Origin of the sequence: Burkholderia sp. AU39826 (assembly GCF_020419965.1) — a bacterium.
GTDB lineage: Bacteria > Pseudomonadota > Gammaproteobacteria > Burkholderiales > Burkholderiaceae > Burkholderia > Burkholderia semiarida.
In genome coordinates, this window is the sequence record NZ_JAIZQG010000019.1 from 55,302 (window position 1) to 111,834 (window position 56,533).

Consider the following 56,533-nt stretch of genomic DNA (forward strand, 5'->3'; position numbering starts at 1 on the left):
CCGTCTCGTCGCCGTCGTCCCGCGCGAGGATCACGTAACCCTGAAACTCGCCGTTGTCCGCGCGGTGCGTATGCGCCTTGGCCGTGTAGATGCCTTTGGTGAACGTGTTCGTGTCCATCGTGCCTCTCCCGCAATAGGACGCTTCATCGTAGCACTGCGGCGCAGCATGGTGAATGCGGTTTATCGGTGACCGATCGGCGGCCGGCCATCGTCCCTTCTTCGCCTCTTCAGCGTGCCTTCACCCTTCAAGCAGCGCGACGACCTCGTCGAGCGTCGGGGCGTGCGCGCCCGTATGCCGGCACGCGGCGGCGCCGGCCGCCACCGCGAACGCGAGATGCTCGCGCCAGCCGCGCCGCGGTGCGGCCATCAGGCTGAACAGCAGGCCGCCGATCGACGCGTCGCCCGCGCCGACGGTGTCGGCCACCTCGACGCGCGGCGGGCTGGCTTCGTGCACGTCGCCGTCCGCATGGAGCGTGGCCGCCTGCGCGCCGCGCGTGACGAGCACGGCCGCCCGCGGGTTCAGCGCGCGCACCGCCGCGATCGCGTCGGGGCCGTCGCCGCCGAACAGGTGCCGCAGGTCTTCGTCGGACACCTTGATCAGGTCGGCGAGGGCGGCCATCTTCTCCAGCGTCGGCCGGTACGCGGCCGTCATCAGGTTCCGCACGTTCGGGTCGAAGCTGATCTTCACGCCGCGCGCATGCAGGTCGGCCGCGAGCGCGGCCAGCGTGCTCGCGAGCGGTTCGCGCACGAGGCTGATGCAGCCGAAATGCGCCCATTTCACGTGATCGGTCCAGCCGGCCGGCAGCCGTGCCGGATCGAACGCGAGATCCGCACTCGCTTCGCCGATGAAGAAGTATGCGGGCGGGCGCGTCTCGTGGACGATCGCGAGCAGCGGCGGCCGCGCGACGCGCTGCAGGAAGCGCAGGTCGAGGCCGGCCGCTTCGCTCGCGCGCCACAGCACGTCGGAGAAGCAGTCTTCGCTGATCGCGCCGGCGAGCGCGCTCGGCACGCCGAGCCGCGCGACCGCGCGCGCGACGTTCCAGCCGGCGCCGCCGGGCACCGACGTCCACTGCGCGTCGCCCGCGCGCACCATGTCGGTCAGGATGTCGCCCGCCGACACGAAAGCCGGAAACGTGCCGCCGCTCATTGCGTCGGCTCGCTGCGTTGCGCGCGGGCGAGGGTCGCGAGCACGTCGTAGCAGGCGCCCATCGTGTGGTAGTCGGTCTTGCCGGCCGGGCTTTTCTCGTCGCTGTACTTGCGGTTGTCGCAGGTGAGGATCCGGTACCACGCGCCGTAGCGGTGATCGACGAAGTGCGCCCAGCTGTAGCGCCAGATCTCGTCGTACCAGTCCCAGAAACGCTCGCTGCCGGTGCGCACGCCGAGCATCGCGGCCGCCGCGAAGGTCTCCGCCTGCACCCAGAAATACTTGTTGTGGTCGCAGATCGTGAAGTCCGGGCCGAAGCCGTAGCAGAGGCCGCCGTGATCGGCGTCCCATGCGTGCGTGAGCGCCGCGTCGAACAGCTCGGTCGCGCGCGGCACGAGCCAGTCGAGCGGGCGGTGCCGCTCGAGGATCAGCAGCAGCTTCGCCCATTCGGTCTGGTGCCCGGGCTGGAAGCCCCACGGGCGGAAGATGTTCGAGCTGTCTTCCTTGTTGTAGTCCCAGTCGACCGACCAGTCCGCGTGGTAGTGCTCCCACACGAGCCCGCCCGACAGCGCGGCCTGGCGCTGCGTGATGTGGGTGGCGAGCTTTTCCGCGCGATCGAGGTACGTGAGGTGGCCGGTCGCCTCGTAGGCGGCGAGCAGCGCTTCCGTCATGTGCATGTTCGCGTTCTGGCCGCGATACGTCGATACGTTCCAGTTCGGCGTCGCGTCGTCCGCATAGAGGCCCGCGGCCGCATCCCAGAAGCGGTGCTCGGCGAGCTCGTAGGTGGCCGCGATCAGCGGGCGCGCTTCGTCGATGCCGGCCATCGTCGCGTGGGCGGCCGCGAGCAGCACGAACGCGAGGCCGTAGCAGTGGCGCGTGCCGTCGAGCGTCGCGCGCTTCGCGCCGTCGCGCCAGTCGAGCTCCCAGTCGTAGCCCTGCAGCGCGTCGTCCCAGTGCGCGTCGCGCAGGAAGCGCAGCCCGTGGCGCGCGTATTCCAGGTGGCGCGGATCGCCGAAATGCCGGTACGCCATCGCGTAGTTGAAGACGAACCGGCAACTGCTGACGAGATGGCGCGACGTGCGGTTGTAGATGCTGCCGTCGTCGCGGAAGTAGTGGTAGAAGCCGCCCGTCGGGTCGAATGCGTTGGCCGCGTAGAAGCGCAGCGTGTCTTCGACGTGCGACAGCAGGAACGACGGATCGCGGAAGCTCGCGACGAACGGTGCGGCTGGCGCGTGGCCGGCCGGCGCGGCGGCGCGGGGTTGGACCGGAGGCATGTTCATGATTCTTGGACCGTGGCGGTATCGAGTGCCGGGGAGCCGGCGGGCTGGCTGCTGGCCCGCACGATCAGCTCGACGGGCAGGGAAATCTCGGTGCGCTCGGGCGCTTCGGCGAGCAGCAGCTCGACGCCGCGGCGGCCCAGCGCTTCCTTGTCGACCGCGAGCGTCGTGAGCGGCGGGCTCGCGTGCGCGGCGGCCGGGATGTCGTCGAAGCCGACGATCGCGATGTCGTCCGGAATCCGCAGCCCGCGCGCGATGCACACGCGCTGCGCGGCCAGCGCGGCCGCGTCGTTGTACGCGAACACGGCTTCGGGCCGCGGGCCCGGCGCGTCGAGCAGTTGCTCCATCGCACGGGCGGCGCCCGTGTCGGGGTCGAGCCCGGCGTCGATCGTCACTTCGTACGCGGGATCGAACAGCCGCCCGGCTTCGAAGAACGCGCGCCGATAGCCGATCGCGCGCTGCGCGATGCTGTAGTGCGCGGCCGAGCCGCCGATGAAGGCGATCCGCGAGCGGCCGGTGGCGAGCAGGTGGCGCATCGCGAGTGCCGCGCCGGTCGCGTTGTCGATGTTGACCGAGCGCAGCCCGGGCGCCCACAGGTCGATCAGCACGAGCGGCCGGCCGGTGGCGGCGAGCGCCTCGATCGTCTCGGGCTCGATGAAGCCGGCGACCGCGATCGCGTCGGGCGCGTGCGGGCGCATCTGGCGCAGCACGTCGTCGTTCGGGCCGACCGTGAGCAGCGTCGGGACGATGCCGCGCTCGCGGCACGCGTCCTCGACGCCGTGCAGCACGTGCGAGAAGAACGGGCTCGCGGGAAAGCGGTTGTGCTGCCGATGCAGCAGGAAGGTGAGCCGGCGGATGCGCGGCCGCAGCTGGGCGGGATCGTAGCCGAGCTGCTGCGCGATCCCGACGATGCGCGCGCGCGTGGCTTCGGACAGGCCGGGCTGGTTTTTCAGCGCGCGGGAGACGGTGCCGATCGAAACCTCAGCCGCCCGCGCCACATCGCGAATGGTCGTACCCATCGTTCGGGGTCCGGTTTGTTTAGGGTGGAGGCGATTGTATAGTAAAACGTATCGCGGAATTCGGGCCGGATAACCGGGGAATACCCGCAAATAACGGATTTTTAAGCGCTAATCTGCGAAAACGCCGTTACTAAAAATACTAAACAAAACGCGAAAAAGGCAAGGTGGGCGTGCGGGTGTCCGGCGGTGCCGACGCAGCGCCGCAAAATGGGCAGTCGGACCGCGCGCCCGTGCGAGCGTGGGGGCGCCGTGGCCGTGACCGTGACCGATGACGATGAGAGCCCGTTGCGCGACAGCCGAACGTTGCAGCGGCCGGGCATCGCCCCCGTCGCACGGTGCACCGGTTTTCCGTGCGTCGCGGGCGACCGTCCCTCGTTCAGCCGGCCGCCACCGCCACGGCCGGCGGTTCGCCGCGATGACGCAGCGCGGCGCGGCCGGCATCGAGATCGACGACCGCGAGCCCGTCCGGCTGCTGCTTGGCCCGCCGCTTCGCGAGCGCGGCGACCGACGCGATCTCGTCGCTGCCGTAGCGTTTCGCGCCGTGCGCGCCGGCCGGCACGCCCACCGCGCCGATCGCCATCGTCACGAAGCCGAAGAACGCCGGGTTGCCGTGGCGGTCCTCGCCATGCAGCCCGCCCGCCTGCCGGTCGGCCTGCGTGTAGAAGAGCCGCGCGCCGTCGTTGAAGCGCGCGATCGCGTCGGCGGCGCGCTCGCGCCAGTCGTCGCGCTGGAACAGCACCAGGAAATCGTCGCCGCCGACATGGCCGAGAAAGTCGCGCTGCGGGTCGCATACGCCGGCCAGCACGGTCGCGGCGAACTTCAGCACTTCGTCGCCTTGCCAGTAGCCGTACTGGTCGTTGAACGGCTTGAACTGGTTCAGGTCGACGTAGCACGCATGAAAGCCGGCGTCGCGCTCGAGCAGGCGGTCGAGGTGCGCGCTGATCGGGATGTTGCCGGGCAGGAACGTCAGCGGATTCGCGTAGCGCGCGGCCTCGATGCGCATCTCGGTCACCGTGCGCACCAGGCTCTCGCCGGTGCCGAGCCCGACATAGCGGCCGTGTTCGGTGATCACGAAGCCGTCCGCGAGATAGCGCTGGTCGTGGCTCGCGAGCAGCAGCGCGAGCTGCTCGAAGGTCGTCGCGTTGTCGATCATCAGCGGCGCATCGTTCGCGAACTGCAGGCACGGCTTCTTCCCGAACACCTCGCGGTGATACGGCAGCGCGAAACGGTCGATGAAGCCGCGGCGATTGACGAGCGCGACGGGCCGCCCGCGCTCGACGAGCGCGACCGCGTGCAGGTCGGGCATCCGGTTGAACAGGTCGAGCACGTCGTTGCTGGTCGCGTCGCGCGGCAGCGCCGGGGCGGGCACGAGCATCTTCCCGGCGATCGTGCCGGCCGGCCGTACCGCGCGCGTCATGCCGGGAAACACCGCGATGTGCGGCGCGCGGATCGCGTCGCGCGCGGCCGGCGCGACCACCCGCGACGGCTGCGCGTTCGGCCGGCCGAGCAGGAAGCCCTGCACGCAGCAGATGCCCATGTCGCGCACGACGATCAGGTCGCATTCGTTCTCGATGCCTTCCGCGATCAGCTTCGCGCCGCTCGCCTGCGCGAAGTGCTGCATCGCCTTCACGGCCTCGAACTTGAGCGGGTCGCGCGCGATGTCGTGGATGAAGAAGCGGTCGATCTTCACGAGGTCCGGGTGCAGGCGCAGCCACAGGTTCATGCTCGCGTTCGCGGTGCCGTAGTCGTCGAGCGCGAACTGGATGCCGGCGTCGCGCAGCGACGCGACCGCCGGCCCGATGTCCGCGAGATCGGGAATCGCGTTCTGCTCGGTGAGCTCGATCACGATGCGTTCGGCGCCGATGTGCGCGCGGCCGAGGAACTGGCATGCGCGCTCGCGTTCGCTGGCGAGCGTGAGGATGGTGCCCGCGCTGAAGTTGAGGAACAGCTTGCCGTCGCAGCCGAGCGCCGCGAACGCGTCGAGGCAGGCGAGCGCGGCCGCCCGTTCGAGCGCGATGGTTTCGCCTTCGCGCGCGGCCTGCGCGAACAGCGCGGCGGGCGGCTCGAGGTCGGTGCCGCGCGGGCCGCGAATCAGCCCTTCGTAACCGACGACCGTCCCCGACCCGAGGTCGACGATCGGCTGGAAAACGGCGGCGAGCGCGCGATCCGCGATCAGGCGCGAGGTGCGGGTGGCGGCGGAACCGGAGTGGGGCGCGGGCATGGGCGAGGGCAGCCGAATCGACGGGACGTCCGGCTTAACGGCATCGCGCGCGGAGAATTGAATGAAGATTTCGTGACATGACCGGCGTTGCCGGTGCCTCGCGTCGGCGCGTGGCCGGAAGGGGCGAGGGACGGAAAACGGGGGGCGATGAGCGGAAAGCGGAAAGCCGCCCGCGGCGCCCATCGCGCCCCCGGACGTGTCAGCGCTTGCCCGCGCTCAGCGCGCCGGACGCGGCCGTCGCGCCGCCCTCGTCGTGCTCGCCGCTCGTGTCGCGCGCGCCCCAGCGCTGCGCGAGCGCCGCGCACGCCATCAGCTGGATCTGGTGAAACAGCATCAGCGGCAGCACGATCGCGCCGACCGCGTTCGCCGAGAAGATCACCTTCGCCATCGGCACGCCGGCCGCGAGGCTCTTCTTCGATCCGCAGAAGATGATCGTGATCTGGTCGGCACGGTTGAAGCCGAGCCGCTTGCTGACGAACGCGGTCAGCAGCAGCGCGATCGCGAGCAGCACGAGGTTGACGACGAGCAGGCCGCCGAGCGCGCGCGGCGGAATCTGGTGCCACAGCCCCTCGTTGACGGCCTCGCTGAACGCGACGTAGACGACCAGCAGGATCGAGCCCTGGTCGACGAAGCGCAGCACGCCGCGATTGCGGTCGATCCAGCCGCCGATCACGGGCCGCAGCAACTGCCCGGCGATGAACGGCACGAGCAGTTGCATCACGATGCTGCCGACGGTGCTCCACGGCGACGCGGCCGCGGCCGATTGCGACGTGATCATCAGCCCGACGAGCGCCGGCGTGACGAAGATCCCGAGCAGGCTCGACGCGGAGGCCGCGCACACGGCGGCCGGCACGTTGCCCTTCGCGATCGACGTGAACGCGATCGACGACTGGACCGTCGACGGCAGCGTGCAGAGGAACAGCACGCCCGCATACAGCGTCGGCGTGACGAGCGGCTGCAGCACGGGTTTCAGCGCGAGGCCGAGCAGCGGGAACAGCGCGAACGTGCTGAGCAGCACGAGCGCGTGCAGCCGCCAGTGCGTCGCGCCCGCGACGACGGCTTCGCGCGACAGTTTGGCGCCATGCAGGAAAAACAGCAGGCCGACGGCGATGTTGGTCGCCCAGTTGAACGCATGGGCGGCCGGGCCGCGGCAGGGCACGAGGCTCGCGAGCACGACGGTGCCGACGAGCGCGAGCGTGAAGTTGTCGGGAAGAAAACGGGGACGGGCCATCGGGAACTCGATTCGGAAACGAGGAAGGCGCGCGTCGCGCGCGCGGATGGCGTTATTGTCCCGGTTGACGATTCACTACACAAATTCATTGTGCGAATCGATTGATGAATCGATGGCATGCAACGGCGGCCGCCGTACGAGTCGCGGCCGCGGCCAAAACCGCGGAAGAACGTTCCGTCGCGATCGCGCCCGGAAGTGAAAAAACCTAGCAGTAACATGGTGTTACACCGATGCCGGCGACATAACACTTTTTGGCTCGACACGCTTTCCCCCCGCTCATAAATTACTGCTGAAAGCCTTGGGTCGGCCGAAAGGAGCCGACGGCGGGCGTCGATGGGCACGGAACGATGACGGAACGGGTGAAACGGAAGATCGGACGATGGGTGGCAGGCGTGCTCGGCACGCTGCTGATGCCGCTCGCGCTCGCCCAGCCTCCCCACGGCGGTCACGGGTTCGGCAGCCACGGCTTCGGCGGCGGCGACATGCGCGCGTACGGTCAGCCCGCCGGCGGCGCGCCGGTGTGGCGTCGCGTGCCGCCGTCTGCCGGCGTGCGTCCCGGCGGCGTGAGCGGCGCGGGCTCCCGCTGGGGGCTGCGCCCGACACCGTCGTACGGCCATTACGCCGCGCAAAGCCCGTATCGGCCGATCAACGCCGAAGTCCGCCAGATGCCGCGCCCGCCGGGCGGCGGCAACGTCCCGCTGCGAGCCGGCTCGATCCGCGCCGACGTCGCGCGCTACAACGAGGAGCGCGGCGGCCGCCCGATGCCGCCGCCCCGCTCGCAGGAAGAGCCTGCGCACTCGCCGTTTTTCTCCCCGTTCTACCGAAACTGAGCGCCCCGGCGCTCGTCCCCTTGCCGGCTGATGCGAATTCGCCACAGTCGCGCGCAGATTCCCGCTGATTTTCCCGCCGCATTGCGCTATCTTTCGCGCCCGGCACGCCATGCCGCGCCGCCGCCCGCCCGTGCGACCGCGTTCGTGCCGGGCCGCCGCCGTGCGTGCGGCCATGGATACCTGCCGCGAAGTTAATGCCGACGCTATACCCGCAATAAGCGTGCGCAATTTTGACCGGACGAATGATCCGTAAAGATGGCTGCGCCCCATACGACGCAAGCACTCGGCTCCATACAACAACGCTCGCGCCACTTATCGACTATTCGACAAAACCTGGAGATCCCATGAAAGCATTCGCCCGCCGTGCGTCGCGCACGTCCGTCAAGCTGATCGCCGCAGCCGCCTGTGTGGCGGCTGCCGCACCCGTCCATGCGCAGTCGAGCGTCTCGCTCTACGGGCAGGTTGACGAATGGGTCGGCGCCACCAAGTTCCCGGGCGGCGATCGCGCGTGGAACGTGTCGGGCGGCGGCATGTCGACGTCGTACTGGGGCCTGCACGGCGCCGAGGATCTCGGCAGCGGCTACCAGGCGATCTTCACGCTGGAGAGCTTCTTCCGTGCGCAGAACGGCCAGTACGGCCGCTTCCAGGGCGACACGTTCTTCGCGCGCAACGCATACGTCGGCATCAGCTCGCCGTACGGCACGGTGACGGCGGGCCGCCTGACGACGCACCTGTTCCTGTCGACGATCCTGTTCAACCCGTTCTACGACTCGTACACCTTCTCGCCGATGGTGTATCACGTGTTCCTCGGCCTCGGCACGTTCCCGACCTATCCGAGCGACCAGGGCGCGGTGGGCGATTCGGGCTGGAACAACGCGCTGGGTTACACGTCGCCTTCGTTCGGGGGCCTGAACTTCGGCGCGATGTACGCGCTCGGCAACCAGGCCGGCGACAACCGTTCGAAGAAGTGGAGCGCGCAGTTCAACTACGCGAACGGCCCGTTCGCGGCGACCGCCGTGTATCAGTACGTGAACTTCAACAACGGCCCGCAGGACCTGAGCGCGCTCGTGACCGGCATGAAGAGCCAGGGCATCGCGCTGGTCGGCGCCACCTACGACCTGAAGCTCGTGAAGCTGTTCGGCCAGTACATGTATACGAAGAACGACCAGGTCGCGGGCAGCTGGCACGTGAACACCGCGCAGGGCGGCGTGTCGGTGCCGATCGGCGTGGGCAACGCGATGGCGTCGTATGCGTACTCGCGCGACGCGGGCGGCCTCGACCAGACGCGCCAGACCTGGGCCGTCGGCTACGACTATCCGCTGTCCAAGCGTACCGACGTCTACGCGGCCTACATGAACGACCACATCAGCGGCCTGTCGACCGGCAACACGTTCGGCGCCGGCATCCGCGCGAAGTTCTGACGCGCACGCGCGATCGGTGCGCCGGCCGCGCGTCAATCGCGCGTTTCGGCTGCATGTTTTCCTGCCCGTCATTTTCAGTCCGAAGCGGCGCCGCCACCCGCGGCGCCGTTTTGCCTTTCTTGACCTTTCTGTTTCCCCGCCTTTGTTACCCTATCTCGTAATTGGTCGATTTCCCGGGATTGCGAGCTAGTTCGATGGATACCCTCGTCAGCATGAATGTGTTTCGCTACGTCGTCGAAGTGGGCAGCTTCGTCGGCGCGGCGGAGCGCATGCAGATGTCGGCGGCGATGGCGAGCAAGCACGTGATGCACCTCGAGCAGCAGCTCGGCGCCCGGCTGCTGCATCGCACGACACGACGCGTCGCGCCGACCGAGGCGGGACGCGAATACTACGAGCGCCTCGTGCAGGCGCTGTCCGAACTCGACGAAGCCGGGCAGGCCGTCGGCGCCGCGAGCGTGGTGCCGCAGGGCCGGCTGCGCGTGACGTCGCTGTCCGCGTTCGGGCTGCGGCACGTGATGCAGGCCGTCACCGATTATGCGGGCCGGTTCCCGGACGTGACCGTCGACATGACGCTGTCCGATCGCGTGGTCGACCTGATCGAGGAAGGCTACGACGTCGCGGTGCGCGCGGCGCCGAACGGATTGAAATCGTCGTCGCTGGTCGCGCGCCAGATCGCGACCGCGCACATCCTGCTGGTCGCGTCGCCTGCGTATCTGGAGAAGCACGGCACGCCCCGGACGATCGCCGATCTCGCGAATCACAACTACCTGCGGCGCGATTCGAATTCGACGATGCTCGATTCGCTGGTGATCGACGCGGCCGCCGCGTCGCGCGTGAGCCTGAACGGCAACCTGATCGTGAACCATCTCGAAGGGCTGCGCGCGGCCGTGCTCGCCGGCGCGGGCATCGCGCTGCTCGGCACCGAAGTGGTCGGCGACGACATCGAAGCGGGCCGGCTCGTGCCGGTGCTGCTCGATTCGGTGCCGCCGCACGAGGCGCCGATCTATGCGGTGTACGCGAGCCGTCGCCACGTGTCCGCGAAGGTGCGCTCGTTCGTCGACTTCCTCGCCGCGCGTTTCGAAGGGCAGTCGCTGTGCCCGTCGATCGAATCGCGCCTGCGCGTGCTGCCGATCACGCGGATGAAGCGCGCGGGCTGAGCCGCGTCGTTCCGCCGCGGCGGGACAATAAAAAAGCGCGAACCGCTGCGGTTCGCGCTTTTTTCGTTGGGGCGACGATCTCGCGCCAATGGCGGCCGATGGCGGCCACCACGGCCGCCGCATCCGTCAGCGCGGGATGCCGAGCCGCGCCTTCGCGTCGTCGTACTCGCGCTTGAGCCGCTCGACGAGCGCAGCCACGCTCGGCAGATCGTCCATCAGGCCGACGCCCTGGCCGGCGCCCCAGATGTCCTTCCATGCCTTGGTCTTGTCGCTGCCGAAATTCATCTTGGTCTTGTCGGATTCCGGCAGCGCGTCCGGATCGAGGCCAGCCTTCTCGATGCTCTCGCGGATGTAGTTGCCGTGCACGCCCGTGAAGAGGTTCGTGTAGATGATGTCCGACGATTTCGCGTTCAGGATCGCGTGCTTGTAGTCGTCGATCGCGTGCGCTTCCTGCGTCGCGATGAAACGCGTGCCCATGTACGCGAAGTCGGCGCCCATCGCCTGCGCGGCGAGGATCGAGCCGCCGTTCGCGATCGAGCCGGACAGCACGATCGGGCCGTCGAAGATCTTGCGGACTTCGCCGACCAGCGCGAACGGCGACGTCGTGCCCGCGTGGCCGCCGGCGCCGGCCGCGACGAGGATCAGCCCGTCGACGCCCGCCTCGAGCGCCTTCTGCGCGTGGCGCAGGTTGATCACGTCGTGCAGCACGATGCCGCCGTAGCCGTGTACCGCGTCGACGATCTCGCGCGCCGGTGCGCGCAGGCTCGTGATGAAGATCGGCACCTTGTGCTCGACGCACACGCGCACGTCGTGCTCGAGCCGTGCATTCGACTGGTGGACGATCTGGTTGACCGCGATCGGGCCGATCACCGCGTCGGGATGTTTCGCCTTGTGCTCGGCGAGTTCCGACTGGATTTGCGTGAGCCACTCGTCGAGCAGTTCGGCCGGGCGCGCATTGAGCGCGGGGAACGAACCGACGATGCCCGCCTTGCATTGCGCGAGCACGAGTTCGGGGTAGCTGACGATGAACATCGGCGACGCGATGACGGGGAGCGTCAGGTTCTGCAGGACGGTGGGCAATGCCATGTGATGTCTCCAGTCTCCGGGGGCGTGGCGGTCGAACGGTGATTCGAGTGTAGCCGCGGAACGCATTCGGTCATATTAATACGAACGGTCGTGCGATTCTACGCGAGCTTAGCAAAAGGCGCGGTGGGCCGGCAATCGAGTGAGTGTTCTCTTTCTACGGTTTCGGGTGGTGACCTCGCTGTGAAGACGCGCCGGCACTTTTAAAATAGCCGCCATAACAAACCAACGAGAAACAAACCATGTCGTTTGACGCGTTTGCATCGTTTCGCGTGACGGTGCAGGACACCGACATCTTCGGTGTCAAAGGAGGCGCAGGGCCGCCGCTGCTGTTGCTGCACGGCCATCCGCAGACCCACATGATCTGGCATCGCGTTGCCGCGACGCTCGCGAATCACTTCACGGTGATCGCCACCGACCTGCGCGGCTACGGCGCATCGGGCCGGCCGCCGAGCGACGCGCGGCACGCGCCGTATTCGAAACGGGCGATGGCGGCGGACCAGGTCGCCGTGATGCGGCATTTCGGCTTCGAGCATTTCCATGTGTGCGCGCACGATCGCGGCGCGCGGGTCGCGCACCGGCTCGCGCTCGATCACGCGGATGCCGTCGAGCGGATGATGCTGCTCGACATCGCGCCGACGCTCGCGATGTACGAGAAAACCGATCGCGCGTTCGCGACCGCGTATTTCCACTGGTTCTTCCTGATCCAGCCCGAGCCGCTGCCCGAGACGCTGATCGGCGCGCATACCGATGCGTACGTCGAACGCGTGATGGGCAACCGGTCGGCCGGGCTGGCGCCGTTCGCGCCCGAGGCGCTCGACGCGTACCGGGCGGCGCTCGCGCAGCCGGGCGCCGTGCATGCGATGTGCGAGGACTACCGCGCGTCGGCGACGATCGATCTCGAGCACGACCGTGCGGACCTCGAACGCGGCAACAAGGTCGCGTGCCCGCTGCGCGTGCTGTGGGGCGAGCACGGCGTCGTCGGCCGCTGCTTCGATCCGCTCGACGAGTGGCGTCGCGTCGCGCGCGACGTCAGCGGCCGCGCGCTCGACTGCGGGCACTACATTGCGGAAGAGGCGCCGGCCGCGCTGATCGACGAACTGCTCGCGTTCTTCGAGGCGCGCGACCCAGCCGCGTGACGGGCTGGGCGGCGCGCGCCGCCGGCGGCCCGATGGTGCGCGCCGCGGCTCAGCGGTGCGCGTGGTCGTCTTCGACGAGCGGCGGCAGGCGGCGCGGCACGGGCGTCGATTTCACGATCGCGGTGCTCGTCTCCGCGCGCTCCGTCACCTTCGACAGGATGTCGTCGAGGTGCTCGATCGTGCGCAGGTAGAGCCGGCAGATGAAGCAGTCGTCGCCGGTCACCTTGTCGCATTCGACGAATTCGGGAATCCGCCGCAGCAATTCCTCGACCAGATGCAGTTGGCCCGGCAGCGGCTTCACGCGGACGATCGCCTGCAGCGTGTAGCCGAGCGCACGCGGGTCGAGCTCGACGGTGAATGCGGCGATCACGCCTTGCGCCTCGAGCCGCCGCACGCGGTCGGCCGTGGCGGGCGCCGACAGCCCGATCTGCCGCGCGAGTTCGCTGGTCGCGATGCGGGCGTCGTCGGCCAGCGCGGCGACGATTGCACGGTCGGTCGCGTCGAGCGACGCGACGGCGGGCGGGGAAAGGCGTTTCGGCATGATCGCTTTGCTTTCGAAGGTCAATCGGCTGATTCGCTTCAGTTTAGCCGTGGTTTCAGCGAAAGCAAGTTTCTAGAATCGAACTCATCCAAGCTCTTCAACGGAGTTCCTGATGGCCTCGAATGAAATTCGCCGCGGCGCCGCCGAGATGATCGTCGCGATGCTGATGTCCGGCACGATCGGCTGGCTCGTGATGTCGTCGCAGCAGCCGCTGACCAATGTCGTGTTTTTCCGCTGCGTGTTCGGCACGGCGACGCTCGCGATCGTCTGTGCGGCGTTCGGCTTCCTGCGCCGCTCGCTGTTCTCGCCGCGGATGCTCGTGCTCACGACGCTCGGCAGCCTCGCGATCGTCGCGAACTGGCTGCTGCTGTTCGCCGCGTATTCGCGCGCGTCGATCTCGATGGCGACCGCCGTCTACAACACGCAGCCGTTCATGCTGGTCGCGCTCGGCGCGATCGTGTTCCGCGAGCGGATCACCGTGTCGACGCTCGCGTGGCTCGCGCTCGCATTCGCCGGGCTCGTGTTCGTGGTGCGCGTCGAACCGGCCGTGCTCGCGGTGCCCGGCGAATACCTGGAAGGGGTCGCGCTGTCGCTCGGCGCGGCGTTCCTGTACGCGATCTCGTCGATCATCACGAAGCACCTGAAGGGCACGCCGCCGCATCTGCTCGCGCTGCTGCAGGTCGGCCTCGGCATCCTGCTGCTCGCGCCGTTCGCGCACTTCGACACGTTGCCGGCGACGGCCGGGCAATGGGCCGACCTGATCGTGCTCGGCATCGTCAACACGGGGCTGATGTACGTGCTGCTGTACGGCGCGGTCCAGAAGCTGCCGACCGCGATGACGGGCGCGCTGTCGTTCGTCTATCCGGTCGTCGCGATCGCCGTCGATCGCGTCGCGTTCGGGCAGACGCTCGCCTGGACGCAGGTATTCGGCGCGCTGCTGATCCTGCTCGCGGCGGCCGGCGTGAACCTCGGCTGGCGCATCGTGCCGGCCCGTCGCACGGCGGTCGGCAACTGAAACGGTCAGAGGATTCGGCGCGGCGGCGCGCTCACGCCGCGGCGCGTCGAATGCGCGTGTCGCGAGTGAAGCGTGCCTGCGGAATGACGTCGCGCGGACGCCGTGCGCGTGCGCGAAAAGCGCTGTAAGAAGTTGTAGGGAAACACCCGATGCGATGCGGCCGCGTCGCTCGTATGATGCGGGCTGTGACGTTGATCACGTTCACAGGATTCCGATCTCGACGCCGTTCGCCCGTGAGGCTGAACGGCTTTTTTTTATGTCTCGCTGCCCGCGATCAGGCGCCGCCGCGCGTCGAGCTGCGCGAGCAGCGCGCGTCTCGCGTCGTCGTCCGACGTACGCCATCCCTTGATCTCGCCGCGCGTGCGCAGGCAGCCCGCGCACCAGTCGGTGCGCGGATCGATCCGGCAGACGTCGGTGCACGGCGACGCGACCGTCGCGACCGGCATCGTCGCGTCGCTCATGCGGGCTCCCGCAACGCGACGTCCGCGACGGGCGCGCCCGTCAGCGACACGAGCTCGTGCGGCGACAGGTTGAACACCGCGTGCGGATGGCCGGCGGCGGCCCACAGGCTGTCGAGCGCGAGCAGGTCGGCGTCGATCAGCGTGACGGGTTCGACCAGATGGCCGATCGGGCAGACGCCGCCGATCGCGTAGCCGGTGTTGTCGCGCACGAACTTCGCATCCGCGCGGCCGACCGGGCCGACCTGCGCGGCGACCTTCCTTTCGTCGACGCGGTTGACGCCGCTCGCGACGACGAGCACGGGCGCGTCGTCGGCCTGCCGGCGAAACAGGATCGACTTCGCGATCTGCGCGACCGAGCAGCCGAGCCCGGCCGCGGCCTCGGCCGACGTCTTGCCGGTTTCGGCGAGCATCACGATGCCTTTCGCATGGCCGCGCTCGCGCAGCAGCAGCGCGACGCGTCGCGCGGAATCGGGCAGGGAATCGAATGAAGCGGGTGTCGTCATGTTGGAGAATCCGTGGAGTGGCGCGATCAGGCGCAGTTCGCGGCGTCGGCCGCGCTCTGCGCCTTGGCGAGCAGTGCACGACCGGCGCGCGACACGTTCGCGCGGCCGATCGCGTTGGAGATGAAGTCGCCTGCGGCGACGACCTGCGCGAGATCGATGCCGGTCTCGATGCCGAGGCCCTGCATCAGGTACAGCACGTCCTCGGTCGCGACGTTGCCGGTCGCGCCCTTCGCGTACGGGCAGCCGCCGAGGCCCGCGACCGACGCGTGGAAGATCTCGATCCCTTCGAACAGCGCCGCGTAGATGTTCGCGAGCGCCTGGCCGTAGGTATCGTGGAAATGGCCCGACAGGCGTTCGCGCGGGAACACGCGCGTCACCGCCGCGAGCACTTCGCGCGTGCGCTTCGGCGTGCCGACGCCGATCGTGTCGGCGATGTCGATCTCGTCGCAGCCGAGCGCGGCGAACCGCTCGACGACGTCGACGACCGACGCCACCGGCACCTCGCCCTGGTACGGGCAGCCGAGCGCGCACGACACGCTGCCGCGCAGCCGCAGGCCCGCATCCTTCGCGGCCTTCGCGACGGGCTCGAAGCGCGCGATGCTCTCCGCGATGCTGCAGTTGATGTTCCGCTGCGAGAACGCCTCGCTCGCCGCGCCGAAGATCACGACTTCGTCCGCGCGGGCGGCGAGCGCATGCTCGAAGCCCTTCAGGTTCGGCGTGAGCACCGAGTACACGGTGCCCGCGCGGCGCTCGATGCCGGCCATCACGTCGGCGCCGTCGGCCATCTGCGGCACCCATTTCGGCGACACGAACGACGCGGCCTCGACGTTGCGAAAACCGGCGCGCGACAGCCGGTCGACGAGCGCGATCTTCACGTCGGTCGGCACGAAGGTCTTCTCGTTCTGCAGGCCGTCGCGCGGGCCGACTTCGACGATCTTGACGGCGGTGGGGAACGTCATGGTTGTCTCCTGGTTTCTCTTTGTGGCGGAATTCAGTAGCCGCGTGCGTAGTCGACGATGCCGCTGACGGGCGCGCCGCGCTCGAACGCGCGGATCTTGCCGGCGATCTGCTCGACGGCTTCCGCGCGCAGCGTCTCGGCCGAGCTGTGCGGCGTGATCGTGACGCGCGGCGCGCGCCAGAACGGATGGTCGTCCGGCAGCGGTTCGTGCTGGAACACGTCGAGCGTGGCCGCGGCGACCTGGCCGCTCGCGAGCGCGTCGAGCAGGTCGGCTTCGACGAGATGCGCGCCGCGCGCGACGTTGACGACGTATGCGCCGCGCGCGAGCCGCGCGAATGCGCGCGCCGACAGGATGCCGTCGGTGTCGCGCGTGCTCGGCAGCAGATTGACGAGCACTTTCGCGCCGTCGATGCATGCGTCGAACGCGTCGTCGCCGGCGAACGTGGTGACGCCGTCGAGCTGCTTCACGCTGCGGCTATAGCCGCGTACCGGCAGGCCGAGTGCGGCGAGCGCGCGGGCGACCTGCGCGCCGAGCACGCCGAGCCCGAGGACGGCGACGGTGAAGCTTGCGCGCGCGTGCGGTTCGAGCGGCTGCCAGCGGCGTTCGCGCTGGAGCAGGTCGTATTCGTCGAAGCGGCGCAGGTAGCGCAGCACCGCGTGCGTCACGTATTCGACCATCTGCCGCGCCATGCCCGAATCTTCGAGCCGCACCAGCGGCACGTGCGCGGGCAGCGTGCCCGGATGGGCGTGCTCGAGCGCGAGCAGCGCATCGACGCCCGCGCCGAGGTTGAAGATCGCGCGCAGGCCGTCGCGCGGCGTGAAGAACTCGCGCGGCGCGCGCCATACGAGCGCGTAGTCGGCGGCGGCCGTATCGCCCGGCTGCCACGCGCGCAGTTCGGCTTCCGGCAGCGCCCGCGCGATCTCGTCGCGCCAGGCGCCGGCTTCCTGATGCGGTGAATGGAACAGGATCTTCATTGCGTGGCGGCGCGCGCGCCGGCGAGGCGCGTCACGGGAACGGCGAGCGAAGCCGGGCGCGGCGCGCCGGCGGACATGGCGGACATCGGGCGACTCCTGACGGCCGGCCCGGCGCGTCGGCGCGGGGACGGTTCCGTGTGAAGCTGACGGGAAGCCCACATTCTACGGTTTCGCCGCACATTGCGCCGCCGCACGGAGCGTGCGGCCGATGCGGGCCGTCGTCGCGCGGTGGCCGGGCCGCCGCCGGTCGTGGCCCCGCGCAAAAGCAAAGCACAAAATATTGGTTCGGTCGCCGCGGACCCGACGCCACAATCGAACCTCGTGTTCAAGCAAGCGAGGGCAATCATGCGCGCATGCAGCAAATCGGCGTGGCCGCCGCGGCTCGTCACCGTTCCGGGCCTGCACGGCAGCGAAGGCGCCCACTGGCAGACGTGGCTCGAGCGGCAGTTCCCGCGCTCGTTGCGCGTCGAGCAGCACGACTGGGACGCGCCCGATCTCGCGGGCTGGGCGCAATCGGTGCGCGCGCTGCTCGATCGCGAGCGCGGCCCGTTCGTGCTCGCCGCGCACAGCTTCGGCTGCCTCGCGGCCGCGCATGCGCTCGCGCAGTGGCCGCACGTGGGCGATGTGGCGGGCGTGCTGTTCGTCGCGCCGGCCAGCCCGAAGAAATTCACGTTTGCCGGACCGTTCGACGCGCGCCGGCTCGCGGTGCCGTCGATCGTGATCGGCAGCGAGACCGATCCGTGGATGCCGCTCGCCGATGCGCGCGCACTCGCGCAGCGCCTGGGCAGCGCGTTCGTGAACCTCGGCGACGCCGGGCACATCAACACGGCGGCCGGCTTCGGGCCGTGGCCGCGCGCGAAGTACTTCATCGACACGCTCGTGCATTGCGCGGCGCCGCTGCGCTTTCGCGACGCGGACGACGGCTTCGAGGCCGCGCGCGTCGACCGCGCGCTCGCGCACGCGGTCTGACGCGCAGGCCGCGCGGTGGCTGTCGCGCCTACGGCGCGGAAACGGGCCTGACGGCGGCCGGGGCCGAACAGCGGCGCGGCCATGCTCGACACGGCCCGCGAAGCGGCGCGGCATGCCGTTCACGCCGCCATCCACCGTGTCGTCATGCCGGTGGCGGCGCGACGCGAGCGCCCACCGCTCTCCCCGAGCGGTACCGACTCCTGTCAGGCGACAGCGGGATCAGCCCGGCATCGACGCGGCGGCGCTCGACGCGGCCGCGTTCGTGGCGGGCTTCGCATCGTCGTCGTCATCGGGCGGGTAGTGCACGACGGGCGGCGCGAGCGGTGCGGCATCCGACGCGGCGGCGTTCGCGGTCGCGTCGCTGTTGAACGCGCTGGCGGCGCCGTTCGATGCGCCGGCCTGCGGCGCGGCGGCGTCGGTCGCGTTGGCGTCGTGCGGTGCGTCGTCGCTGCAGGCGGCGGCGAACACGGCGGCACACAGAACGACGGCGACGAAAACGCGACGCATGACTTCTCTCCTGGCAGGCTGATCGGGAAACGTTTTCGAGTATGCCGCCGCGATGCGACGTTTCGGTGAATCGTTTGCGATTCCGGCGGGGTCGCGACATGTTTTCGTCACGCTGACCGGCTGCCTTCGCGGTAATCGGCCGCGGCGTGCATGGCGGAATTTTCCAGCGAACGCGGATGCTGCGCGCATTTACACGGCGCGCAACGCCGCGGCCCGGCCGTGGCGAGGCGGACGCCATGCGCGGCACGGCACATGCGGCCGGCAATTTGTGACCGATGCGTTGCCGGTCACGTCAAAAAATCCGGGCGTTATTGCCGCTTCGTCAGCGAACGGCCAGCCGTGCGCCAGCGCGGCGTCATGGACGCGCAGTCACCGACGCCCCGGCCCGTTTGCCGCCCGGTGCGCGCCACGAGGCGGGGCCGGCATTGCACATGGGCGCTGCTCCCCCCGTTTCGCGGCACCGGAATTGCTCGTTGCGCGATGCGCGTGCCGCCCGCGCCGCCCTCCGGGCGCGGGCGGCACATCCGCGTCCATCAACCATGGAGCGAGCAGAAGTCATGTCCAGCGATCGATCCGATTCTCCGTCCGCCGAGCCGGCGCGCGACGCCGCCGCGGCGCCGCGCGGGCCCGGCCATTCAGCGGCGGCGCCGTCGCCGCACGATACGCCGCCCAGCGCCGCGCGGCGCCGCTTCCTGCAATCCGCGGCGGCTGCCGCGACCGTCAGCGCCGCCTCGCACGTTCATCCGCAGCCGCCGCACGCGGCAGCCGCACCGGCCGCGCCCCGCCGCGATTCGGTGCCGGCGCGGCCCGTGCATCTCGACATCAACGGGCGTGCGTACACGCTGCAGCTCGAACCGCGCGTCACGCTGCTCGACGCGCTGCGCGAATACGCCGGCCTCACGGGCGCGAAGAAGGGCTGCGATCGCGGGCAGTGCGGCGCATGCACGGTGCTCGTCGACGGGCGGCGCATCAACGCATGCCTGACGCTCGCGGTGATGCACGAAGGCGAGCGGATCACGACCGTCGAAGGGCTGGCGCGCGGCGGCGAGCTGAGCCCGGTGCAGCGCGCGTTCGTCGAACACGATGCGTTCCAGTGCGGCTATTGCACGTCCGGCCAGCTCTGCTCGGCGACCGCGCTGCTCGACGAGTTCGCGGCGGGCGCCGGCAGCGCCGCCACCGACGACGTGCGGCGCCGCCCCGCGCATCTGTCGGACGACGAGATCCGCGAGCGCATGAGCGGCAACCTGTGCCGCTGCGGCGCGTACCCGAACATCGTCGCCGCCGTGCGCGCCGCGCATGCGGCGCATGGCTAGCGGCGGAGGGCACCGCAATGGAAGCGATCTCCTACGAACGCGCGATGGACGTCGCCGGCGCCGTGCGCGCGGCGCAGCGGCCCGGCACGGCCTTCATCGGCGGCGGCACGAACCTGCTGGACCTGATGAAGGGCGGCGTCGCGCGGCCCGTCGCGCTCATCGACATCACGCGCATCGCGGGCCTCGACGCGGTCGATGCGCTGCCCGACGGCGGCCTGCGCATCGGCGCGCTCGTGCGCAACAGCGATGCGGCCGATCATCCGCGCCTGCGCGCCGACTATCCGCTGCTGTCGCAGGCGCTGCTCGCCGGCGCGTCCGCGCAATTGCGCAACATGGCGACCGTCGGCGGCAACCTGATGCAGCGCACGCGCTGCCCGTATTTCTACGATCCCGCGTTCGCGCAGTGCAACAAGCGCGAGCCGGGCAGCGGCTGCGCGGCGATCGGCGGCCACAACCGGATGCACGCGATCCTCGGCGCGAGCCCGCAGTGCGTGGCGGTGAACCCGTCGGACATGAGCGTCGCGCTCGCCGCGCTCGACGCCGTCGTGCAGGTGAGCGGCCCGCGCGGCGCGCGGCAGATTCCGATCGCGTCGTTCCACCGCTTGCCGGGCGATCGTCCCGATCTCGACACGACGCTCGAACCGGGCGAGCTGATCACCGCGGTGGACTTGCCGCCGCCGCGCTTCGCCGACCATGCGCACTATCTGAAAGTGCGGGACCGCGCGAGCTACGCGTTCGCGCTGGTGTCGGTCGCCGCCGCGCTGCGGATGGACGGCCCGCGCATCGCCGATGCGCGGATCGCGCTCGGCGGCGTCGCGCACAAGCCGTTGCGCGCGACGGTCGCGGAGCAGCATCTCGCCGGGCACGCGTTGAGCGATGCCGCGCTGAATGAAGCGGCATCGCTCGCGCTGCGCGACGCAACGCCGCTCGATGGCAACGGCTTCAAGGTCGCGCTCGCGCAGCGCGCGATCGTGCGTGCGGTGAAGACCGCCGCCGGACCGACCGGAGGTACCGCATGAACACGCTGACCGGACAGCCGCTCGACCGCGTCGACGGCGGCCTGAAGGTGACGGGCGGCGCGCACTACGCGGCCGAGTTCCCCGATACGCGGCTTGCGCACGCGGTGCTCGTGACGAGCACGATCGCATCCGGCCGCATCGAATCGATCGACACGGCGCGTGCGCGCGCGATGCCCGGCGTGCTGCTCGTGATCACGCACGAGAACGCGATGCGGCTGCCCAACGGCGGCCGGCCGCCGCTGTCGCCGCCCGCGGGGCGCCGGCTCACGCTGTTGCAGGACGACACGGTGCGCTACAGCAACGAACCCGTCGCGGTCGTCGTGGCCGAAACGCTCGAGCAGGCGACCGACGCCGCGCATGCCGTGCAGGTGCGCTATCGCGCGGGCGATGCCGTAGTGGATTTCGCGCACGCGAAGCGCGGCGCGCGCGTGCCGCCGAAGCAGCAGGGCCGCGCGATGGACACGCAGCGCGGCGACGTCGATGCCGGCTTGCGCGAAGGCGCGGTGTGCGTCGACGCAACCTATACGACGCCGATGCAGCACCACAACCCGATCGAGCCGCACGCGACGATGGCGCGCTGGGACGGCCCGACGCTCACGCTGCACGATGCGACGCAAGGCGTGTCGGGCGCGAGCACGGCCGTGGCCGCCGTGTTCGGCATCGCGCCGGAACACGTGCGCGTGATTTCGCCGTTCCTCGGCGGCGGCTTCGGCTGCAAGGGTTCGTCGTGGTCGCACGTGTCGTTGTGCGCGATGGCGGCGAAGCAGGTGGGGCGCCCGGTCCGGCTAGCGCTGACGCGGCCGCAGATGTTCGGCCCGGTCGGCGGGCGGCCGTTCACCGAACAGCGCGTCGTGCTGGCCGCCCGTCGCGACGGCAAACTGACCGCGATGCGCCACGACACGATCGCCACCACGTCGACGTTCGAGGACTGGATGGAGATGTGCGGGATGCCGTCGCGGATCATGTACGCGGTGCCGAACCACGCGACCACGCACCGGATCGTGTCGCTGAACGTCGGCACGCCGACGTTCATGCGCGCGCCCGGCGAAGCGTCCGGCTCGTTCGCGCTGGAATCGGCGATGGACGAGCTCGCATGGCAACTCGGCATGGACCCGGTCGCGCTGCGGCTTGCGAACTACGCGGAGGTCGATCCGCAGGACGGCAAGCCGTGGTCGAGCAACGAGCTGCGCGCGTGCTACGAGGTCGGCGCGCGGCGCTTCGGCTGGTCGCGCCGCACCGGCGCGCCGCGCACGATGCGCGACGGCGACACGCTGATCGGTCTCGGGATGGCGGCCGCCACGTATCCGGCGAACCGCAGCGAAGCGTCCGCGCGTGCGCGCATCCTGCCGGACGGCACGGCCGAAGTCGCGTCGGGCACGCAGGACATCGGCACCGGCACCTACACGGTGATGACGCAGGTCGCGGCCGACGCGCTCGGTTTCGCGCCGCGGAACGTGCGCTTCGCGCTCGGCGATTCCAGCCTGCCGCGCGCGCCGGTATCGGGCGGCTCGCAGTCGGCCGCGAGCGTGGCGCCCGCCGTGCGCGAGGCCGCGCTGCAGGCGCGTGCGAAGCTGATCGCGCTGGCGATCGCCGATCCCGGCTCGCCGCTGCACGGCGCCGCGGCCGACGACGTGACGGTCGACAACGGCTGGGTCGTGCATCGCGGCGAGCCGTCGCGGCGCGATCCGGCCGCGGCGGTGATCGCGCGTGCGGGCGGCCAGCCGATCGACGCGCAGGCGACGGCGAAGCCCGGCGACGAGAAGTCGCGCTATGCGTCCCATTCGTTCGGCGCGGTGTTTGCCGAAGTGCACGTGGACGCCGAGCTCGGCACGATTCGCGTACCGCGCATCGTCGGCGTCTACAGCGTCGGCAGCCTGCTCAACGCGAAGACCGCGCGCAGCCAGTTGATCGGCGGGATGGTGTGGGGGCTCGGCACCGCGCTCGAGGAAGGCTCGCATCTCGACGTGCGGCACGGCCGCTTCACGAACGCGAATCTCGCCGAATACCACGTGCCCGTCAACGCGGACATCGGCGAGCTCGACGTGAGCTTCGTCGACGAAAGCGACACGCATTTCAATCCGCTCGGCATTCGCGGCATCGGCGAGATCGGGATCACCGGCGTGCCGGCCGCGATCGCCAACGCGGTCTATCACGCGACCGGCGTGCGCGTGCGCGATCTGCCGATCACGCTCGACAAGGTGGCGATGCCGGTGCGCGCGTGAGCGCCGGCGTCAGCGCCGCGGCGTCCTGCGCCGCACTTCGCTGCGCAGCCAGTCGAGCCACGTGCGGATCGCCGCTTCGCGGGGATGGCCGGGGCGCCACACGACGTAGTGCGCATACACGTCGGTGATGCGCACGCTCGACACACGCACGAGCGTGCCGCTCGCGAGTTCGGGCTCGATCAGCGAGCGGCGCGCGAGCGCGACGCCGCGGCCTTGCAGCGCCGCGGCGATCAGCGCGTTCGCATCGGTGAAGCGCGGTGCGCGCGCGGATTCGGTCAGGTCGAGCCGCGCGGCCTGGAACCACGGTTCCCACGGTTGCGCGGGATGGCGCAGCAGCGTCGCGCGCACGAGATCGGCCGGCGCGCGCGGGGCGACGCCGTCGCGATTGCGGTACGCGGGGCTCGCGACCGGAAAGATCGTCTCGTTCATCAGCTTCTCGGCGACCACACCGGGCCACGTGCCGGGCCCGTAGCGCAGCGCGACGTCGATGCGGTCGCGCTTGCGCAGCGGCGCGAGCGCCACGTCCGGATGCAGCACGATCGAGATGTGCGGATGCGCGGCCGAGAAACGCGCCAGGCGCGGCGCGAGCCAGCGCTCGGCGACGCTCGGCAGCACGCTCACGTTCAGCGTCGCGTCGCAGGTGCGCGGGCGGCGGCGCACCGCCAGCGCCGGCTCGAACGCGCGTTCGAGCACGCTCAGGCCCTGGCGCACCTGCAGCGCGAGCGCGTGCGCGGCGTGCGTCGGCGTCGCGCCGTTGCGTTCGCGCGTGAACAGCGGATAGCCGAGCTGCGCCTCGAGCGCGCGGATGTGCTGGCTGACCGCGCCTTGCGTGAGCGCGAGCTCGTCCGCCGCGCGCGTGAAGCTCTGCAGCCGCACGGCGGCTTCGAACGCGCGCAGCGTCTGCAGCGGAGGGAGATGGATGCGTCGCATGCGGGTATTAGTAACACTAATGCTCGAGCACGACAATTCATCGTTTGCCGCGTGCCGGCATGCGTTCCTACACTCGGTTCCGTCTTCCACAGCCCCGTCGGGCCCCACCGCCATGAACGCCTATCGTCTCTATCTTTCGCCGGGCGCCTGCTCGCTCGCCGCTCACATCGCGCTGGAGGAAACCGGCGCGCCGTTCGACGTCGAGATCGTCTCCGTGAAGCAGCGGCAGAACCTCGAAGCGCGCTACCTCGCGATCAACGCGAAGGCGCGCGTGCCCGTGCTCGCGATTCCGGGCGAGCCGCGCGTGCTGACCGAAACGCCGGCGATCCTCACGTATCTCGCGCGCCGCTATCCGGACGCGCAATTGCTGCCGCTCGACGATCCGCTGCGCGAGGCGCGCTGCCACGAATGGCTCGCCTGGCTGGTCGGCTGGGTGCACGGCGTCGGCTACGGCGCGCTGTGGCGGCCGGGCCGTTTCATCGACGATCCGGCGCTGCACGGCGCGATCAGCGCGCATGGGCGCAGCACGATCGAGGCCGCGAACGCGTCGATCGAAGCCCTGCTGGCCGACGGCCGCACGTGGGCCGAGCCGGGCGCGCATTCGATCGTCGATCCGTTCCTGCTCGTGCTGTATCGCTGGGGCGTCGCGATCGGGCTCGACATGACGCGGCATCCCGCATGGACCGCGCATGCGCAGCGCGAGGCCGGACGGCCGGCCGCGCGGCGCGCGCTGGCGCGCGAGGCCGCGCAAGCGACCTGAGCGGCCGACGCGGGCCTGACGCGCTGCTCCGGCGTTTCGGTCGCGCGTTCGTTCGGACCGCGAAGTTCGGACGTGTCCAATTGCGGTGTCGACGCCATTCCATTTAAATGAGAATCATTATCATCAATGGAATGGAGTGAGCATGAGCAGTTGCATTTTGTCGAGCGCGACGCCGCCGCGTCGCGCGACCGCGTCCGTCGCGTTCGCGATGATCGCCTGTGCGGCCGCGCCGGCGTGCGCGGAAGAAGGCGAGCCGGGGCAGGCGCCGCACCTCGATCCGATCTTCGTTCGCGGCGCGCACGACGCAGGCTCGCGCGTCGATCGGTCGGGCTCGGCCAAATATGCGACGCCGCTGCTCGACGTGCCGCAGACGATCACCGTCGTGCCGCGCGCGGTGCTGGACGAACAGCAGGCGCTGAGCCTGCGCGAAGCGCTGTCGAACGTCGCTGGCATCACGTTCAACGCGGGCGAGGGCGGCGGGGGCTCGGGCGACAGTTTCAATATCCGCGGTTTCGGCGCGAACGCGAACATGCAGCTCGACGGGCTGCGCGACAGCGCGCAGAACAATCGCAGCGACCTGTTCAACATCGACGCGGTGGAGGTGATCAAGGGGCCGAACTCGGTGTTCGGCGGCGCCGGCACCACGGGCGGCTCGGTGAACCTGGTCAGCAAGACGCCGAAGGCCGGCGCGTTGACCGAAGCCGGCGCGGTGCTCGGCACGTCCGACTACCGCCGCGTGACGCTCGATACGAACCAGCCGCTGCCCGGCGCCGACGGCAAGGCCGCGTTCCGCCTGAACGCGATGGCGCACATCAACGACGTGCCGGGCCGCGACGACATCCGCAAGCGGCGCTGGGGCGTCGCGCCGTCGCTCGCGTTCGGCCTCGGCACGCCCACGCGCGTCACGCTCGGCTATTTCCACCAGTACGACAACAACCTGCCCGACTACGGGCTGCCTGCGCGCGACGGGCAGGTGCTGGCCGGCGTGTCGCGCGACAGCTACTTCGGCTGGCGCAATCTCGATCGCGAACGCATCATGTCCGACACGTTCACCGTCAAGGCCGAGCACGACGTGTCGCCGCACCTGAAGGTGCAGAACCTGAGCCGCTACACGCACCTGAATCGCGATACGGTGGTGTCCGCGTCGCACGTGAATCTGCAGGGGCTGCCGCCGGGGCGCTACAAGCCGGCCGGGCCGCAGGGCTACGGCCGCGATGCGTCGACGGCGATGTGGGCGAACCAGACCAACGTCACGAGCGAATTCGCGACGTTCGGCATCGGGCACACGCTCGTCACGGGCTTCGAAATTTCGCGGGAAACGTACGGTCGCACCACGTATTCCTACGGGCTCGACCGTTTCTATCCGGCCAACGGTTTCGCGCTCGCCGCGCCGCCCGGCGTGTGGCTCGGCCCCGCGAAGCGCGAGAACAGCGCGCGCAGCGATACCGAGCTCATCGTGAAGGCGCTGTACGCGTTCGACACGCTCTCGCTCGGCCGCTACTGGGACATCGACGTCGGGCTGCGGCACGACTGGATCGACGGCTGGGCCGAAAGCACGCCGGCCGGCAAGCCGACCGAGCGCGCGGCGAGCGGCGACCGCCATCTGAGCACGCGCGCGGGGCTCGTGTTCAAACCGACGGAGAACGGCCGCGTGTATTTCTCGTACGGCACGTCGTTCAATCCGTCCGCCGAATTTCTCGTGAGCAACGGCTCGGGCCTCAACGCGGCGACCGAGTCGCTCGCGCCCGAGAAAAACGAGAGCTTCGAGCTCGGCACGAAATGGGAAGGGCTGGCCGGCATCGCGCTGAACGGCGCGCTGTTCCAGACCGAGAAGAAAAACGCGCGCGAGCGCATGGCCGACGGCAGCTACGCGCTCGTGGGCCGGCAGCGCGTGCGCGGCATCGAGCTCGGCGCGGCCGGCAAGGTGACGCCGCAGTGGGACGTGTTCGCGAATTACACGTACCTGGCGAGCGTCACGCTCAGTTCGCCGGCCACGCCGCGCCGCGATGGGCAGGCACTCGGCAACACGCCGCGGCACGCGCTCAACCTGTGGACGACCTATCGGCTGCCGGCAGGCTGGACGATCGGCTACGGCTCGCACTTCGTCGGCCGGCGCAACGTGACGTCCGAAGGCGGCAGCCAGCTCGGCGCGTATTGGGTGCACAACCTGATGGCCGGCTACGAAGTGAACCGCCGGCTGCGTTTCCAGCTGAATATCGACAACCTGTTCGACCGCGCGTATGTCGAGCGCGTGCGGCAGGTGTTGGGAAGCGAGTCGCGATCGTCGGCCGTCGAGTTCGGCGACGGCCGTTCGGCGATGCTGTCGGCCGTGTACAAGTTCTGACCGTCTCGCGCACGCTGCCGCGAACGTTGCCGCGTCGGCCCGCTATCGCGCGAACAGCGGGTAGGTCGCGGCGGCGATCAGCGCGGTCGCGAGCCACACCACGCTCCACGAACTGACGGCCAGCAGCGGCGGAATCGCGAGCGGCGTCGCGAACAGCCCGAGATACACGACCGTATTCGCCATCCCGAGCGCGGTGCCGGCGTGGTTCGCACCCGCGAGCGTTGCGAGCTCGGTGTACGCGACGCCGTGCCACGCCGATACGCAGATTCCAGCGAACACGAGAATCGCGACGATGGCCGCGAGCGGCACGTGCGGGCTGCCGGCCGTCGCGGCCGCGAGCAGCGCGAACGATCCGGCCGCGACGCACACCGACCCGCGCAGGTACGCACGCCGGTTGCCGTACCGGTCGGTATGGCGGCCGCTCCACACGCGCATCACCATTGCGCCGACCTGCAGCGCGACCATTGCCGCACTGATGCCGGCGAGGCCGAGCCGGCCGAAATCGTGCAGGAACACGGTCGCGAACGTAAGCACCGCGAACTGCGGGGCGCACAGCGCGCCGATGCCGAGCACGATGCGCCACACGCGGCCGCTCGCGAGCGGGCTGCGCATCGGTGCGGCCGGCGATGGCGGCGCGAGGGGACGGCCTGCGGTGACGGGCGTCGCAGCCGGCGCATCGGGCGGCTCGTGCAGCCAGCGCCACGTCAACGCGGCCGAGCCGGCGCACAGCAGCATCAGCGCGCCGTACACCGCGGCGAAGCCCGCATGCGACGCAAGCGACGGCAGCAGCGCCGCGCCGAGGCCGCCGCCGAGCGGCACGGCCGTCTGGCGGATGCTCATCGCGAGCCCGCGCTCGCGCTCGCCGAACCAGCGCATCACCGCACGTCCGCTCGAGCCGTTCACGCTGCCGCCGAGCAGGCCGACGCAGCACATGGCCGCGACGACCCGCATCAGCGGCGGCACCGCGTGCGCGGTCGGGACGATCGTGCCCACCATCAGCGCGAGCATCGCGGCCGTCGCGACGAGCCCGGTCAGCAGCACGCGGCGGTCGCCGAAGCGGTCGGCGGCGATTCCCCACGGCAGCTCGGACAGCGCGACGCCGAACCCGAGCGCGCCCAGCACGAGGCCGAGCGCGCCGTTGTCGAGGTGATACGCGGCGCGCATCCACACGGCCGTGGTCGGGATGCCGGCCGCGGCGGCCGAAAAGCTCATGTTCGCGGCGACGCCGGCGGCCAGCACGCGCCAGCGATGGGCTGGCCCGCGCCCGTCGCGGGCAGGCGAAGAGGGGGAAGCGATGCACGAGGTGTCCATGACGGCAGGCCCGGTTCGAAGTTGACGTCCACAGTCTGGCGGCCTACATTCATCCTGAAAATCGGAAAGTTTTTGATGAATCGTTCGATAAATCAGGATGGTTGAGATGGTCGGACAAGACACTTCGCGCGATGGCGGCGAGGCCGTCGCGGGCGCCGATGCCGCGCTCGCGCGGCCCAACTTCGACGTCGCGGCGTTGCGCAGCCTCGTCGCGGGCGTGGATCTCGGCAGTTTCGCGAAGGCGGCCGATCGCGTCGCGCGCTCGTCGTCGGCGGTGAGCGCGCAGATCCGCAAGCTCGAGGAGCAGGCCGGCACGCCGCTGTTCGTGAAGGCCGGGCGCGGGCTCGCGCTGACCGACGCCGGCGACGCGATGCTGCGCTACGCGCGGCGGATGATCGAGCTGAACGACGAGGCGGCCGCGGCCGTGCGCGGCGTGAATCTCGACGGCTGGGTACGGGTCGGGTTGCAGGAGGATTTCGGTGAAGCGATCCTGCCCGACGTGCTCGGGCGCTTCGCGCGCGCGCATCCGAAGGTGAAGATCGAGGCGCGCGTGGCGCGCAACGCCGATCTGCTCGACCGGCTCGATGCGAACCAGCTCGATCTGGCGCTCGTATGGGGCGATCCGGCGTCGGCGGCGCTCGTGTCGCGGGCGGGGATCGACAGCGAAGCGATCGCGCACGTGCCGATGCAGTGGATCGGCGCGGCGGGCGGTGGTCTCGGCGTGCCGGATGGCGGCGGGGACGCGGGCGCGCGGGGCGGCGCGAGCGGCGGCGACGAAACGCACGATCGCGCCGTGCGCGCGGCGGGCGAGCCGTTGCCGCTCGTCGTGTTCGACCGGCCGTGCCGGTTCTTCGGCGCGGCGACCGATGCGCTGGACCGCGCGGGCGTGCCGTGGCGCGTCGCGTTCACGACGCCGAGCCTGGCCGGGCTATGGGCGGCCGCGGCGGCCGGTCTCGGGCTCACGGTGCGCTCGCATTACGGGCTGCCCGCGTCGGTGCGCGGGCTCGATGCGGCGTCGTGCGGGCTGCCGGCGCTGCCGAGCCTGCCGCTGATCCTGCTGCGGCGTACGTCGTCGGCGACGCCGACGGTCGATCGGCTCGCGCGGATCGTCACGCAGGCGGTGCGGGGGGCGACGGAGGGGGCGGTGGCGGCGTGATTCCGGAGGCGGCGAGCTGGCCGGTGCCCGAGGCGCTGGACGTTCGGCCTATTGGTGCAACAGGGTGAATGTCGTAACAATGGCGGGTCACCCAATGGAGCCTGTCATGCAAGTTGCCACTCTCCCCGAAGCCGCGCTCGATCTCCAACGGCTTCTCGATGCCGCGATTGCCGGCGAGCGCGTCGTGATTACACAGAAAGGCAAGCAGGCGGTACGGCTCGTACCGCTCGAGCCGATTCACCCATACGGGGCGATGGAGGGAGAAGTCTGGATCGCTGACGACTTCGATGCGCCACTCCCCGACGATTTGTTGGACGCGTTCGAAGGTAAGTAATGCGGCTTCTGTTCGATACGCACATCTTTCTATGGATGGTTGCGAATAATCCGAAACTGAGCATGCGTGCGCGCAGCTTGATCGATTCGGCCGAGGAAGTATTCATCAGCAGCGCGAGCATCTGGGAAGTGGCGATCAAGGCCGGGAAGGGAAAGCTGGACGTCGACGTGGATCGTCTGGTCGACAAGCTGAGGGCCAGCAGATACCGCGAGTTGCCGGTCCGGGCCACGCACGGTGCTGCCGTGCGTCATTTGCCACCTCATCATGGCGACCCGTTCGACCGGTTGCTCATGGCGCAGGCGTGGTGCGAACCGTTGCTGCTCGTCACGGCCGACAGCCACCTTGCGCAGTATGGTGAGTCTCAAATTCTGACAGTCTGAAACAGTTTAGAGAGCGAAATTCTGCGCCGTTGCGATAGCCGGCATCGATGCTTCAAGCGCTGCGCGGATCCGGGCGAGTTTCTCCCGCAACCCCTCGCTCGCCGGCACGAACGGCAGCCGCAACCCGTCCTCGCACCATCCTTGCGCGGCGAGCACGGCCTTCACCGGCGCCGGGTTCGGTTCCGCGAACAGCGCCGCGACGAGCGGCTGCAGCGCGACCGACAGGCGCCGCGCGTCGGCGAGCCGCCCGTCGCGCAGCCACGCGTGGATCCGCACGTGCCATTCGGGCAGCACGTGCGCGCTGCTCGCGATCGCGCCGTGCGCGCCCGCGCACATCGCCGCGAAGTTCTGGTTGTCGTCGCCGGACAGGATCGCGAGCGGCGTGTCGTGCACGAGCCGGCTCATCCGGTCGAGCGTGCCGCCGCATTCCTTGATGCCGGCGACGCGCGAGTCGCGCGCGAGCGCCTGCAGCGTGTCCAGTTCGACGTTCACGCCCGTGCGGTACGGGATGTTGTAGACGAGCACCGGCAGGTCGGCCGCGTCGACGATCGCTTCGACATGGCGGCGGATGCCGTCCTGCGTCGGCCGCACGTAGACGGGCGGCGTGACGAGCAGCCCGTCGGGGCGCAGCGCCGCGAGTTCGCGCGCGCGGGCGGCCGCGAAGTGCGTCGCGCTCGCGGTCAGCCCGACGACGATCGGCAGCCCGGGCGCCGCGTCGCGCAGCGTCGCGAACACCGCGTCCTGTTCGCGCGCGTCGAGCAGCACGCCTTCACCGGTCGTCGCCCCCGCGACGAAACCCGCGATGCCGGCGCCCGCATAGTGGCGCGCGAGCCGCGCGAGCGCCGCATGGTCGACCTCGCCGCGGTGGAACGGCGTGATGATCGGCAGCCAGATACCTTCGAAACGTGTGTTCATGCAAAGCCTCATGGTGGAAACGGAGTGGGAAGGAACCGTTCCGCCGGCGGCGTGCCGGAGCGAGGCGTGCATGCAAGGAGAAAGAAACGACCTGCGGGCATCCCGTCCGGCATTCGCCTGACGGGACGCGACGTCCCCGTCAGTCGAGGAGTCGTTTTTTCAGTTTCAGCCCGGCCGCGCGCGCACCTGCCGCGACGGCGGCGAGGATCGAGGGCGAGCGCAGGGTAGCGGACATGGATGAACCGTGAATGGGCTGAGCGGCGATCTTAACACCGGAGCGGCGGCGCGCGCGAGCCGCGGCCGCCGTTTAGCAGAATTCGAGATTTGCTTTCCACGACTGATTGGAAGGCGCGCTGCGGCCGGCCGCTAGAATGCCCGCTTACGTTTCGATGACAGCACGTACGCGTACGGTCACGCACATTCACCACCACTGGAAACGGGGCATATCACGATGGCAAGCATCAAGGGGATCGGCCGCTGGCTGCACACGGGCGCGGCGGCGGCGCTGGTCGTGGCGGCGACGGCCGCGCACGCGGACACGTCGATCCTGAACGTGTCGTACGACGTGACGCGCGAGCTGTACAAGGACATCAACGCGAGCTTTGCCGCCGCCTACAAGCAAAAGACGGGCGAGACGGTCACGATCAAGCAGTCGCACGGCGCGTCGAGCGCGCAGGCGCTGTCGGTGCTGCAGGGGCTGCAGGCCGACGTCGTGACGATGAACCAGCCGAACGACATCGACCTGCTCGCCGAGCGCGGCCAACTGCTGCCGAAGGACTGGCGCGCGCGCTTCCCGGACAACAGCTCGCCGTACTCGACGACGATGGTGTTCCTCGTGCGCAAGGGCAACCCGAAGGCGATCAAGGACTGGAGCGATCTCGCGAAGCCGGGCGTGCAGGTGATCATCGCGAACCCGAAGACGTCGGGCAACGGCCGCTATGCGTATCTCGCCGCGTGGGGCTTCCAGAAGCAGAAGGGCGCGACCGACCAGCAGGCGCTCGACTTCGAGAAGGCGATCTTCCGCAACGTGCCGGTGCTTGACTCGGGCGGCCGCGGCGCGACGACGACGTTCACGCAGCGCGGCATCGGCGACGTGCTCGTCACGTTCGAGAACGAGGTCGCGCTGATGGACACGGGCGCGTCGGGCGCGCAGTTCGACGCCGTGTATCCGTCGGCGAGCATCCTCGCGGAGCCGCCCGTCGCCGTCGTCGACAAGGTGGTCGACAAGAAAGGCACGCGCAAGGTCGCGCAGGCGTATCTCGACTACCTGTACACGCCGCAAGCGCAGGAGATCATCGCGCAGCACCATCTGCGCCCGCGCGACGCGACCGTGCTGAAGAAGCATGCGGCCGAGTTCAAGGCGCTGAAGACGTTCAGCGTCGAGCAGGTTTTCGGCAGCTGGGCGAACGCGCAGAAGACCCATTTCGCCGACGGCGGCACGTTCGACCAGGTAATCGTCGACCGCAAGTGAGCGCGGCGCGCGCCACGCGCGGGCTCGCATGACGACGCAGCCGGCCGCATGTGCGGCCGGTTTTTTTATGGCGGCGCGGCGGATTGCCGTGCCGAACCGGTCCGCATTCCCGGCCGCCGCCGCGCGTGCTACGCTCATCGCCTTCCTGCAACCGGCGCCGCGCGATGAACGTCGATTCGTCCTCCCCAGCCTCCCGCGGCCGTGGCCGCAAGATCTGGTCGGGCACCCGCCCGGTGATCGCGTACGGGATGCCGCCGCTCGGCTGGCGCGACTTCTATCACCGCGCGCTGACGGTGAGCTGGCCCGTGTTCTTCCTGTCGCTCGCGGTGCTGTTCCTGCTGCTCAACAGCGGCTTCGCGGCGCTCTACCTGCTCGGCCAGGCGCCGATCGCGAACCAGTCGCCGGCCGGCTTCGGCGGCGCGTTCTTCTTCAGCGTCGAGACGCTCGCGACCGTGGGCTACGGCGACATGCATCCGCAGACCGTTTATGCGCACCTCGTCGCGACGTTCGAGATCTTCGTCGGGATGTCGAGCATCGCGCTGGCCACGGGGCTCGTGTTCGCGCGGTTTTCTCGGCCGCAAGCGAAGATCCTGTTCGCGCGCCACGCGATCGTGCGGCCGCTGAACGGCCGGATGACGCTGATGGTGCGCGCCGCGAATGCCCGCCAGAACGTGATTGCCGAGGCGCAGGCGAAACTGCGGCTGATGCGCGTCGAAGGCACGCACGAGGGCTACTCGCTGCGCAAGATTCACGACCTGCCGCTCGTGCGCAACGAGCATCCGATCTTCCTGCTCGGCTGGAACCTGATGCACGTGATCGACGAGTCGAGCGCGCTGTTCGGCGAGACGCCCGAGTCGCTCGCCGCGCGCGACGCGCAATTGCTGATCACGATCGAGGGATCGGACGAGACGACCGCCCAGGTCATGCAGGCGCGCCATGTGTGGGTGCATGGCGACATCCGCTGGCATCACCGCTACGTCGACCTGATGCACGACGAGGACGGCATCACGCACATCGATTACACGCATTTTCACGACGTCGTGCCGATCGACGCCGATACCGACGAGCGCGGTTCGCCGGGCGTGGTGATCGACGCGGGTGCGCCGGGGCCGGGGCCGGGCGCACAGGCGTGATCGACGGCGGCCGGGCGCGGCCCCGTTGCGCGTCGAGCGTGCAGCAAGCGCGCTGCACGCGTGCGATGCTGCCCCAACCGAACGCGACGGGGTTGCCCGACGCGCCGGCGAATTTCTCGGCCATCGCCGGTTCGAGGCAGGGAGCGCGCGCCGCCGCTTGGGTACCGCTACCGGACAAACGGCTGTTGACCTTTTGCGACCTTTTTCTGGCGTCTATCTGGCTTTGGCGGCATCGAACAAGGAATTCGCAAAGTATCGCGCGGCTCAATGTGAATTCTCCGCTTCGCTGAGCGGCGGTGGAGCGGGTAACGCCCACGAAATGGGGCGCTTGGCCTGTGTCGCGGCACTCAACGGCGCACGCGTTGAGCAACTGCGCAACGCCGTATCCGACTTGCCGTCGAAGTAGCGCCGAAGCTTACGCCGGCCAGCCCCGGCCGGACGACATGCGAACGGACCGGTGCGACGATCGGCGGCGGCGCGACGGTCGGCGAGAACGCCGTGGTCGGCGCGGGTTCGGTCGTGATGCGGGAGGTTCCGCCGGATACGCTGGTCGGTGGAAATCCGGCGCAGATCATTCGATCAATTACCGAGTGACGATGGCTGACGGCCTCTTCAGCGGGGAGGTGAATGTGGACAACCGGCCCGCCGACCACTCTGAACGCTGTGGATGCGAACGGTGAGTGTATGGCTGGAGCCAGCATTGGCGGGACTTCCCCGCATTCGACACTGATCGAGGGCAGACGCATGAGCCGACGTTGCCGATGCGCTGGCCGCACATTCCTGCGCGGCGTCGGTTGTGGATATCCCGGTCCCGAATCACTCGCCACGCTGTGCTTTCCATCGGTGAGCGCGATGCAGGGTGTGGACAACCGCGCCCTGAACGACGAGAAATGCTGTGCTTTCGAAGGGTGAGTGTCGGCGGCCGATTGCGGGTGAGGCTTGCCTGGTGCGGATTTCCGGGCGTCGAGCGCGCGTCGCGCGGGAACGCGGGGGCGCCGCGCATTCTAACGGCACGCGCGGGTCGGCGATAGATCTGGATGCGTATCGCGGTGTGGATATCTCGTGGCCGAATTCACTCGCAACGCTGTGTATTTCAATGGTGAGCGTCGGAGGGGCGACCGAATGGCGTGTCCGTTCGTGATCTTCGGCACCGCCTCGAGCGGTTGCGCATTCTAACCGCACATGCGATCGCACGTTCCGTTCGAGTTCGTGCACCGATGTGGATAGCCGGTCGCCGAAGCCAGTCGACCTGCTGTGTATTTCAGCGGTGAGGGGGCGCGCGCATGCGGCGCGGCCGCGTCTGCGCGGATCCCGGTCCACGGAACGCAGCGTGGACGGGGGGGGGGCGCGGCTGTTCGCGCCGAGGCGCCGCCTTCGTGCGACCGGACGCCCATGCTCACCGTTGAATTTCACAGCGTCTCGACTGGCCTCGGGCGCGGTTGTCCACACTCGGATCGGCACCCTGGTTGGATCGTCGCGCCTCGCTCACCGCTGGAACTCACAGTGTTCGGTGTCGTCGCAGGGTCGAGCGATTCGCACCCGGGTCGGCGCACTCGTCTAATCGCTTGCCGTCTCTCACCACCGGAATTCACAGTGTTCAGGGTTGTCTCGGGGCGATCTGTCCACATCCGAATGGGTACCCTTGTTCGAGCGCGTGCCGCCGTTCACCATTGAAATTCACAGTGTTCAGAGTCGTCGCGGATCGGGCAATCCACGCCCGAATTGGCCCCCTTGTTCGAACGCGTGCCGTCGCTCACCATTGAAATTCACAGTGTTTGGAGTCGTCGTGGAGCGGGCGATCCACGCCTGAATCGGCGCCGTTGTTCGTGCGCTGTCGATGCTCACCATTGGGATTCACAGCGTTTGGAGTCGTCGCGGATCGGGCTGTCCACTCCCGAATCGGCATCGTCGTTCGAGCGCGTGCCATCACTCACCGTCGAAATTCACAGGGCTTTGAGTGTCTGCGGGTGGGTGATATCCACACCCGTACCGACCTCTCGTTCGACTACCCTACGGCACGCACGAGGCACGCACGAAGGGACGGACATGTGGATATCCTGCCGCCGAATCGACTCACGCCCCTGTGGATCGGAAGCTGAGCGCCAACGTCGCGGCGGCGACGCAGGCATCCGGCGGTGTGGATATCTCCTGCCGGCATCGACTCGTCGCGCTGTGGATTTCGACGGTGAGCGTCGCCGTCCGCATGAGCGGCGGACAGATCGAGGTGTGGACATCCTGCGCCCGACGCGACTCGAAACCCTGTGCGATCGAACGGTGAGCGCGATCACCCGCTCGGCCGACAGCCTCGGCATTGTGGACATCCCGCGCCCTCAATCACTCCAAACGCTGTGCATTCCATCGGTGAGCGCGCCGTCGTTTCCCGGCCCCAACCCTTGTCGCACGGGCCCCGAGCGGGCGCCGCCGGGCCCGCGGCCGGCGTCCCGCTCGTCACCCGCGATGTCGACGCAAGCGCTTCCCCATCCGGCCCAACCCCCGACCGCCACCCGCCACCCCGCGCGAAAACTCTCTCAAATCCCGGCAAAAACCTGCGCGGTTTTTCTCGCCGTGCACCGGTCCGAGCAAGATGAGGAAAAACATTCTCGGCCGCGCGCGAAAAAATAGAGCCATTCGCTGCCGCACTCATGCGTCACCCGGCGCCCCGCCGCGCACGGCCCAGAAAGCACCATCCGGAGACTTCCCCCCATGACCGCCCGCCTGCCCGTCGACGGCACGCCTGCCCTGTCCGACTACCGCCTGACCGACAACCTGACCGCGACGCGCGGCCGGATCTTCCTGACCGGCACGCAGGCGCTAATCCGCCTGCTGTTGATGCAGCGCACGGTCGACACCGAGCAGGGCCTCGACACGGCCGGCTTCGTCAGCGGCTATCGCGGCTCGCCGCTCGGCATGGTCGACCAGCAATTGTGGAAGGCGAAGAAACTGCTCGACGCCAGCGGCGTGCGCTTCCTGCCGGCGATCAACGAGGAACTCGGCGGCACCGCCGTGCTCGGCACGCAAAGGGTCGAGGCCGACCCCGAGCGCACGGTCGACGGCGTGTATGCGATGTGGTACGGCAAGGGGCCGGGCGTCGATCGCGCGGGCGACGCGCTGAAGCACGGCAACGCATACGGTTCGTCGCCGCACGGCGGCGTGCTGGTCGTCGCGGGCGACGACCATGGCTGCGTGTCGTCGTCGATGCCGCACCAGAGCGACTTCGCGATGATGGCGTGGCACATGCCGGTCGTGAACCCGTCGAACATCGCCGACATGCTCGAATTCGGCCTGTACGGCTGGGCGCTGTCGCGCTATTCGGGCGCGTGGGTCGGCTTCAAGGCGATCTCGGAAACGGTCGAATCGGGCTCCACCGTCGACCTCGATGCGTTGCAGACGCGCTGGCCGGCGCCGGAAGGCTTCACGCCGCCGGCAGGCGGCCTGCATAACCGCTGGCCCGACCTGCCGAGCCTGACGATCGAGGCGCGCCTCGCGGCGAAGCTCGACGCGGTCCGCCATTTCGCGCGCGCCAACAGCATCGACAAGTGGATCGCGCCGAGCGCGCACGCGAACGTCGGCATCGTCACCTGCGGCAAGGCGCACCTCGACCTGATGGAAGCGCTGCGCCGGCTCGACCTGACGGTGGCCGATCTCGACGCGGCCGGCGTGCGGATCTACAAGGTCGGCCTGTCGTATCCGCTCGAAATGACGCGCATCGAGACCTTCGTCGACGGGCTCGCCGAAGTGCTGGTGATCGAGGAGAAGGGCCCGGTCATCGAGCAGCAGATCAAGGATCACCTGTACAACCGCACCGAAGGCGCGCGCCCGCGCGTGCTCGGCAAGCACGACGCGGCCGGCGCGTGCCTGCTGTCCGAGCTCGGCGAACTGCGTCCGTCGCGCATCCTGCCGGTGTTCGCCGACTGGCTCGCGCGGCACAAGCCGGCGCTCGACCGCCGCGAGCGCGTCGTCGATCTCGTCGCGCCGCGGATCCTGTCGAACGAGGCCGACGCGGTGAAGCGCACGCCGTACTTCTGCTCGGGCTGCCCTCACAATACGTCGACGAAGGTGCCCGAAGGCTCGATCGCGCAGGCCGGCATCGGCTGCCACTTCATGGCGTCGTGGATGGACCGCGATACCACCGGCCTGATCCAGATGGGCGGCGAGGGCGTCGACTGGGCCGCGCACGCGATGTTCACCCACACGAAGCACGTGTTCCAGAACCTCGGCGACGGCACCTACTTCCACTCGGGTATCCTCGCGATCCGCCAGGCGGTCGCCGCGAAAGCGAACATCACGTACAAGATCCTCTACAACGACGCGGTCGCGATGACGGGCGGCCAGCCGGTCGACGGCAGCATCTCGGTGCCGCAGATCGCGCGGCAGGTCGAGGCCGAAGGCGTGTCGCGCTTCGTCGTCGTGTCCGACGAGCCGGAGAAGTACGACGGCCATCACGGGCAGTTCCCGACCGGCACGACGTTCCATCACCGCAGCGAACTCGATACGGTGCAGCGCGAATTGCGCGAGACGCCGGGCGTCACGGTGCTGATCTACGACCAGACCTGCGCGGCCGAGAAGCGCCGCCGCCGCAAGAAAGGCGAATTCCCCGACCCGGACAAGCGCCTGTTCATCAACGACGCGGTGTGCGAAGGCTGCGGCGACTGCGGCGTGCAGTCGAACTGCCTGTCGGTCGAGCCGCTCGAGACGCCGCTCGGCCGCAAGCGCCGCATCGATCAGTCGTCGTGCAACAAGGACTATTCGTGCGTGAACGGCTTCTGCCCGAGTTTCGTGACGGTCGAAGGCGCGGCGCTGAAGAAGGCGGCCGGCGCCGCGTTCGACGAAGCGGCGCTCGCCGCGCGCGTCGACGCGCTGCCGGTGCCGGCGACGCACCTCGACGCGGCGCCGTTCGACATGCTCGTGACGGGCGTCGGCGGCACCGGCGTCGTGACGGTCGGCGCGCTGATCAGCATGGCCGCGCACCTCGAAGGCAAGAGCGCATCGGTGCTCGACTTCATGGGCTTCGCGCAGAAGGGCGGCTCGGTGCTGTCGTTCGTGCGGATCGCGTCGAGCGACCGCTGGCTGAACCAGGTGCGCATCGACACGCAGCAGGCCGACGTGCTGCTCGCGTGCGACATGGTCGTCGGGGCGAGCGCGGAGGCGCTGCAGACGGTGCGCCACGCGCGCACGCGGATCGTCGTCAACACGCACCGGATCCCGAATGCATCGTTCGTGCAGAACCCCGACGCGAACCTGCATGCGGACGCGCTGCTCGAGAAGATGCATCACGCGGCCGGCGACGGCTACCTGTCGAGCTGCGACGCGCAAGCGCTCGCCGCGAAGTTCCTCGGCGATTCGATCGGCGCGAACATCCTGATGCTCGGCTACGCGTGGCAACTCGGCCTCGTGCCGGTGTCGCTCGCCGCGATGATGCGCGCGATCGAGCTGAACAACGTCGCGGTGCCGATGAACAAGCTCGCGTTCTCGATCGGCCGGATGGCGGCCGGCGATGCGGCCGGCCTCGACGCGCTGTGGAACGCGCGTCATGCGGTGGCCGCGCACGCCGCGCCGGAGACGCTCGCCGAGCTGATCGCCGATCGCGAAGCGCGTCTCGACGCTTACGGCGGCGCGCGCTACGTCGAGCGCTACCGCGCGCTGGTGAACGCGGCGCAGGCGAAGGGCGACGACACGCTGACGCGCGCGGTCGCGACGACGTTCTATCGGCTGCTCGCGGTGAAGGACGAATACGAAGTCGCGCGGCTGTACGCGGACGACGCGTTCCGCACGGCGCTCGAAGCGCAGTTCGAAGGCGTGCCGGGCCAGACGTACCGCGTGAAGTTCAACCTGGCGCCGCCCGCGGTCGCGAAGGCCGGCAGCGACGGCAGCACGCCGAAGAAGCGCGTGTTCGGCCAGTGGATGTGGCCGGTGCTCGGCATGCTGGCGCGCGTGCGCGGCCTGCGCGGCACGTGGCTCGATCCGTTCGGCCGCACGGTCGAGCGGAAGATGGAGCGCGCGCTGGCCGACGACTACGAGACCACGCTCACGCGTGCGTTCACCGCGATGACGGCCGGCAATGCGGCGCAGGTCGTGCAACTGGCCGACCTGCATGCCCGCGTGCGCGGCTTCGGCCACGTGAAGGTGCGCAATCTGGCTGGCGTGAAGCGCGCGGAACGCGAGCTTGCGTTGCAGCTCGGCATCGATGCGGCGACGAGCGCGGCCGTGCAGCATGCGCTCGACGAGATGAAGGGCGCGGGGATGTTGAAGGGGATTCCGGTCGTCGTCGCGAAGTAACGCGAGCGTGAGCGGACGTGAAAACGGCGACGCGGGTGCGTCGCCGTTTTTTGATGCCCCTCGGCGGCTGCGCGCGGGCCGCGGTCGATCCTTCAAAGAATGCCTTTCTTGCGCGTCGACAGCGCGGTTTCCGACAGGTCGATCTCGCGAAGCAGCTTCGTCAGCGTTTCGTCGGAAATCTTGCTGTCGCTGCGCAGCCGGTACAGCGCCGAGCGTTCCGCGCGCACGGCCGCGATCCGCATCTGCAATTCCATCGTTTCGGCCTGCTTCGCTTCCGCGCGCGGCGTGGGGCCGTCGTCGGCGAGCGCGGCGAGCCGGCGGCGATATTGGTCCATCACGCGTGCGGAGATGTCGGCGCAGCGGGCCGCGCCCGATTCGTCGAGATCGGCCGAAATGGCATCGTGCGACGAATCGATCGCGCGGATCGCGGCCTGCGCGGCGGCCGAGCGAGCGATGCGCTCCTCGTCGCCGAGCGGGTTGCGCGACGAGCGCACGCCGCGCAGCAGCAGCGGCAGGCCGATCACCGCGACGATCAGCGAGCCGAGGATCACGGACGACGCGATGAAGATCGCGGTGTCGCGGCCCGGCAGCGGTGCGCCGTCGGACAGCGCGACCGGGATCGACAGCACGCCGGCGAGCGTGACCGCGCCGCGCACGCCGCCCACCGTCATCACCGCGATCGTGCGCACGCCGGCCATCGTGCCGGCGAGGCCGCGACGCGCGGCGCGGCGGCTTGCGAACCAGCGCAGCAGCCATACCCACAGGAAGCGGATCGCGTACAGCGCGAGCATCATCGCGCCCACGTTGAAGATCATGCGGCCGACCAGCACGTCGCTCGTGTGGTGCGCGTCGACGAGCGCGCGGCCGATGATGTGCGGCAACTGCAGCCCGAGCATGATGAACACCATGCCGTTGAACACGAACTCGATCATCGCCCACGTGCTTTCGGCACGCACGCGCGACGCGACGGTGCTTTTGCGGGAGAAGCTCGTGTAGTTCATCATCATCCCGGCCGACACGGCCGCGAGCACGCCCGACAGGTCGAGATGCTCGGCGAACAGGTAGGCCGCGAACGGCACCAGCAGCGTCATCACGATGCCGGGCGCCGGGTCGCCTTCCTGCTCGGCGTTCAGGAAGCGCGTCGACAGCGCGCTGAACAACCACGCGACGATCGCCCCCGTCGCGAGCCCGCCGGCCGCGACGATCACGAACGTGACCGACGCGGCGCGCAGCGAGAACACGCCCGTCAGCGCGGCCGCGATCGCGAACTTCAGTGCGACGAGGCCCGACGCGTCGTTCATCAGCGCCTCGCCTTCGAGAATGTGCATCAGTTGCGGCGGAATGCGACCCTTGCCGGCGATGCCCGACAGCGCGACCGCGTCGGTCGGCGACAGCACGGCCGCGAGCGCGAACGCGATCGGCAGCGGCAACTCGGGAATCAGCCAGTGTGCGAAGTAGCCGACCGCGAGTACCGTCATGAACACGAGCCCGAACGCGAGCATCAGGATCGCGCGGCGCTGCAGGTAAAGCTCGCGCTTCGGAATCCGCCAGCCGTCCGCGAACAGCAGCGGCGGGATGAACAGCAGCATGAAGATCTCGGGGTCGAACGTGACGTGCAGGTTCAGCTTCGGCCACGCGAGCATCGCGCCGAACGCGATCTGCATCAGCGGCAGCGGCAGTTGCAACGGGAGGATGCGCGTGACGGCGCCGGATAGCGCGACGGTCAGCAGCAGAATGAGGACGGTGAAGACGATTTCCATCGAGACGGCGGATGCGGGGAATGAAACGATCGTACGGAGTGTAGCGTGCCGACGTAACGGATGCGTTCGAGCGGCCGGTGCGTGCGCACGGAAACGGTGCGCGGATGGCGCGCCACGATGGTGCGGCGGCGCGGCGCGGCCATGCGGCGCATGGGTTCCGCACGCCTTGCACGGAGCTTGCTTGAAGGTGGGCAGCCGCCCGGCACGTGTCGGGCAACCGAGGGTCCAACCATGACATTGCGCGCGCCGTCCCGGTCGTCGTCCATGACGCCGGACGTCGCGTTCGACTGCACCACCAGGAGGAAGGCATGACGATCGTGCAACAGGAGCGTCCGGCCGCCGCGTCGCCGTACCGGTTCGAGCGGGAGATGAGCTCCGGCTTCGAACGGCTCGCGACGCAGCACCGCGACCTGACGCTCACGACCGTGTTCCAGCCGATATTCAGCCTGTCGCACCAGCGCGCGGTCGGCTACGAGGCGCTGCTGCGCGCGCACGATGCGCTCGACCGCGCCGTGTCGCCGCTCGACGTGTTCGGCGAAGCCGCGCGCCAGGGCGAACTGCTGCAACTCGACCGGCTCGCGCAGGCGCTGCATCTGGAGAACTTCGCGCTGCTCGGCGCCGAGCGCGAGTGGCTGTTTCTCAACGTCCATCCGGGCGTGCTCACCGATCCGTTCCAGGCGGCCGCGCTGCTCGCGAACCTGAAGCGGCTCGGCATGCCGCCGCGGCGCATCGTGCTCGAAGTGCTCGAACAGCGCGCGGACGACGTCGAGCGGCTCGCGGAGGCCGTGCGCGAGTTCCGCACGCACGGCTTCCTGATCGCGCTCGACGATTTCGGCGCGGGCCACTCGAATCTCGAGCGGATCTGGCAATTGAACCCGGACATCGTGAAGCTCGACCGGATCATGCTGTCGCACGCGGCGCACCGTACGGGGCTCACCGCGATCCTGCACGGGCTCGTGACGCTGTTGCACGAGGCCGGCAAGCTCGTGCTCGTCGAAGGGATCGAGACCGAGCACGAAGCGCAGATCGCGCTGTCGTGCGAGGCCGACTTCGTGCAGGGCTACTACTTCGGCCGCCCGGCGCCGGGGCTGCCCGACAGCGCGACCGCGACCGGCTGCATCGGCGAGCTGACCGAGCGCTATCGTCAGCAGACCGAAGCGCGCGAGCGGCGCGACGCGCAGCGGCTCGCACCGTACCTGCGCGCGTTCGAACGGGCCGCCGAGCGCCTCGAGGCCGGCGAGCCGCTCGACGAGGTGTGCTGGAACTTCCTCGCGCTCGACGCGGCCGCGCGCTGCTTCCTGCTCGATGCGCACGGCCGGCAGTCGGGCCGCAACGTCGTGCTGCGCGCCGATCGCGCGCTGGCCGAGGCGCGCTTTTCGCCGCTGGCCGACGCGCAGGGCGCGAACTGGCTGCGCCGGCCGTATTTCCGCTCGGCGATCGCCGAACCGGGGCGCGTGCAGGTCACGCGGCCGTACCTGTCGATCAACGAGGCGCAGCCGTGCGTGACGCTGTCGGTGGCCGTGCGCGTCGGCGACGCGCAGCGCGTGCTGTGCGGCGACATCGACTGGATCGACGAGGACGCGCAAGTCGCGTAGCGAGGTGCGGCTCGCACGCGGCGAGCGGCCGCGCCGTTCCGGTTCGTGCCCGCCACGGCGGTGACGGCGGTGTCCGCGCGCGTCGGCGTGTGGCGCGTGCGGCGCGGCGGAAATACGCGGCGGAAGTACGCGGCGGAAGTACGCGGCGGAAGTACGCGGCCGCCGGCACGCTGGCGTCCGTCACGCGGCTCGGCTAGGATGCGCGAATTGTCCTGACGATTCGCAAGCCGCCATGAACCGACCCGCTGCTTCTTCCGTCCTCCTCGAAGTGATCGCCACGACCGTCGGCGATGCAAGGACCGCCGCCCGCGCGGGCGCCGACCGCCTCGAACTCGTGACCGCGATCACCGAAGGCGGGCTGACGCCGAGCGTCGGCCTGATCGAGGCCGTCGTGGCCGCCGTGCCGATTCCCGTCAACGTGATCGTGCGTCCGCACAGCCGCTCGTTCGTCTATGACGCCGACGACATGCGCGCGATCGAGCGCGACGTGCGTGCGGCCGTCGCGGCCGGCGCGAACGGCGTCGTGTTCGGCGCGCTCGACGCGCGCGGCGACATCGATCTCGGCTCGCTGGCCCGCATCGCGGCCGCCGCGGACGGGCGCGCGCTCACGTTCCACCGTGCGTTCGACGTCGCGCGCGACCTGAACGCCGCGTTCGATGCGCTGCTGCGCGTGCCGGCCGTCACGTCCGTGCTGACGTCGGGCGGCCATCCGTCGGTGCTCGACGCGGCCGCGACGATCACGCGGCTCGTGCGGCAGGCGGCAGGCACGACCTGCACGGTGCTGGCCGGTTCGGGGCTCACGATCGATGCGGTCGGCGATTTCGTTCGCGCCACCGGCGTGCGCGCGGTGCATTTCGGCTCGGGCGTGCGGCCGCGCGGCGAGGTGCTGGCACCCGTCGACGGGCAGCGCGTCGAGCGCGTGCGCGCGGCGCTCGACGGCGCGGCGTCGCACGTGTGATGCGCTCGCCGAAGCTGCGGGTTGGCTCGTCGAGAAAACGCTCGATTCGAGACACGCGGAGCGACCCGGTGCAGACGATCGGATGAAAAAAGCCGGGGCATGCCCCGGCTTTCTCGTTGGCGGGCGCGGCGCGCCGGCCGCTACCGCTTACGCGTGTTCCGCCAGCGCGTCGGCCTGGCTCGCGCGGATGCCGAGGCGCTCGAACAGCGCGCGGTCGCGCTGCGTCTGCGGGTTGCTGGTCGTCAGCAACTGGTCGCCGTAGAACATCGAGTTCGCGCCGGCGAGGAAGCACATCGCCTGCATCGCGTCGTCGAGCTGCTCGCGGCCGGCCGACAGGCGCACGACGGCCTTCGGCATCGTGATGCGCGCGACCGCGATCGTGCGCACGAACTCGAACGGATCGAGCGGCGCGGTGCCTTCGAGCGGCGTGCCTTCGATCGCGACGAGGTTGTTGATCGGCACCGATTCCGGATACGGGTTCAGATTCGCGAGCTGCGAGATCAGCCCCGCACGTTCGCGGCGCGACTCGCCCATCCCGATGATGCCGCCGCAGCACACGTTGATGCCCGCGTCGCGCACGCGGTCGAGCGTGTCGAGGCGGTCCTGGTACGTGCGCGTCGAGATCACCTGGCCGTAGAACTCCGGCGACGTGTCGAGGTTGTGGTTGTAGTAGTCGAGGCCCGCGTCGGCGAGCTGCCGGGCCTGCTCGTCTTCCAGCATGCCGAGCGTCATGCAGGTCTCGAGGCCGAGCTCCTTCACGCCGCGCACCATCTCGGTCAGCGCCGGCATGTGGCGCTCCTTCGGATTGCGCCACGCGGCGCCCATGCAGAAGCGGCTCGCGCCGTTCGCCTTCGCCGCGCGCGCGGCGTCGAGCACCGCGTCGACGTCCATCAGCTTCTCGGCCTTCAGGCCCGTGTCGTGATGCGACGACTGCGAGCAGTAGCCGCAATCTTCCTCGCAGCCGCCCGTCTTGATCGACAGCAGCGTCGAGAGTTGCACCGCGTTCGCGTCGAAGTGCTCGCGATGCACCTGCTGCGCGCGGAACATCAGGTCGTTGAACGGCAGCTCGAACAGCGCGACGACGTCGGCGACGCGCCAGCGCTGCGGCGCCGGAGCGGCCACGGGGATCGCGTCGGGTTGCACGGCGGCGGTCTGGGCTTGGGTCATTTCTTTTTCCTGTCCTGGGCGGGATTGGGGGATCGGTTGGGTCAAGGCCGCGCGGCGCGCAGCGACTCGACGAGCGCGGCGATGTCGAGCATCGCCGCGGCGGATTCGGGGGCGGCCGGCGTCAGGTGCGCGATGCGGCCGATCAGCGGCGCGCGGTGCTCGCGCGCGAGCCAGTCGCCAATCGTCGCGACGTTCTCGTCGGCGAACGACATCGCCGGGTCGACGTGGTTCGCGACCCAGCCCGCGAGCGTGAGGCCGCGCTGGCGAATCGCATCGGCCGTCAGCAGCGCGTGGCTGATGCAGCCGAGCCGGACGCCGACGACGAGCACGACGGGCAGGCCGAGCGCGACCGCGAGATCGGCGGTGTCCTGCGTGTCGTTCAGCGGCACGCGAAAGCCGCCGACGCCTTCGACGACGACGACGTCCGCGCGCGTCAGCGCTTCGCGATGGCACGCGACGATCGTGTCGAGGTCGAGCGTCACGCCTTCGCGCGCGGCGACGATATGCGGCGCGGCCGGCGCTTTCAGCAGGAACGGCGTGCGCAGCTCGGGCGGCAGCACGACGTTCGCAGCGGCGTCGAGCTGGTCGGCGTCCTCGTTGCGCCACACGCCGTCGCGTTCGTACGCGCCGGCCGCGACCGGCTTCAGCGCGGCCGCGCGCAGGCCGTGCCGCGCGAAGCCGTGCAGCATCGCGGCCGACACGAAGGTCTTGCCGATTTCGGTGTCGGTGCCGGTCACGAAGACGGAGAGCGGGGCGGTCATGCTGCAGCCTCCTCGCTGGCCTGGATCAACGCGGCTTCGAGCCTGGCGAGATCGTCGAACGAATGCGCGGCCGACAGCGACACGCGTAGCCGCGACGTGCCGGCCGGCACCGTCGGCGGCCGGATCGCGGGCACCCACAGGCCGTGCGCGTCGAGCGCGCGCATCGCGGCGAGCGTCGCGTCGTTGCTGCCGATCACGAGCGGCTGCACGGCCGTGTGCGAATCGACCGGCTGCCAGCGCGTGTTGCGCAGCAGCGCGCGCGTGCGTTCGATCAGCGCGGCGAGGTGCGCGCGGCGCGCGTCGCCTTCGTCGCCCGCGATCACCTTCAGGCTCGCCGATACCGCATGCGCGACGGCCGGCGGCGCGGCGGTCGTGAAGATGTAGCTGCGCGCACGCTGGATCAGCCATTCGATCACGGTCTCGTGCGCGATCACGAACGCGCCGGCGACACCGGCCGCCTTGCCGAGCGTGCCGACGTACACGAGATGCGCCGAACGCAGCGCAGCGGCCGCGAGCGCGCCGCGACCCTGCGGGCCGAGCACGCCGAAGCCGTGCGCATCGTCGACCACGAGCCACGCGCCGTGGCGCTCGGCCAGCGCGACGAGTTCGGCGAGCGGCGCGACATCGCCGTCCATGCTGAACACGGTGTCGCTGACGATCAGCTTCGTTTCGGCATCCGATGCGTCGAGCAGCGCGGCGAGCGCGGCCGTATCGGCGTGCGGATAGACCTGCACGTTCGCGCGCGACAGCCGCATGCCGTCGATCAGCGACGCGTGGTTCAGCGCGTCGGAGAAGATCGTCGCGCTCTTGCCGGCGAGCGCGGTCATCGCCGCGAGGTTCGCCATGTAGCCGGTGCTGAAGTACAGCGCGCGCGGCGCGTCGGAGAAGCCGCCCGCGAAGCCCGCGAGTTCGTCCTCGAGCCGGGCGTGCGCGCGCGAATGGCCGCCGAGCAGGTGCGAGCCGCCGCTGCCGGAGCCGTAGCGCTGCGCGCCTTCCGCGAACGCGGCGACGAGCGCCGGATGCGCGGCGAGGCCGAGGTAGTCGTTGCTCGCGAAGCCGACGATCTCGCGGCCGTTCACGGTCATGCGCGCGTCGCACGCGGTGTCGGCGATGCGGCGCACGCGGCGCAGCCCTTGCGCGTCGAGGTCGGCGAGGCCGCGTTGCAGGGTGTCGAGCAGGCTCATCGGCCGAGATCCTCCAGCGTGGCGTCGAGCGTGTCGCGCGTGCGCCGCGCGAGCCACGCGATGTCGTCGTCGCTCATCACGTACGGCGGCATCAGGTACACGGTCGTGCCGATCGGGCGCAGCAGCAGTTCACGTTCGAGCGCGCGCTCGAAGAAGCGCCGCGAGAAGCCACGCGCCGCGTCGCCGTCGAGCGCGGCGTCGAACGCGAACAGCGTGCCGCGCTCGCGCAGGTGGCGTACGTGCGGATGGGCGCCCAGCGGTGCGAGCGCCGCGCGCAGCGTCGCCGATTTGCGGGCGTTGCTCGCGAGCACGTCGTCGCGCGCGAACAGGTCGAGCGTCGCGAGCGCCGCGCGGCACGCGAGCGGGTTGCCCGTGTACGAATGCGAGTGCAGGAAACCGCGCGTCGTGTCGTCGTCGTAGAACGCCGCGAACACGTCGTCGCGCGTGAGCACCAGCGACAGCGGCAGGTAGCCGCCGCTGATTCCTTTCGACAGGCACATGAAATCGGGCCAGACGCCCGCCTGTTCGCACGCGAAGAAGGTGCCCGTGCGGCCGCAGCCCACCGCGATCTCGTCGGCGATCAGGTGCACGCCGAATTCGTCGCACAGTGCGCGCAGCCCGCGCACGTACGACGGATCGTGCATGGCCATGCCGGCCGCGCACTGCACGAGCGGCTCGACGATCAGCGCGGCGATCCGGTCGCCGCGTTCGACGAACAGGCGCCGCACGTCCGCGAGCGCGCGGCCCGCGACGTCGGCGGCCGTCTCGCCCGGCAGCGCGCCGCGCGCATCGGGCGACGCGACCACGTGAGCGTGGCGGATCAGTGGGTCGTACGCATCCTTGAACAGCGCGACGTCGGTCACGCCGAGCGCGCCGATTGTCTCGCCGTGATAGCTGTTCGCGACGCAGACGAATTCCTGCTTGTTCGCGCGGCCGCGGTTGCGCCACGCGTGGAAGCTCATCTTCAGCGCGATCTCGACGGCCGACGCGCCGTCCGACGCGAAGAACGCATGGCCGAGCGTGCGGGCGGTCAGCGCGTGCAGCCGTTCGGCGAGCTCGATCGCCGGTTCGTGCGTGCAGCCGGCGAGCATCGCGTGCTCGAGCGTGTCGAGCTGGTCCTTCAGCGCCGCGTTGATGTCCGGGTTCGCATGGCCGAACAGGTTGACCCACCACGAGCTGATCGCGTCGAAGTAGCGGCGGCCGTCACGGTCGACCAGCCACACGCCCGCGCCGCGCGCGACGGGGACGAGCGGCAGGCGCTCGTGATGCTTCATCTGGGTGCAGGGGTGCCAGACCGCGCGCAGGCTGCGCGCGACCCAGTCGTCGGTGGCTGGCGTACTCAAGGCGACTCCGGGGGGTAAAACGGCCGCGCGGTATCGACGGGCGCCGCGCGGCGGGATACGAAACGCGCAGAGATTAGCGTGTTCCGCCGGACGTTGCACTAGCGGTTACAAACGCCGCACAGCCTTGCTGGGCGGGAGTTCGGCGCAGTTCGGGGGTGCTCGGAACGGAACGCGGCGGATCGGCCGAAATGCACGCAGATGACGACGGTCGAGTGACACCGCCCGACAGAAAAAAATCGCGGGGCGGGCGCGGCCGGGCAGCGAAATATGGGGAAGGATGATTGTGCGGTGTTGGCGGCGACAAGGGGCCGAACTTGCTGCGCGCAGGGGCCCGGTCGACGCGGCGGCGCAACGCCGGACGACTGAACGAAATCGAGCGGGCAGGTTCAGGGCAATGCTTTGCGAAGTGCCGCGTCGGCCACGTGGTCGATGTGACGGAACGCCGGCGCAATCTTGTCGACTTCCTTGTCAGGCACGCCATGCTCTTCGAAACACGTCTTCCATTCGCGTGTCGGTTGCCAGACTTCAGCAATCGCGAGTCCGGCGTCTGATTTCGAAAGGCCGAATGCATCCCGGGCATTGAACGCGTTGTCCAGTGTGGCGAGCCGGCCTTGCGGCCCGATGCCGAGGTGCAGATAGCGCTCGTGTGCACTGCTCGGCCGGGGCAGAACATCGTATAACGGGCTGAGGCGCCAGCCCGGGAGGCGTGGGTCGCGAATGAATCCGTGGTTGCGCAAATGGTCGTCGTCGTTGCTCACGAGGATGTTAAAGACCATCCGCTTGAACAGTTCCCTGTTGTCGGCTCGAATGGCGTCCATGTGCCCATGCTGCCGGATTGCATGAGCCACATCCTGATAACTTTTCTCCATCGATTCCATCTCGGAACAGCCGACCAGTGTCAATGCGCTCGCGAAGGGCACTCTTCGCTCGGTTGCCCCGGCACGGGGATGCAGATATAGCGCATCGTCCCCTCGAAGGGTTTCGAATTCGGGGTGAGTCCAGTACCGATCGAATCGGCGGATCAACATGACTTGCCGGCCGCCGACGTCGACGATGCGGGTGGGTGGGACCCGAATGCCGCACCGGGCCGCAAGACGAAGCGTGGCCTCTTCGATGACCGTTACGTTCAGCCGGTCGCTACGACTCGGGAATTTGGCCAGCCAAAGCACGCTGTTTTCGTCCCGCACCGTAGCCTTTGGCCGGGCGCCGCCGAGGCCGCTGCCCTGTACGAAGATGGCTTCGAGTTCGGCTGGCACGGGCTCGCCTTCCTCGATGCGCGCTGCCGAATCGATCAGATACTCGAGCCTGTGCAGGCCATTGCCGGCTTGCGGGCCTGGAGGGGTGTCCAGATTCTCCCGGATATCGAGCGCACCAATACGCTGACTGCCCGCGTGGAGAAGATAGGTGGATTCGGGCAGTGTGTTGGCCCTGACTTTGAGTTTGGCTTCGATGACGCGTCGCCCCCATGCATCGGGCGCGGCGTCGCGAATACCGCCGAACTGCGTCAACCCGCCCGTCGGGAAGTTCATCTTGCCGCGTATCTCGTTCTTTCTCGCGAGACTCAGGCTCACCGGGTCGATTTCGATGGCGTTGGCCCGGTCGATATAGCGCAAGCCGTATGCGAAGCTCGATGCCTGCAGATTGGCACCGTCTTCGGTCATCTGGAGCAGGCCGGCGGGTGCCCAGTCATCGTCGAGATAGGCAAACACGGCGAGTCTTTTGACGACGGCGACCATCAGAAATCAAGATCCTTGAGTTCATTGTCCGTGAGAGATCGTACGCGTCGACTGCGTTCTCGGGCAGCCTGTGTCTTGAGCGACGGGTCTGTTCCGGAGAGCAGTTCCAGCAGGGTGGTTCCCGGCGCAATCGCATCGAGATACCGAAGCCACTGCCCCAGCGCGACGCCAGGATCGCCTTTCTCGATGCGATAGGCGGTATTGCGCGAGAGCCCGGCGCGGGTGGCCGCCTCGTTCTGCTGAACGCGCCGTGAGATGCGCAGACGGGTGAGTGCTTCTCCAACGCGCGCAGCTTCCGCGAGGGCGGCTGGGCTGGCGGCTACAGCTTGATTGACCTTCATGCTCGTAAAATCGATCATTAAGTCGATTGTGATCGAAATAACGAACATCATAGATCATGCCGGCGCGAATTCAAGTCGATTGCTCGTCAAAACGAGCATGACGGGGTTTGCGCTCGATTTGACGAGCAGGCGGCGGAGCGCCGCGATGACCGGGAAGGTGCGAGGGTGAAGCGGGAAGAACGACAGCCGCGCGTCAGCGCGAAGCCAGCGCGCGCGTATCGGTGTCGCGGATGTGATCGTCGCCGTTGTCGGCCGTTTGCGTCGGGCTCGCGTTCCACACGACGCGGTCGTTGACCGCGTACAGCCGGCACGCGCCCGCGCCTTGCTTCGCGCAGTTGTCGAGCGCGAGCGCCATCGGGTCGTCGCCGCCTTCGGCCCACGACCACGCGCCTTCCGACGACACCGCGAACGCGCGGCTCGGATGCTGGCTCAGGAAGCGGCGATAGCCTTCGCGGCCGGCTTCGTCGACGTACGGCACGGCGTTGACCGCATCGATCGACGCATAGCCGCTGGCCTTCGGCTCATGGGGGTTCGCGACCGCATAGCGCACCGCGGTCGGCAGATTCAGTTCGGCGAGGAATGCGTTCACGGCCGGCCACCACACGGGCACGCCGTCGCGATCGACGATCAGCCGGTGCGCGTCGTCCTTGTAGCGGCCGAAATCGATGAAGCGGGCTTGCGTGCCGTGCGACACGTACGCATCGTGCATCTGCGCGACGAGCGCGGGCGTCCATACCGAATCGTTGTCGCCGTACAGCCACAGCGACCGCACGGCCGTATGCGCGCCGTACTGGTCGAACGCATCGACGAGGTTGCGCTGCCAGCCGTCGCACAGGTCCTGGCGCAGCCCGCCGGAGAAGTTGATGATGCCGCGCACGCCGGCTGCCGCTTCGGTGCCGTATGCGACCGACACGAGCCCGCCATGCGACGTGCCGGCGACGACGATGCGCGACGCATCGACGTACGGCTGGCGCGACATGTAGCGCACCGTCGCGTCGACGTCGGCGGCCTGCGCGAGCCCGTTCTTGCCGACGTTGCAGCCTTCCTGCCGGTACGTGCCGTCCGAACCGGCGAAGCCCTGGCGATTCGGCGCGATCACCGCATAGCCGCGCCGCACGAATTCGCGCGCGAACGCGAGCGGCCGGCTGCGCGGCTGCAGATGGAGATCGCCGGTATTTTTACCGTGGTTGAAGACGACGAGCGGGAACGGGCCGGGGCCGTTCGGCTTGAAGAGCGTCGCCTCGAGCGTGACGGCGCCCGAAGCATCGGCCGGAATGCGCAGGATCTGTTCGTTGAGGTCGGCGGCGACCTGCGGCAGGTTCGCGTCGGCGTAGTCGAAGCGCTCGGCGTGCGCGAGCGATCCGCCGGCGCCCGCCGCCGTAGCGGCGCCCGGCAGCGTACCGGCCTGAGCGGCCGACAGCGCACAGGCCGCCATCCATCCCACCAATACCTTGCTGAACGCCATCCGTAAGCCCTGCCACGCAACATGACCAATTCGAGGCCATCGTAGCCCGACAAAATCAGGTTGTGCAATGCGGGAATTACCCGGCGTCTGACATGGCAACTATTTGTCAGCGTTCACTTACTTCGCCGTCGACATAGCGCCAGAAACCGTGCTCGTCGCGCTCGAAACGGCTCGTCTCGTGGAGCCGGTAAGCGCGCCCGCCAACCTTGTAGCGCGCCACGAATTTGACCTCCGCGTGCCGCTCGTCGAGCGGCACGTGGCGTTTGACCGCGAGGCCGAGCCAGCGCGGCGCGTCCGGTGCTTCCGGGTCGGTGTCGAGATCGGGCGGGCAGGTGCGCGCGGCCCACGTCGCGCGCAGGTAATCGGTCGCGCCCAGCACGTACGCGCTATACCGCGAACGCATCAATTCGAGTGCGGTGGCGGCGGCCTCGCCGCCGTCGATGAAACGGCCGCAGCAGGCCGCGTAGCGCGGCGCCGGGGCTTTGCCGGCGGGCGCGGGAGACGCGCCGCCGCACGGGCACGCGTCAGGTCGGTTCAAAATCATGCGAAATGTGAATTAACAACGATCGGTTGCCGGTGCCGCTCACCAGCTCAGCTCGACGCCGTCGTACTGGAAGAACCGGCCGTTCGCCTGGGACACGTCGGAACCCGATTCGGCGATCACGCGACGCATGCCGGTCACGCTCGTTTCCGGGTCGATCGCGGCCTGCGCGCCGCCCATGTCGGTCCGCACCCAGCCGGGATGCAGCGAAATGCACGCGGCATGGCGCGTCTGCAGCGACGCGATGCGCAGCGCGTCGTTCAGCGCGGCCTTGCTCGCGCGGTACAGCCAGCCGGTCGTGCCGGTCGCCTCGGCGATGCTGCCCATCCGGCTCGACACGACGGCCAGCACGCCGCGCGCGTCCTCGACGAGCGGCAGCAGGATCGGCAGCAGCTGCATCGGCCCGCGCACGTTCGTGTGCATCACCGCGTCGAAATCCTCGGCGGTGATCGTCTCGACGCCCTCGGTGCGCGGCCCGTACACGCCCGACACGAGCACGGCCGCATCGAGCCGCTCGCCGTCGAGCTTCCAGCCGAGCGCCGCGATCTGCTCGGGCTGCGCGATGTCGAGCGCATGCGGCTGCGCGCCGAGCGCGCGCAGCGCATCGAGCGACGCCGCGTCGCGCGCGGTGGCGATCACGTTCCAGCCGTCGCGCCGGTATTGCCGGACGAATTCGCGGCCGAGGCCGCGCGATGCGCCGACGATCAATACGGTTTTCATGCCTGTCGCTCCTTGCGGTGGCGCCACCGAGGCAGTGCCGTTGTCAGATCCGTTCGACGCGTGCCGCGGCCGCGTCGCAGCCGCCGTCCGGCGGCTGGCGCGTTACTGCTGCGCGTCGTCGCACGGCTTGAGCGTCGCGGCGACCGCCTGCGCGACGCTTTCGAGCCGGGCGGCGTCCGCCGCGACCATGTCGTTGTCCGGCGCATGCTCGCCGCCGGCGGTGAGCGCGGCCACGCAGCGCCGGTAAGTCGAGTCGAGCGCGTCGAAGTTCGACACGGCCATCCCGAGGTTGCGCATCCGGCCGTCGTGCACGCCGTACACGAGCCCGTGCACGGTGAGCGACTGGCCGCGCGCCCACGCGTCGTTGACGATCGTCGTGCGGCACACGTTGACGACCTGTTCGATCGCATTCAGCTCGATCAGGCGACGGTAACGCGCTTCGCCGACCGGCCATTCGTCGAGCAGCGCCGCATGGCGCTCGCGTACGTCCTGCACGTGATGCAGCCAGTTGTCCGCGAGGCCGACACGGCGGTTGTGCAGCGCCGCGTTCACGCCCGAGCAGCCGTAGTGGCCGACGACCATGATGTGCTTGACGCGCAGGATGTCGACCGCGAACTGGATCACCGACAGGCAGTTCAGGTCGCTGTGCACGACCACGTTCGCGATGTTGCGGTGCACGAACACTTCGCCCGGCGGCAGGCCGATGATCTGGTTCGCCGGCACGCGCGAATCCGAGCAGCCGATCCACAGATATTCCGGCGCCTGCTGGTCGGCGAGTCGTGCGAAGAAATCGGGATCGTCGGCGAGCTGGCGCTTGACCCAGGCATCGTTGTTGTCGAACAGATGTGAAAGCGGATTGTCTTGAGTAGTCATCGGTGTGGCTTCCGTTGGCGGAAATCGGTCGATATCGGATTCGGTGTTGCCGGCGTCAGGCGGCGCGCTGCGCGTCGCCCGCGCCGTCGTCGAGGCCCGTCGCGCCGAAGCGCGCAGGGTAGCGCACGCTGAAGCGCAGGGCCGCATCGTACGGATAAAAATCGGGCAATTCGCCCTGCATCAGCTTGTCCTTGCTCGCCTGCCACAGCGCCGGATCGAAAAAGTCCGCGTGATGCTTCATGAAGACGCTGCGCACGCGCGGGTCGCCGAGCAGGAACGGCCCGTAGGTCTCCGGAAAGATGTCGTGCGGGCCGACGGTATACCACGGTTCGCCGGACAGCTCGTCTTCCTCGTTGCGCGGCGGCGGCACGCGCCGCACGTTGCAGTCGGTCAGGTACTCGATCTCGTCGTAGTCGTAGAACACGACGCGGCCGTGGCGCGTGACGCCGAAGTTCTTGTACAGCATGTCGCCGGGGAAGATGTTCGCCTTCATCAGCTCCTTCACCGCGTTGCCGTATTCCTTCACGCCGTGCTCGACGTCCACGTCGCTGCCGTTCTGCAGGTACAGGTTCAGCGGCGTCATCCGGCGCTCGATGTACAGGTGCTTGATCACGAGCTTGTCGTCCTCGTACTCGAGCAGCGACGGCACTTCCTTCTCGAGTTCGCGCACGAGCGCATGATCGAGCCGCGCGAGCGGCAGCGCGACGCTCGAATACTCGAGCGTGTCGGCCATTCGCCCGAGGCGGTCGTGGCGCTTCACGAGCTGGTACTTCTCCATGATCTGCGCGCGCGTCGTTTCCTTCGGCGGCGGGAATTGATCCTTGATGATCTTGAACACGTACGGGAACGACGGCAGCGTGAACACGAGCATCACGAGGCCCTTGATCCCGGGCGCGACGATGAAGCGGTCGCTCGAATGCGACAGATGGTGCAGCAGGTCGCGGTAGAACAGGTTCTTGCCCTGCTTCTGCAGCCCGACCGACGTGTAGATCTCGGCCTTCGGCTTGCCCGGCATGATCGTGCAGAGGAACTCCACGTACGCGGACGGCACGCCCATGTCGACGAGGAAGTACGAATGCGAGAAGCTGAAGATGATCTGCAACTGCTCGCGGCGCAGCAGCACGGTATCGAGCGCGAGCACGCCCGGGCGCACGTGGCGGATCGGCACCGCGAACGGCAGCACGCGGTCGGCGTTGATGATGCGGCCGACGATGTACGCGCTCTTGTTGCGGAAGAACAGCGACGACAGCACGTGGATCTGGAAATTCGGCGCTTCGTCGAAGTGGCCGAATTCATCGTCGATCGCCTGCATCACGCAGCCGATGTCGCGCGTGAGATCCTCGAACGCCGGCTCGAGCTGGAAGTTCGTGACGATGCGCTCGAGCGTGACCGCGAGCCCGTCGGTGCCCGGATAGTACGCGCGGTACGTCGGTTTCGCGGCCGGCTCGTCGTTCTCCAGATACTCGGTCGAGATCGCCGGGCGCACGAAGATGAAATCGTTGCTGAAATACGAGCGGTGCAGGATCTTGCAGCACACCGAATTGAAGAAGGTTTCCGCGCACTCGGGCTGGCGGTGCGACGTGAGCAGGCCGATGTAGTGCAGCTTGATCTGCTGCCAGACTTCGTCGTCGATGTTCTCCGCGTCGTATTCGTCTTCCAGCACCTCGACGCATTCCTTCACGCGATCGTCGTACGACGTGATCCGCTCGCGCGCGAGCCGCTGCAGCCCGTGCCAGTCGCCGCGCTCGAACAGCGTCTTCGCATCGACCGCCGCTTCGCGGAAGATCCGGTAATGGCGATCGAAGTATTCGAGCATCGTCTGCGCGACGTCGAAACCGATCTGCGACGACAGCAGTTTGGGGAAGTGATTCATCGCGTGCAGGCTCGTTCAAGGGGCTGTAAGCACTCGCCATTTTAGCGCCCAAGTCGGCGTTTCAATGACTTTCGCGGTGATGCGCGACTGGTCGTCAATCGGCGTGTTGATCGCCGTTGGGCGCCGTTCGACGCATCTTCGCGTAAAGATACGGGTACGGAACCGATTCTGACACGAACTTTTTTTGGCGCGCCGGCGGGG

At 69.1% G+C, this 56,533-nt stretch carries 49 protein-coding genes and 2 pseudogenes (1 of these 51 running past the window's edge); 22 read left to right on the top strand and 29 right to left on the bottom strand.

What is annotated here, in order from left to right; genetic code table 11:
- From LGM42_RS25700 to LGM42_RS25725, 6 genes are all read right to left on the bottom strand, one after another.
- Positions 1-118, bottom strand: partial view of a hypothetical protein gene (locus tag LGM42_RS25700; RefSeq protein WP_006484657.1) — the 5' portion only. Its footprint begins 104 nt before the window's first position; 118 of the gene's 222 nt are visible here — the first part of the coding sequence; the start codon lies at positions 116-118; its stop codon lies off the left edge, out of view.
- Positions 119-238: 120 nt separating this feature from the next.
- Positions 239-1,147, bottom strand: coding sequence for a carbohydrate kinase family protein (locus LGM42_RS25705; RefSeq protein ID WP_226233632.1), 909 nt, complete (start codon positions 1,145-1,147; stop codon positions 239-241).
- Complete coding sequence (locus LGM42_RS25710; RefSeq protein WP_060317117.1) at positions 1,144-2,424, bottom strand: AGE family epimerase/isomerase; 1,281 nt, start codon at positions 2,422-2,424, stop codon at positions 1,144-1,146. Before LGM42_RS25710 ends, LGM42_RS25705 begins: the two co-directional genes overlap by 4 nt.
- On the bottom strand, positions 2,421-3,440 hold the full coding sequence (locus LGM42_RS25715; RefSeq protein ID WP_059576424.1) for a LacI family DNA-binding transcriptional regulator: 1,020 nt from the start codon (positions 3,438-3,440) through the stop codon (positions 2,421-2,423). The genes LGM42_RS25710 and LGM42_RS25715 overlap by 4 nt, the downstream gene beginning before the upstream one ends.
- A 376-nt stretch (positions 3,441-3,816) precedes the next feature.
- Entirely contained in the window at positions 3,817-5,661 is a 1,845-nt protein-coding gene (locus LGM42_RS25720; protein ID WP_226233637.1) for an EAL domain-containing protein, read from the bottom strand.
- 199 nt (positions 5,662-5,860) lie between these two features.
- Complete coding sequence (locus tag LGM42_RS25725) at positions 5,861-6,892, bottom strand: bile acid:sodium symporter family protein (protein WP_059641254.1); 1,032 nt, start codon at positions 6,890-6,892, stop codon at positions 5,861-5,863.
- Positions 6,893-7,239: 347 nt separating this feature from the next.
- Here LGM42_RS25725 and LGM42_RS25730 point away from each other — a divergent pair, with 347 nt between their 5' ends.
- From LGM42_RS25730 to LGM42_RS25740, 3 genes are all read left to right on the top strand, one after another.
- On the top strand, positions 7,240-7,722 hold the full coding sequence (locus tag LGM42_RS25730) for a hypothetical protein (protein ID WP_060317111.1): 483 nt from the start codon (positions 7,240-7,242) through the stop codon (positions 7,720-7,722).
- Between the two features lie 344 nt (positions 7,723-8,066).
- A complete protein-coding gene (locus tag LGM42_RS25735) occupies positions 8,067-9,143 on the top strand; it encodes a porin (RefSeq protein WP_060317108.1) in 1,077 nt (358 codons plus the stop codon).
- A gap of 194 nt (positions 9,144-9,337) precedes the next feature.
- Positions 9,338-10,300 carry a LysR family transcriptional regulator gene (locus tag LGM42_RS25740; RefSeq protein WP_059576438.1) on the top strand — a complete coding sequence of 321 codons (963 nt, stop codon included), beginning with the start codon at positions 9,338-9,340 and terminating at the stop codon, positions 10,298-10,300.
- A 126-nt stretch (positions 10,301-10,426) separates the two neighbouring features.
- Here the strand turns inward: LGM42_RS25740 and LGM42_RS25745 are convergent, their stop codons facing one another.
- On the bottom strand, positions 10,427-11,386 hold the full coding sequence (locus tag LGM42_RS25745) for an NAD(P)H-dependent flavin oxidoreductase (protein ID WP_059576442.1): 960 nt from the start codon (positions 11,384-11,386) through the stop codon (positions 10,427-10,429).
- Positions 11,387-11,625: 239 nt separating this feature from the next.
- On the opposite strand from LGM42_RS25745, the gene LGM42_RS25750 reads away from it, so the two are divergent.
- Positions 11,626-12,522 (top strand): alpha/beta fold hydrolase, encoded by an 897-nt coding sequence (locus LGM42_RS25750; protein WP_226233638.1) that lies wholly within the window; start codon positions 11,626-11,628, stop codon positions 12,520-12,522.
- 49 nt (positions 12,523-12,571) lie between these two features.
- Here LGM42_RS25750 and LGM42_RS25755 read toward each other — a convergent pair whose 3' ends face one another.
- Positions 12,572-13,063, bottom strand: a complete 492-nt coding sequence (locus tag LGM42_RS25755) for an Lrp/AsnC family transcriptional regulator (protein ID WP_050014344.1) — start codon at positions 13,061-13,063, stop codon at positions 12,572-12,574.
- A gap of 112 nt (positions 13,064-13,175) precedes the next feature.
- On the opposite strand from LGM42_RS25755, the gene LGM42_RS25760 reads away from it, so the two are divergent.
- Positions 13,176-14,078, top strand: coding sequence for a DMT family transporter (locus tag LGM42_RS25760; protein ID WP_226233639.1), 903 nt, complete (start codon positions 13,176-13,178; stop codon positions 14,076-14,078).
- Positions 14,079-14,332: 254 nt separating this feature from the next.
- Here the strand turns inward: LGM42_RS25760 and LGM42_RS25765 are convergent, their stop codons facing one another.
- Genes LGM42_RS25765 through LGM42_RS25780 form a run of 4 tightly spaced genes read right to left on the bottom strand, consistent with a single transcriptional unit; the run spans position 14,333 to position 16,975 of the window.
- Positions 14,333-14,539 carry a DUF1289 domain-containing protein gene (locus tag LGM42_RS25765; RefSeq protein WP_060317100.1) on the bottom strand — a complete coding sequence of 69 codons (207 nt, stop codon included), beginning with the start codon at positions 14,537-14,539 and terminating at the stop codon, positions 14,333-14,335.
- A complete protein-coding gene (locus LGM42_RS25770) occupies positions 14,536-15,042 on the bottom strand; it encodes a YbaK/EbsC family protein (RefSeq protein ID WP_059641268.1) in 507 nt (168 codons plus the stop codon). The genes LGM42_RS25765 and LGM42_RS25770 overlap by 4 nt, the downstream gene beginning before the upstream one ends.
- A 26-nt stretch (positions 15,043-15,068) precedes the next feature.
- Positions 15,069-16,001 (bottom strand): hydroxymethylglutaryl-CoA lyase, encoded by a 933-nt coding sequence (locus LGM42_RS25775; RefSeq protein WP_104011836.1) that lies wholly within the window; start codon positions 15,999-16,001, stop codon positions 15,069-15,071.
- A gap of 32 nt (positions 16,002-16,033) precedes the next feature.
- Positions 16,034-16,975 (bottom strand): 2-hydroxyacid dehydrogenase, encoded by a 942-nt coding sequence (locus LGM42_RS25780; protein ID WP_226233641.1) that lies wholly within the window; start codon positions 16,973-16,975, stop codon positions 16,034-16,036.
- A 345-nt stretch (positions 16,976-17,320) separates the two neighbouring features.
- Here LGM42_RS25780 and LGM42_RS25785 point away from each other — a divergent pair, with 345 nt between their 5' ends.
- Positions 17,321-17,944, top strand: a complete 624-nt coding sequence (locus LGM42_RS25785) for an RBBP9/YdeN family alpha/beta hydrolase (protein ID WP_059576476.1) — start codon at positions 17,321-17,323, stop codon at positions 17,942-17,944.
- A 219-nt stretch (positions 17,945-18,163) separates the two neighbouring features.
- Here LGM42_RS25785 and LGM42_RS25790 read toward each other — a convergent pair whose 3' ends face one another.
- Positions 18,164-18,451, bottom strand: a complete 288-nt coding sequence (locus LGM42_RS25790; RefSeq protein WP_226233642.1) for a hypothetical protein — start codon at positions 18,449-18,451, stop codon at positions 18,164-18,166.
- 557 nt (positions 18,452-19,008) lie between these two features.
- Here LGM42_RS25790 and LGM42_RS25795 point away from each other — a divergent pair.
- From LGM42_RS25795 to LGM42_RS25805, 3 genes are read left to right on the top strand one after another with little or no spacing between them, the layout of a single operon-like run.
- Entirely contained in the window at positions 19,009-19,764 is a 756-nt protein-coding gene (locus LGM42_RS25795; protein WP_226233643.1) for a (2Fe-2S)-binding protein, read from the top strand.
- A 17-nt stretch (positions 19,765-19,781) separates the two neighbouring features.
- Positions 19,782-20,783 (top strand): FAD binding domain-containing protein, encoded by a 1,002-nt coding sequence (locus LGM42_RS25800; protein WP_226233644.1) that lies wholly within the window; start codon positions 19,782-19,784, stop codon positions 20,781-20,783.
- Entirely contained in the window at positions 20,780-23,005 is a 2,226-nt protein-coding gene (locus LGM42_RS25805) for a xanthine dehydrogenase family protein molybdopterin-binding subunit (protein ID WP_226233645.1), read from the top strand. Before LGM42_RS25800 ends, LGM42_RS25805 begins: the two co-directional genes overlap by 4 nt.
- 9 nt (positions 23,006-23,014) lie before the next feature.
- Here LGM42_RS25805 and LGM42_RS25810 read toward each other — a convergent pair whose 3' ends face one another.
- Positions 23,015-23,935 (bottom strand): LysR substrate-binding domain-containing protein, encoded by a 921-nt coding sequence (locus LGM42_RS25810; RefSeq protein WP_226233647.1) that lies wholly within the window; start codon positions 23,933-23,935, stop codon positions 23,015-23,017.
- Between the two features lie 112 nt (positions 23,936-24,047).
- Between LGM42_RS25810 and LGM42_RS25815 the strand changes: the two genes are divergently transcribed.
- Together LGM42_RS25815 and LGM42_RS25820 are read left to right on the top strand one after the other, a co-directional pair.
- Complete coding sequence (locus LGM42_RS25815; RefSeq protein WP_226233649.1) at positions 24,048-24,695, top strand: glutathione S-transferase family protein; 648 nt, start codon at positions 24,048-24,050, stop codon at positions 24,693-24,695.
- 142 nt (positions 24,696-24,837) lie between these two features.
- Positions 24,838-27,039 (top strand): TonB-dependent receptor, encoded by a 2,202-nt coding sequence (locus tag LGM42_RS25820; protein WP_226233651.1) that lies wholly within the window; start codon positions 24,838-24,840, stop codon positions 27,037-27,039.
- Positions 27,040-27,081: 42 nt separating this feature from the next.
- Here LGM42_RS25820 and LGM42_RS25825 read toward each other — a convergent pair whose 3' ends face one another.
- Positions 27,082-28,350 carry an MFS transporter gene (locus tag LGM42_RS25825; RefSeq protein ID WP_226233653.1) on the bottom strand — a complete coding sequence of 423 codons (1,269 nt, stop codon included), beginning with the start codon at positions 28,348-28,350 and terminating at the stop codon, positions 27,082-27,084.
- A 106-nt stretch (positions 28,351-28,456) separates the two neighbouring features.
- Here LGM42_RS25825 and LGM42_RS25830 point away from each other — a divergent pair, with 106 nt between their 5' ends.
- From LGM42_RS25830 to LGM42_RS25840, 3 genes are all read left to right on the top strand, one after another.
- Positions 28,457-29,506: a LysR substrate-binding domain-containing protein gene (locus LGM42_RS25830; RefSeq protein WP_226233655.1), complete on the top strand. Its 1,050-nt coding sequence runs from the start codon at positions 28,457-28,459 to the stop codon at positions 29,504-29,506.
- A gap of 106 nt (positions 29,507-29,612) precedes the next feature.
- Positions 29,613-29,840 carry a type II toxin-antitoxin system Phd/YefM family antitoxin gene (locus tag LGM42_RS25835; RefSeq protein WP_060317144.1) on the top strand — a complete coding sequence of 76 codons (228 nt, stop codon included), beginning with the start codon at positions 29,613-29,615 and terminating at the stop codon, positions 29,838-29,840.
- Positions 29,840-30,220, top strand: a complete 381-nt coding sequence (locus LGM42_RS25840) for a type II toxin-antitoxin system VapC family toxin (RefSeq protein WP_226233657.1) — start codon at positions 29,840-29,842, stop codon at positions 30,218-30,220. Before LGM42_RS25835 ends, LGM42_RS25840 begins: the two co-directional genes overlap by 1 nt.
- Positions 30,221-30,226: 6 nt before the next feature.
- On the opposite strand, the gene dapA is transcribed toward LGM42_RS25840, so the two are convergent.
- Complete coding sequence (gene dapA / locus LGM42_RS25845) at positions 30,227-31,135, bottom strand: 4-hydroxy-tetrahydrodipicolinate synthase (RefSeq protein ID WP_226233659.1); 909 nt, start codon at positions 31,133-31,135, stop codon at positions 30,227-30,229.
- Positions 31,136-31,586: 451 nt separating this feature from the next.
- Between dapA and LGM42_RS25850 the strand changes: the two genes are divergently transcribed.
- Together LGM42_RS25850 and LGM42_RS25855 are read left to right on the top strand one after the other, a co-directional pair.
- A complete protein-coding gene (locus LGM42_RS25850; RefSeq protein WP_060317059.1) occupies positions 31,587-32,606 on the top strand; it encodes a sulfate ABC transporter substrate-binding protein in 1,020 nt (339 codons plus the stop codon).
- Between the two features lie 164 nt (positions 32,607-32,770).
- Positions 32,771-33,739: an ion channel gene (locus LGM42_RS25855; RefSeq protein WP_059641309.1), complete on the top strand. Its 969-nt coding sequence runs from the start codon at positions 32,771-32,773 to the stop codon at positions 33,737-33,739.
- Positions 33,740-33,785: 46 nt separating this feature from the next.
- On the opposite strand, the pseudogene LGM42_RS25860 reads toward LGM42_RS25855, so the two are convergent.
- Positions 33,786-33,878: pseudogene (locus tag LGM42_RS25860) on the bottom strand (glutathione S-transferase); the annotation flags it as partial.
- 84 nt (positions 33,879-33,962) lie between these two features.
- On the opposite strand from LGM42_RS25860, the gene LGM42_RS25865 reads away from it, so the two are divergent.
- The 4 genes and pseudogenes from LGM42_RS25865 to LGM42_RS25880 all read left to right on the top strand — a co-directional run bounded on the left by LGM42_RS25865 (position 33,963) and on the right by LGM42_RS25880 (position 40,015).
- On the top strand, positions 33,963-34,145 hold the full coding sequence (locus LGM42_RS25865) for a lysozyme inhibitor LprI family protein (protein ID WP_226225923.1): 183 nt from the start codon (positions 33,963-33,965) through the stop codon (positions 34,143-34,145).
- A gap of 50 nt (positions 34,146-34,195) precedes the next feature.
- Positions 34,196-34,333: pseudogene (locus LGM42_RS25870) on the top strand (acyltransferase); the annotation flags it as partial.
- A 1,489-nt stretch (positions 34,334-35,822) separates the two neighbouring features.
- Positions 35,823-36,017 (top strand): hypothetical protein, encoded by a 195-nt coding sequence (locus LGM42_RS25875; RefSeq protein WP_060317055.1) that lies wholly within the window; start codon positions 35,823-35,825, stop codon positions 36,015-36,017.
- 425 nt (positions 36,018-36,442) lie between these two features.
- Positions 36,443-40,015: an indolepyruvate ferredoxin oxidoreductase family protein gene (locus LGM42_RS25880; RefSeq protein ID WP_226233661.1), complete on the top strand. Its 3,573-nt coding sequence runs from the start codon at positions 36,443-36,445 to the stop codon at positions 40,013-40,015.
- Between the two features lie 92 nt (positions 40,016-40,107).
- Here the strand turns inward: LGM42_RS25880 and LGM42_RS25885 are convergent, their stop codons facing one another.
- Positions 40,108-41,775, bottom strand: coding sequence for a Na+/H+ antiporter (locus LGM42_RS25885; RefSeq protein WP_059585407.1), 1,668 nt, complete (start codon positions 41,773-41,775; stop codon positions 40,108-40,110).
- A 308-nt stretch (positions 41,776-42,083) separates the two neighbouring features.
- On the opposite strand from LGM42_RS25885, the gene LGM42_RS25890 reads away from it, so the two are divergent.
- Together LGM42_RS25890 and LGM42_RS25895 are read left to right on the top strand one after the other, a co-directional pair.
- Complete coding sequence (locus LGM42_RS25890; RefSeq protein WP_059585406.1) at positions 42,084-43,370, top strand: EAL domain-containing protein; 1,287 nt, start codon at positions 42,084-42,086, stop codon at positions 43,368-43,370.
- Between the two features lie 232 nt (positions 43,371-43,602).
- On the top strand, positions 43,603-44,328 hold the full coding sequence (locus tag LGM42_RS25895; RefSeq protein ID WP_060317045.1) for a copper homeostasis protein CutC: 726 nt from the start codon (positions 43,603-43,605) through the stop codon (positions 44,326-44,328).
- A 147-nt stretch (positions 44,329-44,475) separates the two neighbouring features.
- Here LGM42_RS25895 and bioB read toward each other — a convergent pair whose 3' ends face one another.
- The 11 genes from bioB to aceK form a co-directional block, all read right to left on the bottom strand.
- The gene (gene bioB / locus LGM42_RS25900) at positions 44,476-45,495 is read right to left on the bottom strand and encodes a biotin synthase BioB (RefSeq protein WP_059585403.1); all 1,020 of its coding nucleotides are present in this window, start codon (positions 45,493-45,495) and stop codon (positions 44,476-44,478) included.
- A 41-nt stretch (positions 45,496-45,536) separates the two neighbouring features.
- Positions 45,537-46,256, bottom strand: coding sequence for a dethiobiotin synthase (bioD, locus tag LGM42_RS25905; protein WP_059585402.1), 720 nt, complete (start codon positions 46,254-46,256; stop codon positions 45,537-45,539).
- Positions 46,253-47,440: an 8-amino-7-oxononanoate synthase gene (bioF, locus tag LGM42_RS25910; RefSeq protein ID WP_226233663.1), complete on the bottom strand. Its 1,188-nt coding sequence runs from the start codon at positions 47,438-47,440 to the stop codon at positions 46,253-46,255. The genes bioD and bioF overlap by 4 nt, the downstream gene beginning before the upstream one ends.
- A complete protein-coding gene (gene bioA / locus LGM42_RS25915; RefSeq protein ID WP_226233665.1) occupies positions 47,437-48,783 on the bottom strand; it encodes an adenosylmethionine--8-amino-7-oxononanoate transaminase in 1,347 nt (448 codons plus the stop codon). Before bioA ends, bioF begins: the two co-directional genes overlap by 4 nt.
- Before the next feature lie 386 nt (positions 48,784-49,169).
- A complete protein-coding gene (locus LGM42_RS25920) occupies positions 49,170-50,519 on the bottom strand; it encodes a type II toxin-antitoxin system HipA family toxin (RefSeq protein ID WP_226233666.1) in 1,350 nt (449 codons plus the stop codon).
- Positions 50,519-50,911: a helix-turn-helix domain-containing protein gene (locus LGM42_RS25925; RefSeq protein WP_226233669.1), complete on the bottom strand. Its 393-nt coding sequence runs from the start codon at positions 50,909-50,911 to the stop codon at positions 50,519-50,521. The genes LGM42_RS25920 and LGM42_RS25925 overlap by 1 nt, the downstream gene beginning before the upstream one ends.
- A gap of 142 nt (positions 50,912-51,053) precedes the next feature.
- Positions 51,054-52,325: a dienelactone hydrolase family protein gene (locus LGM42_RS25930; RefSeq protein WP_226233670.1), complete on the bottom strand. Its 1,272-nt coding sequence runs from the start codon at positions 52,323-52,325 to the stop codon at positions 51,054-51,056.
- A 106-nt stretch (positions 52,326-52,431) separates the two neighbouring features.
- On the bottom strand, positions 52,432-52,869 hold the full coding sequence (locus LGM42_RS25935) for a YchJ family protein (RefSeq protein WP_226233672.1): 438 nt from the start codon (positions 52,867-52,869) through the stop codon (positions 52,432-52,434).
- A gap of 39 nt (positions 52,870-52,908) precedes the next feature.
- Positions 52,909-53,586, bottom strand: a complete 678-nt coding sequence (locus LGM42_RS25940) for an SDR family oxidoreductase (RefSeq protein WP_059585396.1) — start codon at positions 53,584-53,586, stop codon at positions 52,909-52,911.
- Between the two features lie 102 nt (positions 53,587-53,688).
- Positions 53,689-54,459, bottom strand: a complete 771-nt coding sequence (gene can, locus LGM42_RS25945; RefSeq protein ID WP_059585395.1) for a carbonate dehydratase — start codon at positions 54,457-54,459, stop codon at positions 53,689-53,691.
- Between the two features lie 55 nt (positions 54,460-54,514).
- A complete protein-coding gene (gene aceK, locus LGM42_RS25950) occupies positions 54,515-56,332 on the bottom strand; it encodes a bifunctional isocitrate dehydrogenase kinase/phosphatase (protein ID WP_226233674.1) in 1,818 nt (605 codons plus the stop codon).
- Positions 56,333-56,533 lie beyond the last annotated feature (201 nt).

Bases quoted from the DNA above. Each gene is read 5' to 3' on its own strand.
- LGM42_RS25705 (WP_226233632.1), bottom strand. From the start codon at position 1,147: ATGAGCGGCGGCACGTTTCCGGCTTTCGTGTCGGCGGGCGACATCCTG.
- LGM42_RS25710 (WP_060317117.1), bottom strand. From the start codon at position 2,424: ATGAACATGCCTCCGGTCCAACCCCGCGCCGCCGCGCCGGCCGGCCAC.
- LGM42_RS25715 (WP_059576424.1), bottom strand. From the start codon at position 3,440: ATGGGTACGACCATTCGCGATGTGGCGCGGGCGGCTGAGGTTTCGATC.
- LGM42_RS25720 (WP_226233637.1), bottom strand. From the start codon at position 5,661: ATGCCCGCGCCCCACTCCGGTTCCGCCGCCACCCGCACCTCGCGCCTG.
- LGM42_RS25725 (WP_059641254.1), bottom strand. From the start codon at position 6,892: ATGGCCCGTCCCCGTTTTCTTCCCGACAACTTCACGCTCGCGCTCGTC.
- LGM42_RS25730 (WP_060317111.1), top strand. From the start codon at position 7,240: ATGACGGAACGGGTGAAACGGAAGATCGGACGATGGGTGGCAGGCGTG.
- LGM42_RS25735 (WP_060317108.1), top strand. From the start codon at position 8,067: ATGAAAGCATTCGCCCGCCGTGCGTCGCGCACGTCCGTCAAGCTGATC.
- LGM42_RS25740 (WP_059576438.1), top strand. From the start codon at position 9,338: ATGGATACCCTCGTCAGCATGAATGTGTTTCGCTACGTCGTCGAAGTG.
- LGM42_RS25745 (WP_059576442.1), bottom strand. From the start codon at position 11,386: ATGGCATTGCCCACCGTCCTGCAGAACCTGACGCTCCCCGTCATCGCG.
- LGM42_RS25750 (WP_226233638.1), top strand. From the start codon at position 11,626: ATGTCGTTTGACGCGTTTGCATCGTTTCGCGTGACGGTGCAGGACACC.
- LGM42_RS25755 (WP_050014344.1), bottom strand. From the start codon at position 13,063: ATGCCGAAACGCCTTTCCCCGCCCGCCGTCGCGTCGCTCGACGCGACC.
- LGM42_RS25760 (WP_226233639.1), top strand. From the start codon at position 13,176: ATGGCCTCGAATGAAATTCGCCGCGGCGCCGCCGAGATGATCGTCGCG.
- LGM42_RS25765 (WP_060317100.1), bottom strand. From the start codon at position 14,539: ATGAGCGACGCGACGATGCCGGTCGCGACGGTCGCGTCGCCGTGCACC.
- LGM42_RS25770 (WP_059641268.1), bottom strand. From the start codon at position 15,042: ATGACGACACCCGCTTCATTCGATTCCCTGCCCGATTCCGCGCGACGC.
- LGM42_RS25775 (WP_104011836.1), bottom strand. From the start codon at position 16,001: ATGACGTTCCCCACCGCCGTCAAGATCGTCGAAGTCGGCCCGCGCGAC.
- LGM42_RS25780 (WP_226233641.1), bottom strand. From the start codon at position 16,975: ATGAAGATCCTGTTCCATTCACCGCATCAGGAAGCCGGCGCCTGGCGC.
- LGM42_RS25785 (WP_059576476.1), top strand. From the start codon at position 17,321: ATGCGCGCATGCAGCAAATCGGCGTGGCCGCCGCGGCTCGTCACCGTT.
- LGM42_RS25790 (WP_226233642.1), bottom strand. From the start codon at position 18,451: ATGCGTCGCGTTTTCGTCGCCGTCGTTCTGTGTGCCGCCGTGTTCGCC.
- LGM42_RS25795 (WP_226233643.1), top strand. From the start codon at position 19,009: ATGTCCAGCGATCGATCCGATTCTCCGTCCGCCGAGCCGGCGCGCGAC.
- LGM42_RS25800 (WP_226233644.1), top strand. From the start codon at position 19,782: ATGGAAGCGATCTCCTACGAACGCGCGATGGACGTCGCCGGCGCCGTG.
- LGM42_RS25805 (WP_226233645.1), top strand. From the start codon at position 20,780: ATGAACACGCTGACCGGACAGCCGCTCGACCGCGTCGACGGCGGCCTG.
- LGM42_RS25810 (WP_226233647.1), bottom strand. From the start codon at position 23,935: ATGCGACGCATCCATCTCCCTCCGCTGCAGACGCTGCGCGCGTTCGAA.
- LGM42_RS25815 (WP_226233649.1), top strand. From the start codon at position 24,048: ATGAACGCCTATCGTCTCTATCTTTCGCCGGGCGCCTGCTCGCTCGCC.
- LGM42_RS25820 (WP_226233651.1), top strand. From the start codon at position 24,838: ATGAGCAGTTGCATTTTGTCGAGCGCGACGCCGCCGCGTCGCGCGACC.
- LGM42_RS25825 (WP_226233653.1), bottom strand. From the start codon at position 28,350: ATGGACACCTCGTGCATCGCTTCCCCCTCTTCGCCTGCCCGCGACGGG.
- LGM42_RS25830 (WP_226233655.1), top strand. From the start codon at position 28,457: ATGGTCGGACAAGACACTTCGCGCGATGGCGGCGAGGCCGTCGCGGGC.
- LGM42_RS25835 (WP_060317144.1), top strand. From the start codon at position 29,613: ATGCAAGTTGCCACTCTCCCCGAAGCCGCGCTCGATCTCCAACGGCTT.
- LGM42_RS25840 (WP_226233657.1), top strand. From the start codon at position 29,840: ATGCGGCTTCTGTTCGATACGCACATCTTTCTATGGATGGTTGCGAAT.
- dapA (WP_226233659.1), bottom strand. From the start codon at position 31,135: ATGAACACACGTTTCGAAGGTATCTGGCTGCCGATCATCACGCCGTTC.
- LGM42_RS25850 (WP_060317059.1), top strand. From the start codon at position 31,587: ATGGCAAGCATCAAGGGGATCGGCCGCTGGCTGCACACGGGCGCGGCG.
- LGM42_RS25855 (WP_059641309.1), top strand. From the start codon at position 32,771: ATGAACGTCGATTCGTCCTCCCCAGCCTCCCGCGGCCGTGGCCGCAAG.
- LGM42_RS25880 (WP_226233661.1), top strand. From the start codon at position 36,443: ATGACCGCCCGCCTGCCCGTCGACGGCACGCCTGCCCTGTCCGACTAC.
- LGM42_RS25885 (WP_059585407.1), bottom strand. From the start codon at position 41,775: ATGGAAATCGTCTTCACCGTCCTCATTCTGCTGCTGACCGTCGCGCTA.
- LGM42_RS25890 (WP_059585406.1), top strand. From the start codon at position 42,084: ATGACGATCGTGCAACAGGAGCGTCCGGCCGCCGCGTCGCCGTACCGG.
- LGM42_RS25895 (WP_060317045.1), top strand. From the start codon at position 43,603: ATGAACCGACCCGCTGCTTCTTCCGTCCTCCTCGAAGTGATCGCCACG.
- bioB (WP_059585403.1), bottom strand. From the start codon at position 45,495: ATGACCCAAGCCCAGACCGCCGCCGTGCAACCCGACGCGATCCCCGTG.
- bioD (WP_059585402.1), bottom strand. From the start codon at position 46,256: ATGACCGCCCCGCTCTCCGTCTTCGTGACCGGCACCGACACCGAAATC.
- bioF (WP_226233663.1), bottom strand. From the start codon at position 47,440: ATGAGCCTGCTCGACACCCTGCAACGCGGCCTCGCCGACCTCGACGCG.
- LGM42_RS25920 (WP_226233666.1), bottom strand. From the start codon at position 50,519: ATGGTCGCCGTCGTCAAAAGACTCGCCGTGTTTGCCTATCTCGACGAT.
- LGM42_RS25925 (WP_226233669.1), bottom strand. From the start codon at position 50,911: ATGATGTTCGTTATTTCGATCACAATCGACTTAATGATCGATTTTACG.
- LGM42_RS25930 (WP_226233670.1), bottom strand. From the start codon at position 52,325: ATGGCGTTCAGCAAGGTATTGGTGGGATGGATGGCGGCCTGTGCGCTG.
- LGM42_RS25935 (WP_226233672.1), bottom strand. From the start codon at position 52,869: ATGATTTTGAACCGACCTGACGCGTGCCCGTGCGGCGGCGCGTCTCCC.
- LGM42_RS25940 (WP_059585396.1), bottom strand. From the start codon at position 53,586: ATGAAAACCGTATTGATCGTCGGCGCATCGCGCGGCCTCGGCCGCGAA.
- can (WP_059585395.1), bottom strand. From the start codon at position 54,459: ATGACTACTCAAGACAATCCGCTTTCACATCTGTTCGACAACAACGAT.
- aceK (WP_226233674.1), bottom strand. From the start codon at position 56,332: ATGAATCACTTCCCCAAACTGCTGTCGTCGCAGATCGGTTTCGACGTC.